General features: G+C 29.7%; 53 protein-coding genes and 2 tRNA genes (2 of these 55 only partly in view). 30 read left to right on the top strand and 25 right to left on the bottom strand.

Annotated features, from left to right (window positions below; translation table 11 throughout):
• From AQ1685_RS09970 to AQ1685_RS09940, 7 genes are all read right to left on the bottom strand, one after another.
• Nucleotides 1–240, bottom strand: the 5' end (the start) of a protein-coding gene (locus AQ1685_RS09970) for a DUF308 domain-containing protein (RefSeq protein WP_095071751.1). It extends 384 nt beyond the left edge of the window; 240 of the gene's 624 nt are visible here — the first part of the coding sequence; it begins with the start codon at nt 238–240; its stop codon lies off the left edge, out of view.
• 18 nt (nt 241–258) lie between these two features.
• A complete protein-coding gene (locus AQ1685_RS09965) occupies nt 259–1605 on the bottom strand; it encodes a hypothetical protein (protein WP_095071749.1) in 1347 nt (448 codons plus the stop codon).
• Between the two features lie 72 nt (nt 1606–1677).
• Nucleotides 1678–2283, bottom strand: a complete 606-nt coding sequence (locus AQ1685_RS09960; RefSeq protein ID WP_095071748.1) for an IMPACT family protein — start codon at nt 2281–2283, stop codon at nt 1678–1680.
• Nucleotides 2273–3145, bottom strand: coding sequence for a GRP family sugar transporter (locus AQ1685_RS09955; RefSeq protein ID WP_095071746.1), 873 nt, complete (start codon nt 3143–3145; stop codon nt 2273–2275). The genes AQ1685_RS09960 and AQ1685_RS09955 overlap by 11 nt, the downstream gene beginning before the upstream one ends.
• The gene (locus AQ1685_RS09950) at nt 3142–3753 is read right to left on the bottom strand and encodes an HAD-IA family hydrolase (protein ID WP_095071745.1); all 612 of its coding nucleotides are present in this window, start codon (nt 3751–3753) and stop codon (nt 3142–3144) included. Before AQ1685_RS09950 ends, AQ1685_RS09955 begins: the two co-directional genes overlap by 4 nt.
• On the bottom strand, nt 3746–4783 hold the full coding sequence (ribD, locus tag AQ1685_RS09945) for a bifunctional diaminohydroxyphosphoribosylaminopyrimidine deaminase/5-amino-6-(5-phosphoribosylamino)uracil reductase RibD (RefSeq protein ID WP_095071744.1): 1038 nt from the start codon (nt 4781–4783) through the stop codon (nt 3746–3748). Before ribD ends, AQ1685_RS09950 begins: the two co-directional genes overlap by 8 nt.
• Before the next feature lie 4 nt (nt 4784–4787).
• Nucleotides 4788–5252, bottom strand: a complete 465-nt coding sequence (locus AQ1685_RS09940) for an LEA type 2 family protein (RefSeq protein ID WP_095071742.1) — start codon at nt 5250–5252, stop codon at nt 4788–4790.
• Nucleotides 5253–5302: 50 nt separating this feature from the next.
• Here AQ1685_RS09940 and prmC point away from each other — a divergent pair, with 50 nt between their 5' ends.
• Nucleotides 5303–6148: a peptide chain release factor N(5)-glutamine methyltransferase gene (prmC, locus tag AQ1685_RS09935; protein WP_095071741.1), complete on the top strand. Its 846-nt coding sequence runs from the start codon at nt 5303–5305 to the stop codon at nt 6146–6148.
• A gap of 9 nt (nt 6149–6157) precedes the next feature.
• Nucleotides 6158–7093, top strand: a complete 936-nt coding sequence (locus AQ1685_RS09930; protein ID WP_095071740.1) for a pentapeptide repeat-containing protein — start codon at nt 6158–6160, stop codon at nt 7091–7093.
• Nucleotides 7094–7147: 54 nt separating this feature from the next.
• Here the strand turns inward: AQ1685_RS09930 and AQ1685_RS09925 are convergent, their stop codons facing one another.
• The gene (locus tag AQ1685_RS09925; RefSeq protein WP_095071738.1) at nt 7148–7975 is read right to left on the bottom strand and encodes an outer membrane beta-barrel protein; all 828 of its coding nucleotides are present in this window, start codon (nt 7973–7975) and stop codon (nt 7148–7150) included.
• A 92-nt stretch (nt 7976–8067) separates the two neighbouring features.
• Here AQ1685_RS09925 and AQ1685_RS09920 point away from each other — a divergent pair, with 92 nt between their 5' ends.
• From AQ1685_RS09920 to AQ1685_RS09890, 7 genes are all read left to right on the top strand, one after another.
• On the top strand, nt 8068–9252 hold the full coding sequence (locus AQ1685_RS09920) for a THUMP-like domain-containing protein (protein WP_095071736.1): 1185 nt from the start codon (nt 8068–8070) through the stop codon (nt 9250–9252).
• A gap of 198 nt (nt 9253–9450) precedes the next feature.
• Entirely contained in the window at nt 9451–10074 is a 624-nt protein-coding gene (locus AQ1685_RS09915; RefSeq protein ID WP_095071735.1) for a tropomyosin, read from the top strand.
• A complete protein-coding gene (locus AQ1685_RS09910; protein WP_231970354.1) occupies nt 10040–11620 on the top strand; it encodes a hypothetical protein in 1581 nt (526 codons plus the stop codon). Before AQ1685_RS09915 ends, AQ1685_RS09910 begins: the two co-directional genes overlap by 35 nt.
• Nucleotides 11621–11655: 35 nt before the next feature.
• Nucleotides 11656–12111 carry an SsrA-binding protein SmpB gene (gene smpB / locus AQ1685_RS09905; protein WP_173862354.1) on the top strand — a complete coding sequence of 152 codons (456 nt, stop codon included), beginning with the start codon at nt 11656–11658 and terminating at the stop codon, nt 12109–12111.
• Nucleotides 12112–12113: 2 nt separating this feature from the next.
• Nucleotides 12114–12695 (top strand): Maf family nucleotide pyrophosphatase, encoded by a 582-nt coding sequence (locus AQ1685_RS09900; protein ID WP_095071730.1) that lies wholly within the window; start codon nt 12114–12116, stop codon nt 12693–12695.
• A gap of 50 nt (nt 12696–12745) precedes the next feature.
• Nucleotides 12746–13696, top strand: coding sequence for a transketolase family protein (locus tag AQ1685_RS09895; protein ID WP_095071727.1), 951 nt, complete (start codon nt 12746–12748; stop codon nt 13694–13696).
• A 51-nt stretch (nt 13697–13747) separates the two neighbouring features.
• On the top strand, nt 13748–14368 hold the full coding sequence (locus tag AQ1685_RS09890; RefSeq protein ID WP_095071725.1) for a porin family protein: 621 nt from the start codon (nt 13748–13750) through the stop codon (nt 14366–14368).
• Nucleotides 14369–14438: 70 nt separating this feature from the next.
• Here AQ1685_RS09890 and AQ1685_RS09885 read toward each other — a convergent pair whose 3' ends face one another.
• Nucleotides 14439–15356 (bottom strand): FKBP-type peptidyl-prolyl cis-trans isomerase, encoded by a 918-nt coding sequence (locus AQ1685_RS09885; protein ID WP_095071722.1) that lies wholly within the window; start codon nt 15354–15356, stop codon nt 14439–14441.
• Between the two features lie 76 nt (nt 15357–15432).
• On the opposite strand from AQ1685_RS09885, the gene AQ1685_RS09880 reads away from it, so the two are divergent.
• Together AQ1685_RS09880 and AQ1685_RS09875 are read left to right on the top strand one after the other, a co-directional pair.
• The gene (locus AQ1685_RS09880) at nt 15433–15813 is read left to right on the top strand and encodes an RNA-binding S4 domain-containing protein (RefSeq protein WP_095071720.1); all 381 of its coding nucleotides are present in this window, start codon (nt 15433–15435) and stop codon (nt 15811–15813) included.
• Nucleotides 15814–15822: 9 nt separating this feature from the next.
• A complete protein-coding gene (locus AQ1685_RS09875) occupies nt 15823–16326 on the top strand; it encodes a phosphoribosyltransferase family protein (protein WP_095071718.1) in 504 nt (167 codons plus the stop codon).
• Here the strand turns inward: AQ1685_RS09875 and AQ1685_RS09870 are convergent.
• Entirely contained in the window at nt 16307–16828 is a 522-nt protein-coding gene (locus AQ1685_RS09870; protein WP_157730174.1) for a shikimate kinase, read from the bottom strand. The genes AQ1685_RS09875 and AQ1685_RS09870 overlap by 20 nt on opposite strands.
• Nucleotides 16829–16936: 108 nt before the next feature.
• Here AQ1685_RS09870 and AQ1685_RS09865 point away from each other — a divergent pair.
• The 6 genes from AQ1685_RS09865 to AQ1685_RS09840 all read left to right on the top strand — a co-directional run bounded on the left by AQ1685_RS09865 (nt 16937) and on the right by AQ1685_RS09840 (nt 24814).
• A tRNA-Lys gene (locus AQ1685_RS09865) sits at nt 16937–17012 on the top strand.
• A 34-nt stretch (nt 17013–17046) separates the two neighbouring features.
• Nucleotides 17047–17130, top strand: a tRNA-Leu gene (locus tag AQ1685_RS09860).
• 109 nt (nt 17131–17239) lie between these two features.
• Nucleotides 17240–18025: a carboxypeptidase-like regulatory domain-containing protein gene (locus tag AQ1685_RS09855; protein ID WP_095071714.1), complete on the top strand. Its 786-nt coding sequence runs from the start codon at nt 17240–17242 to the stop codon at nt 18023–18025.
• 21 nt (nt 18026–18046) lie between these two features.
• Nucleotides 18047–20194 carry an endonuclease gene (locus AQ1685_RS09850; RefSeq protein WP_095071713.1) on the top strand — a complete coding sequence of 716 codons (2148 nt, stop codon included), beginning with the start codon at nt 18047–18049 and terminating at the stop codon, nt 20192–20194.
• A 102-nt stretch (nt 20195–20296) separates the two neighbouring features.
• Nucleotides 20297–23968: a phosphoribosylformylglycinamidine synthase gene (gene purL / locus AQ1685_RS09845; RefSeq protein ID WP_095071712.1), complete on the top strand. Its 3672-nt coding sequence runs from the start codon at nt 20297–20299 to the stop codon at nt 23966–23968.
• Nucleotides 23969–24421: 453 nt separating this feature from the next.
• Entirely contained in the window at nt 24422–24814 is a 393-nt protein-coding gene (locus AQ1685_RS09840) for a helix-turn-helix domain-containing protein (protein WP_095071711.1), read from the top strand.
• Between the two features lie 213 nt (nt 24815–25027).
• Here AQ1685_RS09840 and AQ1685_RS09835 read toward each other — a convergent pair whose 3' ends face one another.
• Entirely contained in the window at nt 25028–26773 is a 1746-nt protein-coding gene (locus AQ1685_RS09835; protein ID WP_157730173.1) for a hypothetical protein, read from the bottom strand.
• 242 nt (nt 26774–27015) lie between these two features.
• Here AQ1685_RS09835 and AQ1685_RS09830 point away from each other — a divergent pair, with 242 nt between their 5' ends.
• From AQ1685_RS09830 to AQ1685_RS09820, 3 genes are read left to right on the top strand one after another with little or no spacing between them, the layout of a single operon-like run.
• A complete protein-coding gene (locus AQ1685_RS09830) occupies nt 27016–27531 on the top strand; it encodes an RNA polymerase sigma factor (RefSeq protein WP_095071708.1) in 516 nt (171 codons plus the stop codon).
• A gap of 54 nt (nt 27532–27585) precedes the next feature.
• Complete coding sequence (locus AQ1685_RS09825; protein ID WP_095071707.1) at nt 27586–28482, top strand: FecR family protein; 897 nt, start codon at nt 27586–27588, stop codon at nt 28480–28482.
• Nucleotides 28466–30751, top strand: a complete 2286-nt coding sequence (locus tag AQ1685_RS09820) for a TonB-dependent receptor plug domain-containing protein (RefSeq protein ID WP_231970352.1) — start codon at nt 28466–28468, stop codon at nt 30749–30751. The genes AQ1685_RS09825 and AQ1685_RS09820 overlap by 17 nt, the downstream gene beginning before the upstream one ends.
• Nucleotides 30752–30813: 62 nt before the next feature.
• Here the strand turns inward: AQ1685_RS09820 and fabG are convergent, their stop codons facing one another.
• The 9 genes from fabG to AQ1685_RS09775 form a co-directional block, all read right to left on the bottom strand.
• Nucleotides 30814–31560 carry a 3-oxoacyl-[acyl-carrier-protein] reductase gene (fabG, locus tag AQ1685_RS09815; protein WP_095075049.1) on the bottom strand — a complete coding sequence of 249 codons (747 nt, stop codon included), beginning with the start codon at nt 31558–31560 and terminating at the stop codon, nt 30814–30816.
• Between the two features lie 107 nt (nt 31561–31667).
• A complete protein-coding gene (locus AQ1685_RS09810; protein WP_095071705.1) occupies nt 31668–34649 on the bottom strand; it encodes a M16 family metallopeptidase in 2982 nt (993 codons plus the stop codon).
• Between the two features lie 238 nt (nt 34650–34887).
• Nucleotides 34888–35763, bottom strand: a complete 876-nt coding sequence (sucD, locus tag AQ1685_RS09805; RefSeq protein WP_095071703.1) for a succinate--CoA ligase subunit alpha — start codon at nt 35761–35763, stop codon at nt 34888–34890.
• 69 nt (nt 35764–35832) lie between these two features.
• Nucleotides 35833–36753, bottom strand: a complete 921-nt coding sequence (locus AQ1685_RS09800) for a UDP-3-O-(3-hydroxymyristoyl)glucosamine N-acyltransferase (protein ID WP_095071702.1) — start codon at nt 36751–36753, stop codon at nt 35833–35835.
• Nucleotides 36754–36792: 39 nt separating this feature from the next.
• Nucleotides 36793–37359, bottom strand: coding sequence for an elongation factor P (gene efp, locus AQ1685_RS09795; RefSeq protein ID WP_095071701.1), 567 nt, complete (start codon nt 37357–37359; stop codon nt 36793–36795).
• Nucleotides 37360–37369: 10 nt separating this feature from the next.
• Nucleotides 37370–38155: an acyl-ACP--UDP-N-acetylglucosamine O-acyltransferase gene (gene lpxA, locus AQ1685_RS09790; protein ID WP_095071699.1), complete on the bottom strand. Its 786-nt coding sequence runs from the start codon at nt 38153–38155 to the stop codon at nt 37370–37372.
• 1 nt (nt 38156) lies between these two features.
• The gene (locus AQ1685_RS09785; RefSeq protein ID WP_095071697.1) at nt 38157–39548 is read right to left on the bottom strand and encodes a bifunctional UDP-3-O-[3-hydroxymyristoyl] N-acetylglucosamine deacetylase/3-hydroxyacyl-ACP dehydratase; all 1392 of its coding nucleotides are present in this window, start codon (nt 39546–39548) and stop codon (nt 38157–38159) included.
• Nucleotides 39541–40581, bottom strand: coding sequence for a UDP-3-O-(3-hydroxymyristoyl)glucosamine N-acyltransferase (lpxD, locus tag AQ1685_RS09780; RefSeq protein ID WP_095071695.1), 1041 nt, complete (start codon nt 40579–40581; stop codon nt 39541–39543). Before lpxD ends, AQ1685_RS09785 begins: the two co-directional genes overlap by 8 nt.
• 45 nt (nt 40582–40626) lie before the next feature.
• Nucleotides 40627–41865: an HD domain-containing protein gene (locus tag AQ1685_RS09775; RefSeq protein WP_095071694.1), complete on the bottom strand. Its 1239-nt coding sequence runs from the start codon at nt 41863–41865 to the stop codon at nt 40627–40629.
• 165 nt (nt 41866–42030) lie between these two features.
• Here AQ1685_RS09775 and porX point away from each other — a divergent pair, with 165 nt between their 5' ends.
• From porX to AQ1685_RS09760, 3 genes are read left to right on the top strand one after another with little or no spacing between them, the layout of a single operon-like run.
• Entirely contained in the window at nt 42031–43578 is a 1548-nt protein-coding gene (gene porX / locus AQ1685_RS09770) for a T9SS response regulator signal transducer PorX (protein ID WP_095071692.1), read from the top strand.
• 3 nt (nt 43579–43581) lie between these two features.
• Nucleotides 43582–43989, top strand: coding sequence for a tRNA (adenosine(37)-N6)-threonylcarbamoyltransferase complex ATPase subunit type 1 TsaE (gene tsaE, locus AQ1685_RS09765; RefSeq protein WP_095071690.1), 408 nt, complete (start codon nt 43582–43584; stop codon nt 43987–43989).
• A gap of 4 nt (nt 43990–43993) precedes the next feature.
• Complete coding sequence (locus AQ1685_RS09760; protein ID WP_095071689.1) at nt 43994–45190, top strand: alanine dehydrogenase; 1197 nt, start codon at nt 43994–43996, stop codon at nt 45188–45190.
• Here AQ1685_RS09760 and AQ1685_RS09755 read toward each other — a convergent pair.
• Complete coding sequence (locus AQ1685_RS09755) at nt 45171–46673, bottom strand: sensor histidine kinase (RefSeq protein WP_095071688.1); 1503 nt, start codon at nt 46671–46673, stop codon at nt 45171–45173. The two genes, AQ1685_RS09760 and AQ1685_RS09755, sit on opposite strands and share 20 nt — an antisense overlap.
• Nucleotides 46648–47373 carry a response regulator transcription factor gene (locus AQ1685_RS09750; RefSeq protein ID WP_095071686.1) on the bottom strand — a complete coding sequence of 242 codons (726 nt, stop codon included), beginning with the start codon at nt 47371–47373 and terminating at the stop codon, nt 46648–46650. Before AQ1685_RS09750 ends, AQ1685_RS09755 begins: the two co-directional genes overlap by 26 nt.
• A 164-nt stretch (nt 47374–47537) precedes the next feature.
• On the opposite strand from AQ1685_RS09750, the gene AQ1685_RS09745 reads away from it, so the two are divergent.
• Genes AQ1685_RS09745 through AQ1685_RS09730 form a run of 4 tightly spaced genes read left to right on the top strand, consistent with a single transcriptional unit; the run spans nt 47538 to nt 52002 of the window.
• Nucleotides 47538–49169 (top strand): AMP-binding protein, encoded by a 1632-nt coding sequence (locus tag AQ1685_RS09745; protein WP_095071684.1) that lies wholly within the window; start codon nt 47538–47540, stop codon nt 49167–49169.
• A 6-nt stretch (nt 49170–49175) separates the two neighbouring features.
• Nucleotides 49176–50489: a ferredoxin reductase domain-containing protein gene (locus AQ1685_RS09740; RefSeq protein WP_095071682.1), complete on the top strand. Its 1314-nt coding sequence runs from the start codon at nt 49176–49178 to the stop codon at nt 50487–50489.
• Between the two features lie 21 nt (nt 50490–50510).
• Nucleotides 50511–51269 carry an enoyl-CoA hydratase-related protein gene (locus tag AQ1685_RS09735; protein ID WP_095071681.1) on the top strand — a complete coding sequence of 253 codons (759 nt, stop codon included), beginning with the start codon at nt 50511–50513 and terminating at the stop codon, nt 51267–51269.
• 19 nt (nt 51270–51288) lie between these two features.
• Nucleotides 51289–52002, top strand: coding sequence for a DUF6733 family protein (locus AQ1685_RS09730; protein ID WP_095071679.1), 714 nt, complete (start codon nt 51289–51291; stop codon nt 52000–52002).
• 97 nt (nt 52003–52099) lie between these two features.
• Here AQ1685_RS09730 and AQ1685_RS09725 read toward each other — a convergent pair whose 3' ends face one another.
• Entirely contained in the window at nt 52100–53086 is a 987-nt protein-coding gene (locus tag AQ1685_RS09725) for a hypothetical protein (protein ID WP_095071677.1), read from the bottom strand.
• 221 nt (nt 53087–53307) lie between these two features.
• On the opposite strand from AQ1685_RS09725, the gene AQ1685_RS09720 reads away from it, so the two are divergent.
• On the top strand, nt 53308–53667 hold the full coding sequence (locus tag AQ1685_RS09720; protein ID WP_095071675.1) for a DUF4258 domain-containing protein: 360 nt from the start codon (nt 53308–53310) through the stop codon (nt 53665–53667).
• Nucleotides 53668–53669: 2 nt separating this feature from the next.
• On the opposite strand, the gene AQ1685_RS09715 is transcribed toward AQ1685_RS09720, so the two are convergent.
• Complete coding sequence (locus AQ1685_RS09715; protein WP_095071673.1) at nt 53670–54260, bottom strand: YdeI/OmpD-associated family protein; 591 nt, start codon at nt 54258–54260, stop codon at nt 53670–53672.
• Between the two features lie 15 nt (nt 54261–54275).
• A complete protein-coding gene (gene recQ, locus AQ1685_RS09710) occupies nt 54276–56459 on the bottom strand; it encodes a DNA helicase RecQ (RefSeq protein ID WP_095075048.1) in 2184 nt (727 codons plus the stop codon).
• Between the two features lie 148 nt (nt 56460–56607).
• Here recQ and AQ1685_RS09705 point away from each other — a divergent pair, with 148 nt between their 5' ends.
• Nucleotides 56608–57579 (top strand): KpsF/GutQ family sugar-phosphate isomerase, encoded by a 972-nt coding sequence (locus AQ1685_RS09705; RefSeq protein ID WP_095071671.1) that lies wholly within the window; start codon nt 56608–56610, stop codon nt 57577–57579.
• On the top strand, nt 57579–57671 hold the start of the coding sequence (tatC, locus tag AQ1685_RS09700) for a twin-arginine translocase subunit TatC (RefSeq protein WP_095071670.1). Its footprint extends 735 nt past the window's final position; only the first 93 of its 828 coding nucleotides appear in the window; it begins with the start codon at nt 57579–57581; its stop codon lies beyond the right edge, outside the window. The genes AQ1685_RS09705 and tatC overlap by 1 nt, the downstream gene beginning before the upstream one ends.

The raw sequence follows: 57671 nt of genomic DNA, 5'->3' as shown, positions 1-57671 counted from the left end.
GCGTTGTGTTACATATTCATCAATATCTACTAATTCTTCTAAATTAACTTCTTTTTTATTTTTATCCTGATTTAGGAAAGCATCGATTTTTTCTACAATTAACGTTTCATTTCTTTTTAATAACTCTTTTTTTAAAATTGGTATAACTTCTTCTTTTAATTTTTCAATTTCATTAGCCAACTTAATTAGCTCAAAATTCTCCATTTGAGCATAGTTGTGTTTTATAGCTTCCAAATCCATAGCAAAATTTATAATTAATTATAATTTAATCAGTTCATCAATAATGAATCTGTAAGTTAGTAATACATTAATATTATTCTTTTTCAATCCTCTTAAATTAGGGCTTAATCTTCCAATATTATTTAAAAATTGAAAATTTCCTTCTCCTGGAGCTTCTACTAGAGTTCCCCAATCTAATCCGACAAGAACGTTGTGTCTTCTGAATTCAAATTTAGTTCCCACTACAAAATGAATATGATTTCCATCTAAAATTGTATTTCTAAGTTCATTATTTACAGATTGTCTATTTCTATACGCAAAATTATTGGTTCTTAATCCACCAGAAATTTCAATTTTATTGTTGATTTTTCTTGAATAACCTACTCCGACATTGAACACACCTTCGCTTCCATTTACCCAAGAAGCATTATTACTTGTAGATTCTATAACTCCCATTTCATATTCTGAAATACTAGAATAATAACTAGCTGTAGCCCATAATTTACTCCCCGTTTCAAATAAATAACTATAACCTAAGGAAAATTTCCATGGTGTTTTAATTTCTGTATCTATATCGTTGTCTATAATTTGAAACGATTCATTAGTAGAATTATCAATATTTACTAGAGTACTTGTAAACTCTCCATTGTTATCTAATCTTAAATATTTAGGTGTGGTTATAGTAACTCCAAAATCGTGCTTATTTGAATCATATAAAAAACCAAATTTGGTAATAAAACCAATATCTCCGTAATTACTTGTTTGTTGAGAATTAAAGAAACTATTCGACATAGCGGAGTTATTTGTCATATCAGCCTCTTCAATTAAAATATTGTTATCATATGTAAAGTCTGCTACTGTTAAAAATTGACTGACACCTAAATGTATTTTTGGTCCAATTTTGAAACTAGTCCCTATTCCAAACCAACTATCTTCACCTGTATATTTATATTCGAAAAATTGTGTTGTTAAATTATTACCATTTACTGTTTCTCTTTTGGCACTAAAATCATCTGTAAGAACACTTTTACTAATTTTTATAAATGCTATATCAAACCCTTTTACATTTACTTTAAATGAGATTAAAGACGGTCTTAAATCAAAATTTGTATTTAATTGACTGGTTTCATTTCCTCCCCAGAAATTATCAAAACCAAAAGTTCGTATGGCTGGTTGAAATAAAGAAATACTTACTTGAGAAGGAGCTTTGTGAATTGCCGCAGGATTATAAAAAGTCATACTTTCATCGTCTGCTCCTGCAATTACGGAACCTCCTAAAGTTGCTCCTTTTATTCCGAATTGTTCAGTTTCGTATAAATAATTTTGAGAGAATACAAAGTTATTTATAAAACAAAAAAATAAGAAAAATAAATGTCTTTTATGCATAGGGAAATTAATATGAAAATAGTCAAAAAAGATATCTTGATCACAATTTCAACTACTTTTTTAGGGATTACACTATAGTTTAGATATTTCTAATTTGTATATACTTTGAAAAGTATTAAAAATATGTTCAGCATCTTTTTTTCGGACAGAAATTATGTATTCACAATCTAACTCTAGTTTCTGATTCAGAATTTCCAAGTTATTTTCTTTAATAACGCGTTGTACTTTATTCATTAAATCATAAGCAAATTTTAATTTAAAATGTACATCAATAGTTTTTTCTATAATTTCAGAAGCTTCTAAAGCTAATTGAGCAGAAGTTCTATAAGCATTAATCAACCCTCCTACGCCAAGTTTTACTCCACCAAAATAGCGAACAGAAACTATAAGAACATTTGTTACTTCAAATGCTTGTATCTGACCATAAATGGGCTGACCAGCAGAATTATTTGGCTCACCATCATCATTTGCTCTAAACCTGATATTTTCTGTTCCTAATTGCCAAGCGTAACAGTGATGTCTTGCCGTATGATGCTTCTTTTTTACTTCTTCTAAGTATTTTTTTACATCATCTTCTGTTTGAACAGGAAAAGCGTATCCAAAAAACTTACTGTTTCTATCTTTAAATAAAGTTTCCTCAGATGGTTTAGTTATCGTTTTGTAAGTATCAATTTCCATATTTTGTAATTAAAATAATACTTACTACTGCTATAACAATTCCTATCCAATTTCTACGCTCTAATTTTTCTTTAAATAACAACAAACCTACAATTGTACTCAGTAGAACAATACTTACATTGTTAATTGTAAATAATATTGCACTATCAAAACCTTCAATTTTTAGTGCGCGTATTAAAAAATCAATTGAAAAATAATTTGGAATACCTAATGCTATTCCTGCAATAACATTTTTAATATTGATATTGTTACTTTTTTCAAAAATTAGTTGATATAAGAAATATAAAACACCTAAAACAAAAGCAATTCCAAAGATTGAAGCCGAAAAGATAGACACGTTTTCTTCTGATACATGATTCACTTCTGTGTATTTAAGTAACGTATCTATTGCTCCTGATCCTAAAAATAATAAAGCTGGAAATAATAGAGAGCTATTTCCTGTTTTATCATTATTCTTTTTAACTGAAGTTAAATAAACTGCAATTAGCGCTAATAAAATTCCTATAACTTTAATAATAGTAACGCTTTCATTATATAAGAACACCCCAAAAATAATTGGAATAACTACAGCCATTCTTCCTGAAACAGATGCTACTGAAAGTCCATTTTTTTGTGAAGTTAAAGCCATTAAATTAAAAATGGTGATAAATAAAAAACCTAAAAAACAGGCTCCTAAAAACCATGGTTGACTAGGTATTTCTTGTATTGGTAGTTTTACAGGAGAATATAAATATCCAATGGAAAAAGCTACTATATAATTTACTACTATAGCTTGAAATGTATCTACCTTAAATTTCTCGAATAGTTTAAAAATTACATATAAACTACTCGATATTAAAATACTTAAAACTAAATAAATCATAGGCTAAATTCCTCTCTCGACAACAAACCTACAACATCTTCGTTAGCAGGATCTATATTCCAAACCTTAATTCCTAATTTCTTTGCAGTATCTGTATTCTCTTTAGTATCATCTATAAAGAACGTTTGTTCTGCAACTAATTGATTTTCATTTAAAACAAATTCATAAATATTGTCGTTGGGCTTTCTTAAATTGATTTCATGAGATAAATAAAATTGTTCATAACAAGATTTAAACTCATTATATAATGCATCTCCCCAATTCTCCTGAATCCAAGAAATATGTAGATCATTTGTGTTACTTAACAAAAACAGGCGGTACTTTTTCGAATCAGCTAATTCTTTTAAAAATTTAAGTCTGTGTAATGGAAAATCTAATAAAATAGCATTCCACGCATCAATCAAAGCTTCTTTATCTATTTTGAATTCATTATGAAAATATCCAACAAATTCTTCAGTTGTCATTAATCCCATTTCATAATCGTAATACACTTGCATCATAGATTCTGAAACTTCATTTACACCTAATTTGGCTAATGCTACATAAGTAGCTTGTTTATCAAGATTGATGAATACATCACCAAAATCGAAAATGATATTTTTAATCATTAAAAAAGTATCTTAATGTGTTGTTTTTAATTTTTTCTTCCTTTGTAACAGATTGCTTTAAAACAGGAGCTTTTACTCCTTTAGTAAAACTAATTTCTCCAACAAAAACTCGCGCTTCATCCCATAAATTTTCATTGATAAAGCTTTGTAAAGTTTGCGTTCCACCTTCAATTATTACAGATTGAATTTTATATTTTGATAGAACATCACAAATTTGAGATGCTAATTCTTTTGAAAAATCAATACGTTCAAATGTTATATTCTCTTTTGAATCTTGTTCTTTTTCTGTTAAAACTATAGTTAAAATACTTCTGTCTAGAACGCTTAAATTATTAGGAATTCGTAAAGATTTATCCAATACAATTCTTGTTGGGTTATTTCCTGTCCAATGTCTAACATTCAATTTCGGATTATCAGCTACAACAGTATTTGTACCGACTAAAATTGCATGTTCTTCACTTCTCCATTTGTGAACTAATTGTTTGGCATATGCATTTGAAATCCAAACTGGTTCTTGTTTTTCTTTACTTTCTGGAGCTATAAAACCATTATTTGTTTCTGCCCATTTTAAAATAATGTAAGGTCTTTGCTTATTTTGAACGGTAAAAAAGCGTTTATGATGCTGTTTACATTCATCTTCTAAAACTCCAACTTTTACGTTACAACCTGCCTTTTCCAGACGCTTAATTCCCTCTCCAAAAACCAAACTATTGGTATCTACAGTACCAATAACAACATTTGGAATTTGTTTTCTGATAATTAAATCTGCACAAGGAGGAGTTTTCCCATGATGTGAGCAAGGCTCTAAAGTCACATAAATTGTAGCTTCTTTTAGTAAAGATTCATCTTTAACTGAGTTTACAGCGTTGACTTCAGCATGAGGACCACCATAAGGATCCGTAAATCCTTCTCCTATAATTTTATCATGATGAACAATTACAGCTCCAACAGATGGATTAGGTCTAGACGTTCCAATTCCGTTTTTTCCTAGCTCCAAACATCTAGCCATGTATTTTTTATCGTAATCCAAGTAACTATAATTTAATTTTTATTTCTTCAGTTTTATCTATAACATAAGTACTAGAAAAACCTAAGACTTTATATTTTATTTCTCCTTTAAACCTTACTTTCAAATTATTATTGATTATCGAGTTTAAAATACCACCTAAAATCCCATTTTTTTTGTCATTAAAAACTTTACTAGCTGGCATAACAACATTTAAAGGAATAGAAAACTCATTATTTGCAGGAACTTTAAATTCTTCAGAAGAAACTTGCGCTACTTCTTCTCCACTTATAATAACTTTAATCTCATCTGTTGCTAACTTACCTCCAATATCATTTTCATTTTTAAAATAAGCTTTAGCTTGTAATCGTACAGTGTCAGATTTTAATGAAACAAACCTAATATCGTCTACTTTAACAAATACAGGTTTCTTTTTTACTGAACAATTCATCAATAAGAAACATAAAGCTGTAAAATAAATTAAGTTCTTCATTTGTTTTCTATAAATTTGATTTATCAAAAGTACCAATTTACCTTGAATATATGAAGCTAAACGACTTCAGAACTTTTTTTAATAAAGAACTAGAAAATATATACCCTAAAAAAGAGATCGATACTTTCTTTTTTAGAATTATTGAAGCTAAAATGAAGCTAGATACAACAGCTGTTTTTACTAAAGGAGATACTAAAATCACCGATAAAAAATTAGCTGAATTAACTATCATTACAGAACGATTAAAAACTGAAGAACCTTTACAATACATTTTAGGAAACACAGAGTTTTATGGTTATAATTTTGAAGTGAATCCTAATGTATTAATTCCCAGACCTGAAACTGAAGAATTAATTACATGGATTAAAACATCTTATTTGGAAAACACTAATGTTAAAATTTTAGATATTGGTACTGGATCAGGTTGTATTCCAATTACCATAAAAAAGGAAATTCCTTCAGCAAACGTATTTGCTTTAGATATTTCTAAAAAAGCGATTGAAACAGCAAAAAAGAATGCTGAAAACAATAATGTTGATGTTACTTTTTTGTTACATGATATACTTTCTGAAAAGAAACTAGAAAGCACATTTGATATTATAGTTTCTAATCCTCCTTATGTCAGAAACTTAGAAAAAAAAGAAATAAAAAACAACGTACTAAATAATGAACCTCATTTAGCGTTATTTGTAGCAGACAATAATCCTTTGATTTTTTACAAAAGAATTGCTGATGTAGCTAAGTACGCTTTAAATGCTAATGGAATTCTTTTTTTTGAAATCAATCAGTATTTAGGAAAAGAAACCAAAGAAATGTTGATCAGCAAAGGTTACAAGAATGTAATTTTAAAGCAAGATTTATTTGGTAACGATAGAATGATTAAAGCCAATCTTTAAATAATTATTATGGAAGATAATCTCCAAAACGAATTAGAAAAATTACAAAAAGAAAATGATGCTTTACGCGCTAAAGTAGATAAAGCGGCTTCAAAAGCTAAACGTAAAGAAGAACGAACTAAAAAGACGTTAAGTTGGACATGGAAAATGTTCACAGGTGCTTCTTTAAACAAAAGTTTTAATAATTGGTTTGTTGAGTTTCACTCAGAAAAGCACGTTTCTCCAGATACATCTGCCAGTTTACTTACTGCTTTAGTAAAGAGATTTTTAAGAGTACGTATGTTCAGCGTAATTTTATTATTATTCTCAATTGTACCTTCATTAATTTCATTATATATTTTAATCAAACAAAATGATTTAATTAGAACTCAAAATCTTTTAGTTGAAAGTTCAAGAAGATCTTCATACAGTTATCAATTAGCAAATTTATATGACGCCATAGATAACAAAGGTTTTAAAGGAACTAAGAAAAGAATAGTTGGATTATGTAGTGTTTTAAAACCATACAACTATTTAGATGAAGACGGACATTCAACTGTTTTCTATAGCCCAGAAAGAACTCAATTACTTTTATATTTATTAGAATCTAATATGACAAAAGCTGAATTGAGCGCAATATTTGATAATACTGACTTTTCTTATTGTGATCTTAGAAACACAAACCTATCGGGAAAGCATTTATCAGGAATCAATTTATCTCATTCTAATTTAAAAAACTGTGAATTGAATGCTGCGAACTTAAGTAACGCCGATTTAACAGGTTCTAATTTAAAAAACATCCAATTCTCTAATGGATGGGCAAAAAACACAATTTTTGTAAATACAGATTTAACCGATGCTAGAATTACCAAGGCTAAAGATCTTTCTGGTGCCGATTTTACAGATGCTAGAATAAACAATACAAATTTTGACTTATCAGAACTCAAAAATGTAAAAGGATTATAAATAAAAAAGAGGCTTAATTATAAGCCTCTTTTTTATTTATTAAATTTTTGTCTATTACTTAAAACTATAAGTAACTCCAAAGTTTATTCCAAATGAAGAATACGGTGCTTCTGGAGAAGGTAAACCATTTTCTCCCCATTGTAATCTTTCACTTAATAATGAGCTTAATTCAGCTAATGGAGTAGCTCCTAATTGTTGAGCTAAAGCCGCTGCAGAAACAGTTTCTGGTCCAGTTGCAGTAATTCTAACTGCTTCAAAATCTCCTAATTCAGAAATATCTCTAGTTACGTCAATAGACATGTATTCTACTTCAGCAAATAAAGAAAGGTTGTCTGAAATTGGAAACTTATAACCTGCTGCACCAATGAAACCTAATGGAAACTTCCCTCTAAAATCGGTAGTAAAATCAGCCTTTACATCACCAATTCCAGTTAAAGCGTTAGGTAATGTTAAATCTACTACAGCTTCAGTTTTACCAGCGATTTTTGTTATCATACCAGCACGAACATAAAAGTTTTCATTTATGTTATAAATACCAGATAAAGATGCTCCAAAAGCTCTTCCTCTAGTTTTCAGATCTAAAATACCTTCAACTTTTTGAAACTGTTGATCTGTTCCATAGATATAACCTACACCAACTTCTACTCCCCATTTTTCGTTAAAAAAGTATCCTCCTCTTAACTGAGTTTGTACTCCTTCACCATAACTTCCTTCGAAAGTTCCAAGATTAACGATTCCTGTTGGAGTTAAAACAGAGTTAGAGCGGAATTCCTTCTCTCCTGCTCCAAATGCATATCCTCCACTAAAAGATACATAAAATTGTGCACTAGCTGTAAATGAACATAACACTACACACAACATCAAAAAACTATTTTTAATCATAAATATTAAATGTTTGTTGCAATTATTGAGGCGCGAAAATCATAAAAATATCAGTATTTTTGGCTATCAGAAGCCATATTTTTTTACTTTTTTTGAATACAAATATTTTAACAACTGACGTACAGGATTTTATAAATTCTAATTTAAAAAGTGATATCTCGAAACTTATTTTTAAAGGGAGTCCTTTTACTAATATTTCTATACAAGAGTTAGCAAATCAAATACAAGCTAAGCAGAAAAGTGAAAAGAAACTCCCTACTTGGTTTGCTACCAAAAACATTTATTATCCTCCTAAAATTTCAATTGAACAAACATCTTCTGAAATCACTGCAAAATATAAATCTGAACTTATCACAGGGAAAATATTAGCTGATATCTCAGGAGGTTTTGGCGTAGATTCATTTTATTTTTCAAAATTATTTGAAACTGTATTTCACTGTGAAATTAATACAGAACTTTCTGAAATAGTAAACTACAACGCAAATCAGTTGAATGTAAAAAATATTAGAACTCAAAATATTAATGGTGTTCAATTTATTCAGGAATATGAAGGTGATTTAGATTGTATTTATATAGATCCGTCTAGAAGAGATACACAACAAAACAAAGTTTTTCTATTAAGAGACTGTACTCCAAATGTACCAGATTCACTAGATATTCTGTTTTCAAAATCTAATCAGATACTTATAAAAACTTCTCCTTTGTTAGATTTATCATCAGCTATAAATGAATTAAGTAATGTAAAAGAAATTCATATTGTTGCGGTAAATAATGAGGTAAAAGAGTTACTGTTTCTACTAGAGAAAGATTATGACGAGCATATAGATATTAAAACTGTAAATATTTTAAAGTCAACAACACAAAAATTCAATTTTCAATTATCTTGGGAAAAGAAAATACCTGAATATAGTTTACCTTTAGCTTATTTATACGAACCTAATACAGCTGTTTTAAAGTCAGGAGCTTTCAATGAAATAGCTATATTTTACAAACTAAAAAAGTTACATAACCATTCACATTTGTACACTTCAAATGAATTGATTTCAGAATTCCCTGGTCGATCATTCAAAATTGAAAAAACAATCCCCTACAATAAAAAAATAATTCAAAAAGAGATTCCAGAGAAGAAAGCTAATATTACAGTAAGAAACTTTGGAAAATCAGTAGAGCAAATAAGAAAAGAGACAAAAATAAAAAGTGGTGGTGATGTTTTTATTTTTGCAACAAAGTTGCTTGATGCATCTAATGTTTTGATTGTCAATACAAAAATTAAATAGTTTTTTATATCTTTGATTTGGTTACTTAACTAAGTTAGAGGTAGCTACTGAAAAGTGTTTAAGGGGGAAAACACTAGCGTAGCCTAGGTCTATTTAGGCTACGCGCCCCTTACAAATCTTAACTACTTATATCACAGTTTACTTATATTTTAAAAAGATTTGTATTTTAGCTTTCGATAATCAATATAACCCAACTCTATGCCTTTTTTAAACGATCAAGAACTTGAAGACTTACAACAAGAGATTAAAGACTTAAATTCTAAAAATGAAGATTTAGAAAATGAATTGAACGAAAAAGTTGAAGAGATTGCAGATGTAAAAAGTGTATCTAGAAATAGAAATATTATTTTAAGTTTCATAGCTGGTATTAGTTTAGCTTTAGCTTATTTTGCTTACCAAGGTAAATTTGGAGGACCCGCTTCAAAAAAATCGGCATTAAATCAAGAACAGATCGATCGAATTATTGATAGTGTTCAAACCGCAAATGCAGATAATTATCAAGATGAAAGCTATAGCGATGAATATGATGATGAAGGAGCTTCTGGAAATGGTAAAATTTCCGCTATAAAAGATGGAATAAAGGGCAAAACTATTTATTCAGTTCAAATTGGAGCTTTTACAGAAAAAAGATATCCTCTATTATCTAAAACCATAGCTGGAAATTTATCTGAAAGTGATTATTTAAGATATTCAATTGGTTTATTTGAAACTTTAAAAGAAGCCCAAAACTTCAGAAAACAATTATTAAACTACGGATTTGAAGATGCATTTGTAGCTTCATATATTAATGGAAAAAGACAAAAAATTCATAAACCTTATTAAATTACTAATGACGAATAGTTTATTAAGAACGCTAGTGTTATTTTTATCACTAAGCGTTCATTTTTTTTATGCTCAAGATAAAGAAACACATCAGAAAAAAACTCAGTTAGGCTTTGCTCAACTTGATTTTTTGAGCATCGATATGCCAGATATTAACGAACCTAATATGGATTTTACAGGAATTCATTATAATTTAAAACTAAATGATTGGAGCTATGCTGGTTTAGGTTTTTATGGAGCTGTTGGTGGTGTTAGAGGTGGTTTTTTTACATTAGGAGTTAATGCTGGTATTAACTATAAATTTTATAATAACTTTTTTGTTGATACTGGAATTCATTTTGGCGGCGGTGGTGGTGCTGCTGCTCCTGATGGTGGTGGTGCTTTTATTTTACCTCACTTTAATTTAGGATATGATTTTAAGCACTTCTCTATATCTTCTGGTTGGAGTTATGTTGACTTTTTCGATGGAGGTACTATAAATAGCAATCAGTTTTACGCTGCTATACAAATACCTTTAAACTTTAATCATTCTGATTTTAAGAATAGAGAGAGTAAATACACTTTTGACGACTTAAAAAATAGTGATTGGAATACTAAATCAAACAGAATTTCTCTAATGGTACATTTAAACAATTTATCAGTTAGAGGTGATTCGCAATTTTCTACTGGAGAGTCTATTAAAGGAAGAACAATAAGATTGGCTGGTTTTGAATTTATATCTTTTTTAGATAAAAATTGGTTATTCTTTGTTAGAGCAGACGGTGCTTTCCATGGAATTCCTGCTGGCTATATGGATATTTTCTTAGGTGGTGGTTATCATGTATCTATGAATAAAAATAAAACTAATATCCAAGCTAAATTTGGAATTGGAGCTGGTGGCGGTGGTGGAGTTGATACTAAAGGAGGTTTTTTAATTTATCCTGATCTTTCTCTAGAACAAAAATTATTCGACAATTTCTATGCTACAATAAACAAAGGATTCTTAATGAGTCCTGATGCTCACTTCCTAACTTCTACTTTTGGTGTTGGATTAAAATATTATGTAGATAAAGAAGGTACAACTTCAGATTTTACCGAACCTACAAGTTTTAAATTTAAAGGAGTTCAAACAATTGTAAAGCAAGATTGGTACATTGATGCTGCTAGAAATGGTAATTTTGACTTAGATATGCATCAAATTTCATTACAAGTTAATGTATTCTTAAACAAATACATTTATGCTGCTGGCCAAACTTCATTTGCAAATTTCGGAGATGCAGGAGCTTATGCAGAAGGAATTGTTGGTTTAGGAGCAGAATCTAATCGTTTCTTAAAAGACAAAGTTAGTGTTTATGGTCAACTATTAGGTGGAGCTGCAGGAGGTGGCGGAATAAGCACTGGACAAGGTTTAATTGTAAAACCAAGTTTTGGTGTAGACGTAAAATTATTAGAAAACTTGAGTTTGAGAGGCGGAATTGGTTATGTAAAAGCACGAGGCGGAGAGTTAAGTAGTACTTTTGCTAACTTTGGAATTAATTATAATATTTCTATGCTTACTGCTAAATAATATTATTTAGTTTTGTAGCCTATTGCTGAGGAATTATGCAGAAAAAAATAAACATACAGAATAAAAAAGCTCGTTTTGAATACGAGATTATAGATAAATATACTGCTGGTATCCAATTAACGGGTACAGAAATAAAATCTATTCGACAAAGTAAAGCTAGAATCACAGAAAGCTTTTGTGAATTTAATGAACGAGGTGAATTGTTTGTAATAAACATGTATATTGAAGAATATGCTTTTGGTCACCACTACAATCATAACCCTAAAAGTGAACGTAGACTTTTATTAAATAAACAAGAACTGAAAAAATTAGCTCGTGAAGTTGAAGCCAAAGGAAATACAATAGTTCCTTTACGTTTATTTATTAATGAAAACGGTTGGGCTAAACTCGATATTGCTTTAGCTAAAGGTAAAAAAACTCATGACAAACGAAACACAATTAAAGATCGTGACAATAAAAGAGATCTAGCTCGTTTGAAAAAGAATTACTAATCATGCTTAAAGAGAAACTAGCTAAATACAATATCATTCTTGCTTCTGGTTCACCAAGACGTCAACAATTTTTTCTAGATTTAGATTTAGAGTTTGAGATTCGTTTAAAAGAAGTTGAAGAAATATTTCCTGATCATTTAAAGGAAGCTGAAATTACTGATTTTTTAGCTGATTTAAAATCAAAAGCTTTTGATAATGAATTAAAGGATAATGATATATTAATCACTTCTGATACTATTGTTTGGTTAAACGATAAAGCACTTGGCAAACCTAAAGATTATGACGATGCTTTTCGTATGCTACAGAGCTTATCCAATACAGGTCATAAAGTAATTACCTCTGTAAGTATCAAAGGAAAAAATTTTCAAAAAATATTTCATGATATTGCTTTAGTTAACTTTAGGAAGCTTACAAATGAAGAGATTCATTATTACATAAAGAACTACGAGCCTTTTGATAAAGCTGGAGCTTATGGAATACAAGATTGGATAGGCAAAATAGGAATTCATAAAATAGAAGGAAGTTATTTTAATGTAATGGGACTTCCTGTTCATAAATTATATAAAGAATTAGAAAATTTATAACCTTCTTATAAGCTAAAAGTTTATTTTTGGGCAGAATTTACAACACGACAATGAAAAAATACACATTTACAGAAAAAAAAGACACACGTTCTGGTTTTGGTGACGGTTTAACTGAATTAGGAAAAACAAATCCTAATGTAGTAGCCTTATGTGCTGATTTAACAGGTTCATTAAAAATGAATGAATTTGAAAAAAATCATCCAGATCGCTTTTTTCAAGTAGGTATTGCAGAAGCAAACATGATGGGAATAGCAGCTGGACTTACTATTGGTGGTAAAATTCCTTTTACTGGAACATTTGCTAACTTCTCTACAGGTAGAGTTTACGATCAAATTCGTCAATCTATAGCGTATTCACACAAAAATGTTAAAATATGTGCTTCTCACGCAGGTTTAACTTTAGGTGAAGATGGAGCTACACACCAAATTTTAGAAGATATTGGGTTAATGAAAATGTTACCCGGTATGACTGTGATTAATACATGTGATTATAACCAAACTAAAGAAGCTACAATCGCTATTGCTGAGCATGATGGACCAGTATATTTACGTTTCGGTAGACCAAAAGTTCCAGTATTTATGCCAAAAGGTGAATTTAAAATTGGAAAAGCTATCAAATTAACTGAAGGTACAGATGTAACTATAGTTGCTACAGGTCATTTAGTTTGGGAATCTTTATTAGCTGCTGAAGCATTAGAAAAAGAAGGAATTTCTGCTGAAGTTATTAATATTCATACGATAAAACCTTTAGATGAAGAAGCTATTTTAGCATCTGTAGCAAAAACAAAATGTGTTGTTACTGCAGAAGAACATAACAAATTAGGAGGATTAGGTGAAAGTGTAGCACGTTGTTTAGCTCAGAACGCTCCTACTCCACAAGAATTTGTTGCTGTAGATGATAGTTTTGGAGAGTCTGGAACACCAGATCAACTAATGAAAAAATACAAAATTAACGATGAGGCTGTAATAGCAGCTGTTAAGAAAGTAATAAAGAGAAAATAAACGAGTTAATAACTCGTTTTTTTTATATACAATAATTCTAAAAGTAAAATTATGAAGAAACTTATTTTTACATTATGCTTATTATTTGCAGCTGTACAATTTTCTGAAGCGCAAATAGGTTTTGGTATTAAAGGAGGTATAAACTACAACTCAGATTCATTTAAAGATGTATCAGATGATATCATTAATGGAAATGCAGAAAGTAGAACAGGATTTCATGCAGGGATTTGGCTACGTTTTAAATTACCAATGACTGGCTGGTATATTAGACCAGAATTGGTATATACTTCTTTAAAAAGTGAAGTAGAGTTAAATACAACTCCAGCTACTACAAAAGCTAATTATGATTTTCAGAAAATAGATATTCCTGTATTATTAGGGAAAAAATTCTTTAAAATAGCTTATGCTAATATTGGACCATCATTTCAATATATTATTGATGGTGATTTAGATTTCGATGCCGTTTCTAATATAAAAGCTGATGGTTTTACTGTAGGTTTACAATTAGGAGGTGGAATTGAAATAGGAAAAGTTGGTTTAGATTTACGTTGGGAAAGAGCTTTTTCTGATGTAGAGTCTGAATTAATTTCTAATGTTGGAGGATCTAATGCTACAGCAAATTTCGATACTAGAGTGAATCAAATTATTATTGGACTTTCATATAGATTTTAAAAGAATCTTTTCAAAAATTAAAAAAGGACAACGAAATTCGTTGTCCTTTTTTAATTTTTTTTTTTGAAATTTAATTATCCTTAGATTTTCTTATATCAGGATTCAAATAATCTGGTAAACTCGGATTGTCTGTATCACTAAAATCATTTAATGGATTACCATCTTCTATCATAGTATCTTCATTTCTTGTTAAAACAAGATCTCCATCATCATCTGGATCTAAGAAATTCGGTACACCATTACCATCAGTATCATCATTCCAAGGTCTACCGTCTCCATCTAAATCTTCTAAAATTGAAGGAATACCATCATTGTCAATATCAGTATCAGCAACAATATCATTCATCTCTACATAAAACATTAATATATCATTAGGTAAAATTCCACCACTTGGCTGTCCTTCATTTCTATAAGCCAAACCAGAAGGAATAAATAAAACACCTTTACCAGTACCTGAATATGTTATAGGTCCGTTAGGCATAGTAGCATTAACTCCTCCTTTAAAATTCGTCATACCGAAAGTCCAACCACGAATTACACTCGACCCTAATACAAACCATAAATTTGTATTTATATCAAATTGTACTGGACTAATTCTTTCTGAATCTAAAATTTTTCTTCCTGAATAATTAACTAAAACAGAATCAACTACTGTTGGATTTCCTTTTGAAGAAGTTCCTTCATCTCTAACATAAGCATAAAGCTTAAAATCAATATCATTACCATTAATAGTCTCAACAACATCTTGTGTAATTAAATTTGGATCTTGTGATAACGGCGTTTTACCATCTTCCATAGGTTTCACTAAATCTGTATCTAAATCATAATAATGATTTTGAAAAAATTTAACCAAAGAATCGTTATCGATAGTAGATTGTGCTGCATGATCAAAGTTAGGATCAATTGTACTCACAGGATCATTATCACCACACGAATACACTAAAATTGAAATAATACCAATTAATAGTATATGTTTTATTTTCATCATTTATTTTTATTTAGGCTTGCAATTTACCATTTTTATACCTTTGTAAAAAGAAGTCAACAAAAAATTAACTTTTTGAATGAGGATCGATAAATATTTATGGTGTATTAGAATGTTTAAAACAAGAAATATAGCCACAAATGCTTGTAAAAAAGGACAAGTAAAAATAGACGATAAGATTTGTAAACCTTCAAGAGACATCTTTGGTGGTGAAACTATAACAGTTCGAAAAAATCAAATCAATTACAAAATAATTGTTTTAGACATTCCACCAAACAGAGTTGGAGCCAAATTAGTAGACTTATATCGAAAAGATATAACTCCTAAGGAAGAGTTTGAAAAGACAGAATTATTAAAATACGCAAAAGACTATTATAGAAAAAAAGGTACTGGAAGACCTACTAAAAAAGACAGAAGAGATATTGAAGATTATTATGATACTAATGAAGAAGATTCATAAATTTGCAGTATGACTGAAACAAATAACATCATTTTAAATAATACACAGATTCACCAAAAGATTAAAAGAATTGCCTATCAAATCTATGAAGTGAATCATTCAGAAAATGAAGTGGTTATAGCTGGAATAGCAAATAATGGTTATTTGTTAGCAGAAAAAATTGTTGAAGAACTTAAAGTAATTTCTGATTTAAGTATCACTCTTTGCAAGGTAAACATTAACAAGAAAAATCCTTTAGAAGAAATTACCACAGATATTTCTGTTAATGAATATACTAATAAATCATTAGTTTTAGTAGATGACGTGTTACACTCTGGAACCACCTTAATTTACGCAGTAAAACACTTTTTAGGTGTTCCTTTAAAGAAGTTTAAAACAGCAGTATTAGTAAATAGAAATCATAAAAAATACCCTATAAAAGCCGATTTCAAGGGTATTTCATTATCAACTTCTATAAAAGAACACGTGGTCGTTGAGTTTAACAATAATGATATTATTGCTTTTTTAGAATAGCTTTAATATCTGATATAATCTCATCTACATTTTTGTCACTTGTATTTACTTTATGTAAAGCTTGTTCGTAGAAAAAACTACGTTCAAATAAATGCTTAGCAATAAACTCATGCAATTCTTCATCATTTAATTTGGCTACTAAAGGTCTAGATTCTTTTTCATCCTTTAGTCTTCCTACAATTGTTTGAATTGATGTTCTTAAATAAATAGAATTTACACCCATACTGTTTATTACATCCATATTGCCTGCATAACATGGAGTTCCTCCTCCTAAAGAAAGAATAAAGTCATCTTCTCTATTTAAAAGTTCTTTTAAATACTCGTGCTCTTTTAGTCTAAAAAATATTTCTCCTTCTAGATCGAAAATTTCAGAAATTGATTTATTCAATTTACTTTCTATGTAATGGTCTAAATCAATAAAAGGTAAATTTTCATGTTCAGAAATTGATTTTCCTATAGTAGACTTACCACTTCCCATGTAACCTAAAAGTATAATTTTCATGTAAATAAATTTTTCTTTTACAAAGATTAAAAAAAAAACATAAAAAATACTTTCAAGTTTTAAAAAACGTGTGTATATTTGCACTCGCTTTTCGGAAGAAGAGTTTAAGACCGGGTAGCTCAGTTGGTAGAGCATCTCCCTTTTAAGGAGAGGGTCCTGGGTTCGAGCCCCAGCCCGGTCACCAAAGTTAAGCTTCTAGCTTAACTTTTTTTGTTTATGCGCATATGGCGGAATTGGTAGACGCGCTGCCTTGAGGGGGCAGTATTCTTATGAATGTGGAAGTTCGAATCTTCTTATGCGCACATTCAAACGTTTCTTTATTAAAGAAACGTTTTTTTATGGAATACTTTTTGAAAGTTCTTTAACGTATAATTGACTAATAGCAACATAAATATTCCGTATTATTGCATTATGCTAAAAAAAATATTTTTCGTAGTACTTATTCTTATTGTATCAAACATAGATGCACAAGAAAAAAAATTAAAAGGTCAAGTAGTTCATGCCGATACAAAGAAACCTTTAAGTGCATCTCATATCCTTAATTTAAATACTGTAATCGGTACAATTACCAATGAAGAAGGGCTTTTTGAAATAACTGCAAAAGCTAACGATACCGTATTAGTATCTTTTTTAGGTTTTGAATCAATTAAACTAAAAGTAACAAATGATCTTCTTAAAGGTAACGAGTTAGAAATAGCATTAAATGAAAAGCCAGAAGAAGTAAAAGAAATTATCATAAAATCAACAAAACTGATAGGAGTTTTAGAAGTCGATATAAAACAAGTACCTAAAGATAAATTTACAAGGATACATTTAAATGGACTTCCACAAACGTATGAAGTTGGTAGACCACAAAAGATCTCCTCTCCTATTGCTAAACTACTCAACCCTGTTGATCTCGTCTATAATTTATTTGGAAAGAAACCAAAACAGCTAAAAAAACTTCAAAAACTTAAGAAAGAAGATGATTTACGTAAAATGTTAGCTGGTAAATTTGATAGAGAAGTAATGATGGAATATTTAGAAATGGATAAACAACAATTAACTAAATTATTAGATGATTGTGATTATTCAGAATATTTTATAAAAAAAGCCAGCGACTTACAATTAATTGAAGCCGTTTTAAATTGTTATGAAAATTATAAAGCTATTAAAAAAGGAAAAATAGAAAGGGATCGAATACCCCGAAAAAATTAAATTCAAAATAAATAACTATTTATGGTAAAAAAATTACCTTTTAGAATTTTTCTTTTGTTATGCATAGCAATAACAAGCAATCTTATAGCACAGCAAAGTTATTACAACGATGTTGATCTTAATTTAACAGGAACATCTTTAAGAGATGCTCTAGCTGTAAAAATAATCAATACACATACTAATGCATTAGATTACACTCCTGGAATATGGGAAGCTTCTAGAGCTACAGATGTAAATCCGCTTAATAGTAGTGAAGTTCTACTTATTTATGGTTACAGTGCTTCTGGTACAACTTCTAGAACAAGAGGTATTAACAATAACGGAGGTAGTAATGGTGAATGGAATCGAGAACATGTATTTGCAAATTCTTTAGGAAATCCTGATTTAGATGCTTCAGGAACTAATGGTCCACCTTATGCAGATGCGCATAATTTAAGACCATCTGATACTCAAGTGAATTCTTCAAGAGGAAATAAAAGATTTGCAACAGGTTCAGGTAATTCAGGAGCTGTTACAAATGGTTGGTATCCTGGTGATGAATGGAAAGGAGATGTAGCCAGAATAATTATGTATATGTATCTTAGATATGGTGATCAATGTAAACCTACACAAGTTGGAGTTGGTAACTCTTCAGGAACTCCAGACGACATGATCGATTTGTTTTTACAATGGAACGCAGAAGATCCTGTTTCTGATGTAGAAAAGCAAAGAAATACTTTTCACGAAAATACTTCAAACACTTATGCCCAAGGAAATAGAAATCCTTTTATAGATAACCCAAGATTAGCTACAAGAATTTGGGGAGGACCAAATGCTGAAGATATTTGGGGAATTTATTCTAGTTCAGATACAGAAGCACCAACAGTTCCAACAAATTTAATGGGAAATAATATAACAACTTCTTCTATTGATATTTCTTGGACTGCTTCAACAGACAATGTAAATGTTACTAGTTATGATATTTTTGTTGATGGAAGTTTAGCAACTAATGTAACAAGTACAAATTATACTTTAAATAATTTAACTTCTAACACTACATATACCATTACTGTTTTAGCAAAAGACGCGGTAGGAAATCAATCTGCTCAAACTGCTCCGATTACTCCAAAAACATTAGAAGATACAGAAGCGCCTACTACTCCATCTAATGTTGTCATAAGTAATCAAACAGATACAACATTTAAAGTTTCTTGGTCTGCTTCTACAGATAATACTGGTGTTTCAGAATATGAAATCTATTTGGATGGAACTCTAAATGGAACTTCAATGAATACAGAATACACTGCAAATGGATTAATTGCTTCAACTACATATAATGTTCAAGTTTTAGCAAAAGATGTAGTAGGAAATTCATCTTCTTTAAGTACTGGTGTAGATGCAACAACAACAGATGGAGGAACATCTAGTGCAAATGAATTATTTTTCTCAGAATATGTAGAAGGATCAAGTAATAATAAAGCTCTTGAAATAGCAAACGTTACTTCAAATCCTATAAATTTATCTTCATATAGTATCAGAAGAAATGGAAATGGTGGATCAAGCTGGTCTTCCCCTCTTAACCTTTCTGGAACCATAGCATCTGGTGACGTGTATGTAATAATTAATGGAAATGCTTCTCTTCAAAAACTAATTGATGAAGCTGACTTAATTCATCCAAATACTAGTGCTACAAATAATGGAATACCAATTAATTTTAATGGGAATGATCCTGTCGGGTTGTTTAAAAATGATGTATTAATTGATATTATTGGTACTTTTAATGGTGGACCTTCTAATTTTGCTAAAGACAAAACATTACGTAGAAAATTAACAGTAGTTAATCCTAATACTACTTTTGATCTAACAAATGAATGGGAAGAATTTTCTAGAGATAATGTTGAAAATATTGGGATTCATAATACCGCTACAGCTAGTGTAGAAGATGAAATATTAAAACAAATTAAAGTTTTCCCTAACCCTGCTATTAACGGAACTATTAAAATTCAAAATAAAAGCAGTATTATTATTAAAAGACTAAGTGTGTTTTCTATAGATGGTAAAGAAGTTTTTAATTCTTCTAAAAACTTAAATGAAAACACCATCTTTATCAAGAATTTACAAACTGGAATATACTTTTTAAAAATAAAGACAGATTCTGGAGATAAACATCAAAAGATATTAGTAAAGTAAAAATTAAAGCGGCAAAATTTTGCCGCTTTTTTTATGCTTCTATTTCATCCAAAAGAATTAAATTTACACCCTTATAACAACACGTAAACACAACTTAACATAATGATTCATTTCTTTGGAAACACAAACAGCAAGGTTTTTGCTGTTCAAACAACAGAAGAATTAACATCTGAGACTATTGCAAAATTAACTTGGTTATTTGGTAATCAACCTAAAATAAACGTGGCGTCTATCGACGCCTTTTTTGTTGGACCAAGAGCAGCTATGATTACACCTTGGAGTACTAATGCCGTTGAAATCACCCAAAATATGGGAATTGATGGTATTGTAAGAATTGAGGAATTTAATGCTGTAGCTAAAGATTTTTCTGAATTTGATCCGATGATTTCTCAAAAATTTGAAAAATTAGATCAAGAAACCTATACCATAAATATTACACCTGAACCAATTGTAGCAATTGAAGATATTGCAGCTTATAATGAGCAAGAAGGTTTAGCTTTAAGTAGCGAAGAAGTTGAATATTTGAATGAAGTTTCTGAAAGAATTGGAAGAAAACTTACAGATTCTGAAGTTTTTGGTTTTTCACAAGTAAACTCAGAACACTGTAGACATAAAATTTTTAATGGAACTTTTGTCATAGATGGAGAAGAACAACCTACTTCTTTATTCAAAATGATTAAAGAAACTTCGAAACAAAATCCAAATGATATTGTTTCTGCGTATAAGGATAATGTAGCTTTTATAAAAGGACCTAAGGTTGAACAATTTGCTCCAAAAAGTGCAGATAAACCTGATTTCTACGAAACCAAAGAATTTGAATCTGTGATTTCATTAAAAGCAGAAACACATAACTTCCCTACCACTGTAGAACCATTTAATGGAGCAGCTACTGGTTCGGGTGGAGAAATTAGAGATCGTTTAGCTGGTGGTAAAGGTTCTATTCCAATGGCTGGTACAGCTGTATACATGACTTCTTATTCTCGTTTAGAAGAAAATCGTCCTTGGGAAAAAGCCATGGATGAAAGAAAATGGTTATACCAAACACCAATAGATATTTTAATAAAAGCTTCAAATGGAGCTTCTGATTTCGGAAATAAATTTGGACAGCCATTAATCTGTGGATCAGTTTTAACTTTTGAACATGAAGAAGATGCCAGAAAGTTAGGGTTTGATAAAGTAATTATGCAGGCTGGTGGAATTGGATATGGTAAAGCTGATCAAGCTTTAAAAGACACCCCTAAAGAAGGTGATAAAATTGTAATTCTTGGAGGTGAAAATTACAGGATTGGTATGGGAGGAGCTGCTGTTTCTTCTGCTGATACTGGTGAGTTTTCTTCAGGTATTGAATTAAATGCTGTTCAAAGATCTAATCCAGAAATGCAAAAACGTGCTGCCAATGCTGTAAGAGGAATGGTTGAAAGTGAAGAAAACTTTATTGTTTCTATTCACGATCACGGAGCTGGTGGACATTTAAATTGTTTATCTGAATTAGTAGAAGATACTGGTGGAAAAATTGATTTAGATCAACTTCCTGTTGGAGATCCTACTTTATCTGATAAAGAGATTATTGGAAATGAATCTCAAGAAAGAATGGGATTAGTAATTTCAGAAGAAAATTCTGAAATCTTAAATAGAATTGCAGAAAGAGAACGTTCTCCTATGTATACTGTTGGTGACGTTACTAACGATCATCGTTTTACATTTAAATCTAAAACTAAAGGTAATACACCAATGGATTTAGCTTTATCTGACATGTTTGGAAGTTCTCCAAAAACAATAATGACAGATAAAACAATCAATCGTAATTATAAAGAAGTTACATATTCTAGTGAAAACTTTGAATCGTACTTACATCAAGTTTTACAATTAGAAGCTGTTGCATGTAAAGATTGGTTAACAAACAAAGTAGATCGTTGTGTTGGTGGTAAAGTAGCTAAACAACAGTGTGTTGGACAATTACAAATACCTTTAAATAATGTTGGTGTTATGGCACTAGACTTTAAAGGTAAAGAAGGAATTGCTACTTCTATTGGCCACTCTCCAATTTCTGGTTTAATAGATTCTAGAGCAGGAAGTTTAAATTCAATTGCTGAAGCTTTAACGAATATTATTTGGGCACCTTTAAAAGATAATTTACAATCGGTTTCTTTATCTGCAAACTGGATGTGGCCTTGTAAAAATGAAGGTGAAGATGCAAGATTATACAAAGCTGTAAAAGCAGTTTCTGAATTCTCTATTGATTTAGGTATAAATGTTCCTACAGGCAAAGATTCTTTATCTATGAAACAAAAATATCCTAATGAAGATGTGATTTCTCCAGGAACAGTTGTTATCTCAGCTGCTGCAAATTGTAATGATATTACTAAAGTTGTAGAACCAGTTTTTCAACAAAATAAAGGAGATATTTACTACATCAATTTATCACAAGATAGTTTTAAATTAGGTGGTAGTTCTTTTAGTCAAGTTGTAAATAAGATTGGTAATGAAGTACCATCAATAAAAAATGCGGCTTTTTTCAAAAAAGCTTTTAATACTATTCAAGAATTAATTAAGCAAGAAAAAATTGTTGCTGGACATGATGTTGCTTCGGGTGGTTTAATTACTACTCTTTTAGAATTATGTTTTGCAAATACAAATACTGGAGCTAACTTAGATTTATCTGCGCTAAATGAAAATGATTCTTTACGTTTATTATTTGCTGAAAACTCAGGAATTGTAATTCAAGCAAGTGATAGTTCTATAGAAGATACATTAAAAGCTAATGCTATTGAATTCTTTAAAATAGGTTCAGTAACTGAATCTGACAGAATTAATATTAAGAATAACACTGATTTATATTCTTTATCAATTAGTGAATTAAGAGATGTTTGGTATAAAACTTCATATTTATTAGATCAAAAGCAAACTGCAAATAATTTAGCTGAAGATCGTTACCAAAACTATAAAAATCAACCTTTAACATATAGTTTTCCTAGTAATTTTACTGGTGAATTACCAAAAATAGACACTACAAAACCAAAACCTAAGGCTGCTATTATTAGAGAAAAGGGTTCTAATTCAGAAAGAGAAATGGCAAATGCCATGTATTTAGCTGGTTTTGATGTTAAAGATGTTCATATGACTGATTTAATATCTGGAAGAGAAACTTTAGAAGACATTCAATTCATTGGTGCTGTTGGTGGTTTCTCTAATTCAGATGTTTTAGGCTCTGCTAAAGGATGGGCTGGAGCATTTTTATATAACGAAAAAGCAAATACTGCATTAAAGAAATTCTTTGAAAGAGAAGATACCTTATCAGTTGGAATTTGTAATGGTTGTCAACTATGGATGGAATTAGAACTAATTAATCCAGAGCATGATATTCATGGAAAAATGATTCATAATGATTCTAATAAACATGAAAGTTCGTTTACATCTGTGAAAGTTCAAGATAACAACTCTATAATGTTATCTAGTTTAGCAGGAAGTACTTTAGGCGTTTGGATTTCTCATGGTGAAGGTAAATTTAATTTACCTAAGCAAGAAAACGAATATAATGTCGTAGCTAAGTATGCTTATGAAGAATATCCTCATAATCCTAACGGTTCAGATTATAACGTAGCAATGTTAACCGACAAAACAGGAAGACATTTAGTTACAATGCCACATATTGAGCGTTCTACATTCCAGTGGAATTGGCCATATTATCCTGAAGGTAGAAAAGACGAAGTTTCCCCATGGTTAGAAGCATTTGTTAATGCTAAAAATTGGATAGATAATAAAAATGATAATTAAGTAATTTAATTACATGATAAAATTCAGAGACACTATTATTAGTGTCTCTTTTTTTTTACAATTGTGAATAAATATACAGTTTACAAAGTTAAACTATTAGAGATTTAGGTGATTTTACAATTGTAACCTCTAATTTATATCTTTAATTATGCAATAAAATCAATAATAGCTAATATTAACTAATTAATGTTTGTAAACTAAGTATATTTACTAATTTAAAGTGTTTACAACTGTATTCTAATCCACTAAAAACGCATTTTTAAGTAGCTATAAGTATAATTTATAACTACACATTAACAAATTGATTAACAATATTTTATAGTTAGTTACTTAAAGTGATTTATAGTGCTAAACAGTGATTTTAACCATATAAAACAAGTAATTTTTTGCTAATCAACTGAGATTACTTACATTTACACTTGTAAACACTTAACACTAGTTTACATTTGTAAAATGATAGATCGTTTAAAATTTATTTTAGATCATTATAATCTAACGTCAACAAATTTTGCTGAAAAAATAGATGTGCCTAAGTCTAGTATTTCACACCTTCTCTCTGGTAGAAATAAACCAAGTTTAGATTTTATCATGAAAGTAGATAAAGCTTTTGATGAAGTAGATTTAGTTTGGTTATTGTATGGTAAAGGAAGTTTTCCAAAAAATAATGATGATTCTATCTCTTTATTTAATCAAGAATTAAATAAGAAACCAAAAACTGAAGCTATTTCAAAAAATAATTTTGACAATTCGGAAAAAAGTGATAACTTCTCAACTCTTCCCCCGAAAATCCTAACCAAAGTTATTTTACTGTATAGTGACGGTACGTTTGATGTATTTGACAAGTAATTCCCAATTGAATTACCGATTTAAATAATCCCCTAGAGAAATAAGCCTGTATATTAATACAGGCTTATTTACTTTATATAGTTAAGTATTTAATTCTGTAAAGACTAAAAAAGTCTATACCAATAAATCGGTATAGACTCTAAATAAATAAATATATCTAAAAATGGGTAAAAACTGTAGCCAACTAAAAACTACAGCATTGGCACAAAAATTCTAAATACATTCTCTTTCTAATTTCATTTCATGCATACCGTTTATTCCATCTACAAATAAATTTAATTTTTCATCTTCAAGAAGAATCACTTCATAAAAGTTAGTAATTTCATTACTCAAACCTTGAGATGTTAATAAGAAAACTACTCTATTCGTTCTTTCAGCTTTCCAAATTCCTACATAATAATCGGCTCCAAAAGCATTGTAAAATAAAAACGTTCCGTCTTGAAAGAATTTAAATCTGTAATTCGTGTAGTTAGCCGTTAAATTATTTCCTTCTTTGTTAAGGTCAACGATTTTCCACACACAGTTTAGCACTAAAAAATTTAATCGATCTACGTTTATATCACCAACTCCTGTACTACAATCTTTCTTTAATTTAATAGTTTTACCTGAATTACTTTGTATTAAAATATTACTATTGTTTATACTAGCTACAAAGTATTCATCTACTACATCTGTAAATACTGATGCAATATTTATAATTACATTACCAAATTCATTTCTCTCTACTGTCCAAGAGCCAGGGAATGTATTACTTCCGTCAGATATTTCAAAAGTTTCATCATTATTAAAATCAAACTTATAATCTATATACTGATCTGATAAATTTTCACCATTATTAATAAAATCACTTATTCCCCATTTACATCCTAGCAAAGTTTCTTTAACTTCCTCAACACTAAAATCTGGACAATTTTTTTCAATTTTCAAAATACTACCATCTTTGGTTATATCTAAAAACTTATCACCACATTCTAAAATTTCCCAGTCACCATTAAAATCATTTATTGTAGATGATAATCTCAGAATATTTTTATTATTTGAAGTTTCTACAGACCAATCTCCAAACCCTTCTATAGTTCCATTTTGGTTGATTGTAAAAGTAGAATCATCACTAAATCTAAAACTATAGTTTTCAAAAGACGCATTGTTGGAAAATGTTGTTATTTTCCACATACATCTCTCTAAACTTTGCTGTACAAAATCAACATTACAATAATCAGGATCATCGTCATTAAAGTTAAAGTCATCATCTTCATCACAGCTGTCAGCTGCCTGAATTATAGCATTTTCTAACTCCTGATTGTTATTTACAGAAATTATAGTTCCATCTGCTTTCACCAAACGAATTGGAAATTTAATACTTGCAATTGTAGATGCATTTAAATTTTTAAGAAAAGAAAAAAGATTCTCATCATTATTAATTGTCTTGGTATCAACAATATCAAAATCTGTATTAAAAACTGAAATGGAAATTGGATACATAAAATCGATACATTCTATGTCATCATCTTTTTCATTTTCGCCTTTACAAGAGTTCACTAATTCCTTGAACTCATTCTCATTATCTATCAGTATTTCAGCAAATTCGTTGGTAACTACTCGTATAGGATATTCTATATCAATTTTATCAATATCATCATTAAAACGATCAAATATTTCTTCAATTACTTGATAATCTTCTATGGAATTGATCTCTACTCCAGTTCCATTAACTACAACAAATACAGGTAATTTAATTTCTAAACAATTAGCTTTATCAATAATATTATCAATAGAACCATCATTAGATACTGTATCTGTTATTAAAGTTGTTAATGTAGAATTTACAGTTAGTTTTGTAGTTTCGTTGTCTTGCGCACTTGAAATTTCAATCACTTCTTTTTGACAAGATGACATCATAATTATCATAAAGAATCCAAAAAGAAAAAAAGTTAAAAAACGATTATATGTTATATTCATGTAGTATATTAATGTACAAGTACGTAAATCCATTTTAAAAAAAGCAAACTTAAAATTACAGACTAATATTTCAACAAAAAAAGTAAAAGTTTATTTTACTAAAAAATTATACAAAGAGCAGTTAACTATTAAAAATCAATCTTGTAACTTTTGTTTGCTCAAATATATAACAACATACTAAAAAAAAATCCTACCTTCGTAAACGTTTTTTTTAATTTCAGAAAAATTGTGATTAAACTTTAATGGAAAAAAAGCTACATAAAAATATTTGTAACGATAATCTTTTTTCTTCGTTTTTTAATAAGCATTACAAAGACCTATATAACTTTTTGTATTACAAGTTTGGTGATAAATTGAATCCTGAGGATAAAGTTCAAGAAGCTTTTTTGAAAGTGTGGCAAAATTGTGGAAGAATTACTCCTGATAAAGCCAAAAGTTTTTTATTCACAACAGCAAATAATTTAATGCTAAATCAAGTAAGTCATGAAAAAGTGAAATTAAAATATGCAGAAACTCCACAAAGAAGCAGCACAAATGAATCACCTGAATTTGTTTTAGAAGAAAAACAATATATGGATAAAATCCAAAGAGCCATTAGTAATCTAACTGAAGCACAACGAGTTGCATTCTTACTGAATAGAGTTGAAGGAAAAAGATTTAAAGAAATAGCTGCAATTCTAGATATATCAGTTAAAGCTGTTGAAAAAAGAATATATGGAGCATTGAAAAAATTACGACAAGATATAGAAGGTTTATAATTTTTATGGGTAGGAATTTTTACTTCCTACTTGTTATACTAGTGTAGATAACATATGGAAAAAACTGACTTAATAAAAAAATGGTTAGATCATAGTCTTACCCCTGAGGAGTTTGAAAATTTTAAAGCTCTTGAAGATTATGATGAATTGATTAGAATTTCTAATAGTCTTAAACAATTTAAGTCTACAGAAGATATTGATCAAAATAAGGTTTTACAATCTGTAATTACAAGTGATAAAAAAACCAAAAAGTTTAATTTTATTAATGTATTTACTAAAATAGCAGCAATTTTTGTAGTAGCTTTTGGTACTTATTATTTTTTATTTAACGAAAATAACACCACAATTAGTACTGGATATGCTGATAAAACCACCACTACTTTACCTGATGCATCAGTTGTTGAATTAAACGCTGTTAGTTCTATAGATTTCAACAGAAAAAGTTGGAAAAATAATAGAGAAGTAAAACTGAAAGGCGAAGCTTTTTTTAAGGTAGCTAAAGGATCAACTTTCAAAGTAATTACAGATCAAGGTATTATTTCTGTTCTTGGAACTGAGTTTAATGTAAAAGTAAGAAACAATACTTTTCAAGTAATTTGTTATGAAGGATCTGTAAGTGTGGACTTTAATGGAACATCAGCAAAATTATCTCCTGGTGACTCTTTCAAATCGGGTTTACTTAATAAACAAAATACTAAGCAAACTCTACCATCTTGGATGAAAAATGAAAGTGAATTTTCAAGTGAACCTTTCATAGAAGTTATAAAAGAATTCGAAAGACAATATAATGTCAATTTCAAAATAAATAATATCAATACTCAACAATTATTTACTGGTAAATTTAATCACAAAGACCTAAATTTAGCTTTAAATTCAATAACTTTACCTTTAGATTTAAGTTACTCAATACGAGGAGATGAAATTATTTTGAAAAGTGAAAATCCTCAATAAGTTTTTTTTTGTTTTATTTATTTTTAATGTAAACATATTCATTTCTTTTGCACAAAATGAAAATGTAACTCCACTTGCGAAAATTTTAAAAAGTCTAGAGAAAAAATTCAATATTAGTTTTTCTTATGCTGATAAAACTATTCAAGATATTTCTTTAAAAACTTTAAAATTTCCTAAGACCTTAGAACAAACTATTAGTTATTTAGAAGAGAAAACTAATCTTGAGTTTAAAATACTGAATGAAAGATTTATTATAATAAAAAACAAAAATTCTGAAAATATCTTGTTTGAGAACTTAGATGAGATTTCTGTACAAGGATATTTAACTTCTGGTATATCAAAGAACAATGATGGATCTATTAGTTTAAAAACCAATAAATTAGGGGTTTTACCAGGTTTAATAGAGCCAGACGTTTTACAAGCAATTAATGCCTTACCTGGAGTAGTTAGTGTAGATGAATCTATATCTAATCTCAATATTCGAGGAGGAACTCACGATCAAAATTTAATCCTTTTTGATGGAATAAGAATGTATCAATCTGGTCATTTTTTTGGATTAATCTCAGCTTTTAATCCACATTTAAAATACAATATTACATTATCAAAGTCAGGTAGTAGCGCTAAATATGGTGAAAGTATTTCTAGTATTATTGATATGAAATTGCCTAATCAAATTACAAATAAATTTGAATTAGGTTTAGGAATGAATTTATTAAACTTAGATATATTAAGTACAATTCCCTTAAAGAAAAATATTGAATTACAAATAGCAGCAAGAAGATCTACTACTGATTTTTTAAATACTCCAACTTTTGATCAGTACTTTAAAAGAGCTTTTCAAAATTCTGATTTACAATCTATTTCAGATAACAATAGTACTATAATAAAAGATGAAAACTTCAAATTTCATGACTTTTATGGAAAATTAATATGGGATATTGAAGATAAGCACCAATTAAGATTTGTGCTTTTAAACATAGAAAATGATTTAACATACAATGAAACTCTTACGAATCCTGATAGAGATGAAGAATTAATGAGTGAATTAAATCAAAGTAATATAAGTTCTGGTATAACATACATTGGTAATTGGAGTGATCGCTTTAAGTTTACAGCACAAGCATTTTTTACTTCTTATAATTTATTTTCTATTAATGCTAATATTGTGAATCAGCAAAGTTTAACTCAAGAAAATGAAATTCAAGATAATGGATATAAGTTCGATACTGAGTTAATTATTTCCCCAAATACAACATGGTCTAATGGATATCATTTTTCTCAGATTGCTATAAGTAACTTAGAAAAAGTTGATGATCCTTTTTTCAGAAGATTCATTAAACAAGTACTCATTACACATTCTATATATAGCCAATTAAATTATTCCTCAGATAACTTTTACATAAAAGGAGGTTTACGAATTAATTATTTCGAAAAATTTAAACGCTTTTCTTTTGAGCCAAGACTTGCTTTAAATTATAAGTTTCATGAAAACTTTAAATTTGAATTTACTACTGATTTTAAAAGTCAAGGAACATCTCAAATTATTGATTTACAAAATGATTTCTTAGGAATTGAGAAAAGAAGATGGGTTTTAGCTAATGAAAGCACACCTATAATTACCAGTCAACAGTATGGTATAGGAGTATTTTTTGAAAAGGATAATTGGTTGATAAGTACTGAGACTTACTACAAAAAAGTAAATAATATTAGTAGTAGAAGTCAAGGTTTTCAAAATCAATTTCAATTGATTAATGACATTGGTGATTATGAAGTAAAAGGAATAGACTTATTGATTCATAAAAAGTTTAAAAATGTGAAAACCTGGTTGAGTTATAGTTATACAAAAAACGATTATATCTTTGAGAATTTAAATAATGCCAAAAGTTTTCCTAATAATGTAGATATACGTAATGTAGTTAGCTTAGATGGAACTTACACATATAAAAATTTTGATTTTGCTTTAGGATTTAATTGGCATTCTGGAAGACCATTTACAACTCCTAATGGTGTTAGTTCTACAGGGAACAGTATTAATTATGACCCTCCAAATAGTAGTAGATTAAATAGTTATCTACGTTTAGATGCATCTTTAAATTATAATTTTAAAATAGGAAAATCGAAAGCTACGGCAGGTGTTTCTGTCTGGAATATTTTAGATAAACAAAATATATTAAACACGTATTATGATGTCGATGATGGTACAATATCTAAAATAGATAATGTTTCTCTTGGTTTTACTCCTAATTTTAGTTTTAGAATACAGTTTTAAAATAAAAAAAACTGTCAAAAATTAAATTGACAGCTTTTTATTTATGATTAGTTTTTTACTTTCTAAGTAAGCATTCCTCCATCTACCGATAAAGTCTGACCTGTAATATAAGCACTCATATCAGAAGCTAAAAATACACAAGCATCAGCAATATCTTTTGGAGAACCACCTCTTTTTAATGGAATTTCATTTCTCCAACCTTCAACTACTTTTTCATCTAACTTTGCAGTCATTTCAGTTTCTATAAACCCAGGAGCTACAACGTTGCTACGAATATTTCTTGAACCTAACTCCAAAGCTACAGATTTTGAAAAACCTAAAATACCGGCTTTAGAAGCAGCATAATTTGCTTGTCCTGCATTTCCTTTTAATCCAACTACAGAACTCATATTAATGATAGAACCTTTTCTTTGTTTCATCATAGGGCGAATTACTGCTTTCGTTAAATTGAATACAGATTTTAGATTTACTTCAATAACTTTATCAAAATCATCTTCAGAAATACGCATTAATAAATTATCTTTTGTAATACCAGCATTATTTACTAACACATCGATACTACCAAACTCTTCTAATACATTTTTTGCTAACTCTTGTGCTGCATCAAATTCTGCTGCATTAGATTGATATCCTTTAGCATTTACGCCTAATTCTTTTAATTCATTTTCTAATGATGTTGCAGCATCTACAGAAGAATTAAATGTGAAAGCAACATTTGCTCCTTGTTTAGCAAATTCTAAAGCTATTCCTCTACCAATTCCTCTGGTAGCACCAGTAACTATTGCTGTTTTATTTTCTAAAAGTTTCATTTGGTCGAATTTTAAAGCATCAAATATAAATGATTTAGTCATACGAATAAAAAAAGCACTCAATAAAGAGTGCCTTGATATTTAATTAATATTTTAATTACTGATTTTTAAAGTTTTACCTTTTTAGCCTTTTCATAATTAAATAAATGATCAACATCTAATTCTTTTACTTTACCTAATTTTGACAACGATTTAAAATCAATATCCTTTTTGTTGGCTAAAACCATAATATTATAATCTTGTCCTTTAATATTATTATCAAAAAAGTCTTTAAGATCTTTCATAGTTAAATTCTTGATAGCATTATAAACTTCTTCTCTATTATCATTTGTAAATCCTCTCTTTTTTAATGACTCATATGTCCAGAAAATTCTGGTATCGTTAATTCTCTGAGCAGCAATCTTTTTTAAAGCAGCATTTTTAGCAGCATTAAATTGTTTTTCAGCTTCAGGCATATTATTCATTAAATTCATCATAGCATCAACAGCATCTGGTAATTTATTTGCTTGAGTTCCGATGTAAGCATAAACATAATTAGGCTTTCCTTTTTCTGAAGCATTACTATAAGAAGAAAAAGCTGAATATGCCAGTGATTTAGATTCTCTTATTTCTTGAAATACTATAGATGATAATCCACTACCAAAATAAGTATTAAAAAGTGTAGAAACAGCCATTTTCTGTGGATCGAACTCCTCTCCTTTTGCTAAAAATAACATTTCTGCTTGTACCATATCATAGTTTACGAAATACACATTATCTCCAGTTTTAGCATATTCGTATGATTTTTTTTCTGGATAATCTTTTAACTTTTCTACAATTGAATGGTTATTTTCTAAAGCGGATTTTGCTTGATTTAAATCTTTACCATAATAAAAAACTCTATGCTTATAATTCTTTAATTCTTTAACTAATGAAACTAACTCTTCAGGATTAAAACTATTTAATTCTTCTATAGTATATATGTCTCTCAAACGAGAATTTTCTCCATATTGGCCATAATTCCATAAACCACTCCACATAATTTGTCCTTTACTCAACTTATTATCATTACGTTGTTTCGCTAGTTTATCTATATATTTTTTATACGTTTCTTTATCTGCTTTTGCATTATTCCATAAATCTTCTAATAAAGCTAAACCTTTATCTAAATTTTCTCTTAGACCAGATAAATAAACGTAAGAACGCTCTGCTCCTGCACTAACTCCATAGTTAATTCCTAGCTTATAAAACTCTTTTTTAAGATCTTCAGGAGAATATTTCTCAGTTCCTAAATACTCTAAATAACCAACTGCAATTGGTAATTTTTTATTGTGATCTTTACCCATATCAAAAATGATATCTAATTCAGCTAGATCATTATCAGTATTTTTGATGTATTCTATTTCTAAACCATTAGAAATTTTACTCTTTTGAATTTCGCTTTTGTAATCTATATATTTTGGAGATAAATCTTCAGATTTCATAGTATTTACTGATGTAACAAAATCTGATACTTTTTCTCTATTTAATTTATTGGGAGTAATTTTTGGTTTAGGAACTTTAACTAAATTATCTACTTTACCTTGTCTCTTATGAACAATTACATAATTTTCTTTATAAAAGTCGTTTGCAAAAGCAACTAAATCTTCTTTTTTAATCTGCTTTAATTCGTTTAAGAATCTAACTTTATCACCCCAATCTTGAAAATGAACAAAAGCTGAAACATATTGGTAAGCAACCGAAGAAGCATCTAAGTTTTGACGAACTTGATTTAATTCAAAGTTTTTTACTACTGCATCAATAATCCAATCTTCGAATTCTCCCTTTTTAATTCTTTCTATTTCTCCTAAAACTAGTTCTGTAGCTTCTTCTAAAGTTTGATTATTCTTTGGTGTAACATAAAATTGATGTAGACCATAGTCATTCATAAATTCAGTGTAACAACCCGCACTTTGAACTTTTTGTTTTTGATTTAAATTTAAATCTATTAAACCAGCTGTACTATTACTTAATATATAATCTATTACAGTTAAATATTTTTCATCTTTAGAACCAATTCCTTTACTTCTAAAAGCGATGTTAGTTCTGGCTGTTTCTGGTCCTGTTACCTCTTTTATTATAGGTTTTTCAATTGCTATTTCTTGTGGTCGTTCAGGATAGGTAACTTCTTTAGATTTCATACCTCCAAAAGCGGCATTAACTTTTTGAATCGTTTCTTCAAACTGTAAATCTCCAACTAAAATAACAGCCATATTATTAGGCACATAATACTTATTAAAGTAAGCATGAATTGCTTCCATAGAAGGATTCTTTAGATGATCTGAAACTCCAATCGTAGGTTGCTGCCCGTAAGGATGATTAGGAAATAAAGCATCCATTAAAGTAAAGCTAGACCTTCTAAAGTCACTATCTTGAGATATGTTATATTCTTCATAAACAGCTTCTAATTCCGTATGAAAAAGACGTAAAACTAATTCACTAAAACGTTCACTTTCTACCTTCAACCATTTATCTAGTTCATTAGCTGGAATTTTGTTAGTGTAAACCGTTTCCTCATGCCATGTCCAAGCATTTGTTCCTTCGGCTCCCAAACCACTTATCATATTATCATATTCATTAGCAATAGCTAGCTTTGAAGCTTCATGAGAAACTTTATCTATTTCTTTATAAATTTCTAATTTCTTCTTTGGATCTTTTTCAGCTTTATGCTTTTCGTATAAATCTGAAATTTTTTGAAGCTCTACTTTTTCTTTATCAAAATCTACAGAACCTATTTTACTTGTTCCTTTAAATAGCATATGTTCTAAATAGTGAGCCAAACCAGTATTATCTGAAGGATCATAGACTGAACCAGCTCTTACAGGTATAAAAGTTTGAATTTTAGGTTCTTTAAAGTTCTGAGCTAAATACACTTTTAAACCATTATCAAGTGTATATAATCTTAAACCGGTAGGGTCATTAGTATAACTTACATAGTTAAACCCATTGTTGTCTTTCTGATTTTCAACTTTTACTTCGTTAGTTTTTGAGGAATCATTAGATGTTTCCTTACAGCCAATAAAAAGAACGGCTACTATCGAAGCAATGAAGAGTTTATTCATTTTTTTCATTGCTTATTGTTTATTAGATTAAATTATATGGTAACAAAATAATTTGTAGAATAAAATTAGAATGTTATTTTTTGTTATCTAGTGTTATTGTGTGTTAATAAACAATATTTAGCAAATACTCTTTCTTTCATTTTCTTTATTTTTTTTCTTTGTTTATAGCACATAAATTAAAAAATCCGAATACTAAAATATAGTATTCGGATTAATAACGTTATTTCTTTAAGAATATTTTAACGGATTAAGCTAAAACTTTAGCCACCATTTCTCCAATTTTAGCAGGAGATTCCACAACGTGTACTCCATTTTCAGCTAAGATTTTCATTTTTGCTTGAGCAGTATCATCAGCACCACCTACGATAGCACCAGCGTGTCCCATTGTTCTACCAGCAGGAGCTGTTTGTCCAGCAATAAATCCTACAACTGGTTTTCTATTACCATCAGCTTTAATCCAACGAGCAGCTTCAGCTTCTAATTGTCCACCGATCTCACCAATCATTACGATTGCTTCAGTTTCATCATCATTCATTAATAATTCTACAGCTTCTTTAGTAGTAGTTCCAATAATTGGATCTCCACCAATACCAATAGCAGTAGTAATTCCGTAACCTTGCTTTACAACTTGGTCTGCAGCTTCATAAGTTAACGTTCCTGATTTAGAAACGATACCTACTTTACCTTTTTTGAAAATAAACCCTGGCATGATACCAACTTTAGCTTCATCTGGAGTGATTACACCTGGACAGTTAGGTCCAACTAAAGTACAATCTTCTAATCCATCAATATAAGCTTTAACCTTTACCATATCAGCTGTAGGAATACCTTCAGTGATACAAATGATTACTTTAATTCCTGCTTCAGCAGATTCCATAATTGCATCAGCTGCAAATGCTGGCGGTACAAAAATAATTGAAGTATCTGCACCAGCTTTAGTTACTGCTTCATCAACAGTATTAAAAACAGGCTTACCTAAGTGCTCTTGTCCTCCTTTACCAGGAGTTACACCTCCAACAATATTAGTTCCGTAGTCGATCATTTGACCAGCATGAAAAGTACCTTCACTTCCTGTGAAACCTTGTACTATAATCTTTGAATCTTTATTTACTAAAACGCTCATTGGTTTATTTTTAATTTTTAAGTCTAGCAAAAATAGTTTTTTAATTGAGGATAACCAATTAAATTTTCGTTACTTTTTTGCTTTATTAACTTCATTTTTTAAATGTATTATTTCTCGCATAGTTTGGCGATATTCTCGTTGTGGAGTTCCGAAATAAACTCCTTTTTTTAAGGATTTCATTACTCCTGTTTGCGCCATTAAAACTGTTCCTTTTTCAATATGTAATCCACTTACAACACCTACTTGTCCCCAAATTGTTACTTTATCACCAATTACGGTACAACCTGCTATACCAGTTTGAGCAGCAATCAAACACTTCTCTCCTATTACAGTATCGTGGCCTACATGTACTTGGTTATCGATTTTGGTTCCTTCTCCTATTGTTGTATCTCCAGTAACCCCTCTATCAATTGTACAAGAAGCTCCTAAATCTACATTATCTTTGATTACTACTCTACCTCCAGAAACTAATGGATCAAAACCTTCTGGTCTTTTTTTATAGTAAAAAGCATTACTACCTAATACTGTATTCGAGTAAATATTTACATTATCTCCAATAATACAATTATTGTTAATCGTAACATTTGCATGTATAATACAGTTTTTTCCAATAACAACACCTTCACCTATAAAAACATTAGGTTGTATTACCGTCCCTTCACCAATAATAGCTGAGTCTGAAATACTTTGTTTTGAGGCTATAAAAGGATTAAAATGTTTTGTAAGTTTATTAAAATCTCTGAAAGGATCATCTGAAATAAGTAGTGATTTACCTTCTGGACATTCAACTTTTTTGTTAATTAAAATAGTAGTAGCTGCAGAAGTTAAAGCTTTATCATAATACTTTGGATGATCTACAAATACAATTTCACCCTGCTGAACAACATGAATTTCATTTAATCCAGTAACTTCAAAATTAGCATCGCCAACAAAAGGAATATTTAATAATGAAGCTATTTGCTCTAAAGTTTGTACAGTATTAAATTTCATATGAAAAAAATCCCGCTACAAAAGCGGGATAAATATTTATTATTCTTTTATTCTTTCTGAATACGCTCCTTTTTCTGTATCAATTTTTATTTTGTCACCTTCATTGATAAATAGAGGTACATTTACTCGAGCACCTGTTTCTACAGTAGCAGGTTTAGTTGCATTTGTAGCAGTATTTCCTTTTACTCCAGGCTCAGTGTGTGTTACTTCTAATATTACATGTGAAGGCATTTCAACAGATAAAGGCATACTATCTTCTGTATTAATTAAAATAGTAACTACTTCTCCTTCTTTCATGAACTCAGAACCATCTACTACTTTTCTTTGTAAAGTAATTTGGTTATAATCTTCAGTATTCATGAAATGTAAATCATCACCTTCTGCGTATAAATATTGAAATTTATGAGTTTCAACACGAACATCTTCTATTTTATGTCCAGCAGAGAAAGTATTATCTATTACTTTTCCTGAAGTTACACTTTTTAGTTTAGTTCTTACAAAAGCAGGGCCTTTACCTGGCTTTACATGTAAAAATTCAATAATTTTAAATATATCATGGTTATATTTAATACATAATCCTTTTTTAATATCTGAAGTTGTTGCCATTATATTTTTATTAATTTGTTTTGTAATATCCTTTCATAATACCTCTATGAGAATCTTTTATAAATTGTATAATTTCATCTCTTTCTGAGGTAGCCTGCATTTCTGCTTCTATGATTTCTATCGCTTGAGAATTGTTATAATTTTTTTGAAATAGAATTCTATAAATATCTTGAATCTCTCGTATTTTTTCAGTTGTGTAGCCTCTTCTTCGTAAACCTATTGAGTTTATACCTACATAAGATAAAGGCTCACGAGCTGCTTTTACATACGGTGGGACATCTTTACGTACTAAAGAACCTCCAGTAACAAAAGCATGATTACCAACAGAAGCAAATTGATGTACTGCAACCATACCAGCTAGCACTACATTATCTCCTATAGTTACATGACCTGCTAATGTAGAATTATTAGAGAAAATACAATTATCTCCAACAATACAATCGTGTGCAATATGACAATAAGCCATAATTAAACAATTGTCTCCAATAACAGTTTTATGTCTGTCTGACGTACCTCTATTTATCGTTACACATTCTCTAATAGTCACATTGTCTCCAATAATAACTACGGTTTCCTCATCATTAAATTTTAAATCTTGAGGAATTGCGGAAACTACAGCGCCAGGAAAAATTCTACAATTTTTTCCAATACGTGCACCTTCCATTATTGTTACGTTTGAACCAATCCATGTACCTGAACCAATTTCTACATTTGCGTGTATGGTCGTAAAAGGTTCTATAACTACATTTCTTGCTATTTTAGCTTGGGGATGAACGTAAGCTAATGGTTGATTCATATTATTTTGCTTTAGATATTTGTGCCATTAATTCTGCTTCTGCTACTAGTTTTCCGTTTGCATAAGCATAAGCTTGCATATGAGCAATACCCCTACGAATTGGCGTAATTAATTCACTTTTAAATATTAAAGTATCTCCTGGTAATACTTTTTGCTTAAATTTAACCTTATCTATTTTCATAAAATAAGTAAGATAATTTTCAGGATCAGGAACAGTACTTAATACCAAAACTCCACCTGCTTGCGCCATTGCTTCTACTTGCAAAACACCAGGCATAACAGGAGCACCAGGAAAATGTCCTACGAAGAAATCTTCATTCATCGTTACATTTTTCATCCCTACTACATGCTTATCTGAAAGCTCAAGTATTCTATCAACTAATAAAAATGGAGGTCTGTGCGGAAGGATATCCATAATTTGATGAATATCCATTAAAGGTGGTTGATTTAGATCGTAAGTAGGAACATTATTTCTTTTTTCCTTCTTTATAATCTTTGCTAATTTTTTCGCAAAAGTTGTATTTACTAAATGCCCAGGTTTGTTAGCTATAACTTTACCTCTAATTCTAGTTCCTACAAGAGCTAAATCACCTATAACATCTAATAATTTATGTCTTGCTGCTTCATTTGCCCAACGTAATTCTAAATTATCTAAAATCCCGTTAGGTTTGATCTTAATATCATCTTTTTTAAATGCGTGCTTAAGTTTTTCTGTAGTACTTTCAGAAAGTTCCTTATCAACATAAACAATTGCATTATTAAGATCACCTCCTTTAATTAAGTTATGTTCTAATAACATTTCGATTTCATGTAGGAAACTAAATGTTCTCGCCGAAGAAATTTCTTCTTTAAAATCTTGGATATGATCTAAAGTAGCATTTTGTGTTCCTAAAACTTTAGTACCAAAATCTACCATTGTTGTAATTTGATATTCATTAGAAGGCATAAGAATAATTTCACTTCCAGTAGCTTCATCTTTGTAAGAAATAATATCCTTAACAACATATTCATCTATGGCTGCATCTTGTTCTACAACTCCTGCCTTTTCTAATGCTTCAATAAAATACTTAGATGATCCATCCATAATTGGTGGTTCAGAGGCATTTATTTCGATTAAAAGGTTATCAATATCTAGTCCTACAGCGGCAGCAAGTACATGTTCTGAAGTATGTATTTGTACTCCATTTTTTTCCATGTTTGTACCACGCTGAGTATTTGTTACATATTCTGCTTTAGCTTCAATTATAGGTTGACCTTCTAAATCTACTCTTTTGAATGCGAAACCATGGTTAACTGGCGCCGGTTTAAAGGTCATAGTTACTTCGTTTCCTGTGTGTAATCCTACACCAGATAAAGTAACTTCATTTTCTATAGTTCTTTGTTGTTTACTCATTTTGGTTTTGTTGAGCCTTGTACTCTTTTTCTAGTTTATTTACAGTTGATACTATTTTTGGTAAATTTTTAAAATAAACATATGACTTATTAAAGTCCGAATACCCTATCGCAGGGGATCCTTGTACTACATCTCCATCTTTTAAATTTCTTCCTATACCAGATTGTGCCTGGATTTTAACATTATTACCGATAGTAATATGTCCTACAATCCCTACTTGACCACCAATCATACAATTTTCTCCAATTTTTGTAGAACCTGCAACACCAGATTGAGAAGCAATTACAGTATTTTTACCTATTTCTACGTTGTGAGCAACTTGTATTTGATTATCTAGTTTCACTCCTGATTTTATAATTGTAGATCCTAGAGTAGCTCTATCAATAGTTGAATTAGCTCCTATGTCTACATAATCTTCAATAATGACATTTCCTGTTTGTGGAACTGCTTTGTATATACCATTTTCATCTGGCGTAAACCCGAAACCATCTGAACCAACAACAGTTCCTGAATGAATTTTACATCCTTTTCCAATAACAGTTTCAGAGTAAATTTTCACTCCAGAAAATATCGTAGAATCATCACCTATTTTTACATTGTCTCCGATGTAACTATTTGGATAGATTTTTACATTGTTACCAATCTGAACATTATCTCCTATATAAACAAAAGCACCAATATATTCATTGCTTCCTACAAATGCAGAGCTAGAAACATGTATAGGAGTTTCTCTACCTACTTTATTATTTTTTACTTGATTGTAATATTCTAATAGTGTTGAAAACGACTTGTATGGATCACTTACTCTAATAAGAGTAGATGTAATCTCCTTTTCTGCTATAAAATCTTTACTTACAATAGCTATTGAAGCTGATGTAGTGTATATATATGGTTCATATTTAGGATTGGCTAAAAAGGTTAAAGAACCTTTTTCTGCCTCTTCAATCTTCGCAAGTTTAAATACTGTATCCTCCGTATTTCCTTCAATCTCACCTTGTAAAATATCTGCGATTTGTTTTGCTGTAAACTCCATTAGGTGCAAAAGTAATTATTTTTTGTTTAGTTTTAATCTGTTGTTCTAGATCAAAGCAAAATTCTTTGGATAACAATAAAAGTATTTAACCACAGGGACTGCTAGTGTTTCTATATTTAAATTATCGGAAGCTTTAGCTATATCCTTTAGTTTTCCTTTTTTTGTTAGTATTTTAATCGGAATAGTTTTATTGTAAGCTTGATTTGAAACTGTATCTTCAAAAACAAAACATGATAAATCTCCTTCACGATCTCCTAACTTCTTCTTTACTTTAGCTTGGACTTTATTTTTATATTTTTCTGTAAAAGGTTTACTCTGTAAGTCTAATTTCAGTAATTTTCTATTGACTAACATTTGAGCTAGTTTAGAAAGCACGAAATCTTCATTATCACACCATTCTTTTATTGCTGACAATACATCATAATCGTCAAGTTTAGCAAACATTTCTAAAGTTTCAATATCAAAATTATCTTTATGTATTGGTCTTTTTAAAAAATAATCTAAAGCACTGTTTGCTGGTAAATCTTTTCCTTCTTTAGTTAATGTTTTAGCTCTTTGTAAAATCTTAACTAATAATGTTTCAGCCGATAATGATGTTTTATGCAGGTAAACTTGCCAATACATTAACCTTCTAGCTATTAAAAACTTTTCTACGGAATAAATTCCTTTTTCTTCGATAACTAGCTCATCATTTTTTACATTCATCATAGCTATCAATCGATCTGAAGAAATATTTCCTTCTGCAACTCCAGTGTAAAAGCTATCTCGTTGTAAATAATCTAATCGATCTATATCTAATTGACTAGATATTAACTGATGAAAAAACTTTCTTTCATATTTACCTTCAAAAATTGCTATGGCTAAATCTAATTTTCCTTTGAACTCTTTATTTAAGGCTTTCATGAAAAGTAACGAAATTTCTTCATGAGTTATTTTATTAACTATACTATATTCTAGTGCATGAGAAAATGCACCATGACCTATATCATGTAATAAAATCGCGATACTTAAAGCAGTAGCTTCTGCTTCAGAGATTTCAATATTCTTAGATCTTAACGCTTGAATTGCTTTTTGCATTAAGTGCATACATCCTATCGCATGATGAAATCGTGTATGATTGGCTCCTGGGTAAACTAAATTTGTAAGTCCCATTTGAGTAATTCGCCTCAATCTTTGAAAATATCTATGTTCGATAATATCAAAAATTAACGAATTGGGGATAGAAACTAATCCGTAAATAGGATCATTAAGTATTTTTAGTTTGTTCGTTTTAGACTTACTCAATATGTTGTGTTTTCTTTTTAGTGTGTTGAATAAAAGTATGTAAATATAAACAATGCTTATTTACAAACAACAAAAACACGAATATCTAAAATTTTAAGAGTTTTTTATTTTTTTATGCGGCACTAAAGATTTAATTTGATCGTTCTTTGATAATAAATTATTCTTATGAGAAATATTGATATCCTTTGGGTAGATGACGAAATAGATTTATTAAAACCTCATATATTGTTCTTAGAGAAAAAGAATTATAAAGTTACTACGTGTACGAATGGAACTGATGCTGTTGATTTAGTTGATGATATGAATTTTGATATTGTTTTTTTAGATGAAAACATGCCAGGAATTTCTGGTTTAGACGCGTTGAATCTAATTAAACAAAAGAGAGCTAATCTTCCTGTAGTAATGATCACAAAGAGTGAGGAAGAATATATAATGGAAGAAGCTATAGGTTCTAAAATAGCTGATTACTTAATAAAACCTGTTAATCCGAACCAAATATTATTGAGTTTAAAAAAGAATTTAGATCATTCTAGATTGGTTACGGAGAAAACAACTTTAAATTATCAGCAAGAGTTTAGAAAAATATCTATGGATTTATCTATGGTAAATTCATACCAAGAGTGGATTGACCTATACAAAAGACTAATTCACTGGGAGTTAGAACTAGAAAACATAGATGACTCTAATCTTTTAGAAATCTTAGAAAGTCAAAAATCAGAAGCAAATACTCATTTCTTTAAATTTATTAAAAAGAATTACGAAGATTGGTTAACTGGAGATGACAAACCAACAATGTCACATACACTTTTTAAGGATCTTATTGTTCCTAATTTAAGTAAAGATCAAGGACTACTTGTTGTCGTAATAGATAATTTAAGGTATGATCAGTTTAGAGTATTAGAGCCTTACATTAATAATTTCTACAGAAAAGAAACAGAGCATTCTTACTTTAGTATACTTCCCACAGCTACACAATATGCACGTAATGCCATTTTCTCTGGATTAATGCCTTCTGAAATGGAAAAAAGACATCCTAACTATTGGAAAAACGATACCGATGAAGGTGGAAAAAATCTGTTTGAAAATGAATTTTTAACTGAGCAGATTAAACGATTAAATCTTAATATCAAGCATGAGTACTACAAGATAACATCGCTTAAAAATGGGAAAGAATTAGAAGAAAATTATAATGGAACCAAGCAAAATGATCTTACTGTAGTTGTGTATAATTTTGTTGATATGCTTTCTCATGCTAAAACCGAAATGGAAGTAATAAAAGAATTGGTTGGTGATGATAAAGCCTATAGATCTTTAACTGTGAGTTGGTTTAAAAACTCTCCTCTTTTATCAATAATTCAGAAGGCTAAAGAACTAGGACAAAAATTAATTATTACTACCGATCACGGAACTATTAATTGTAATACACCCACAAAAGTAGTTGGTGATAAAAACATTAGTTCGAACTTAAGATATAAAACAGGTCGAAGTTTAAGTTATGAAAATAAAGATGTTTACGAAGTAAAGAATCCAAAAGATATTTTTCTACCAAGTATATCTATAAATAGTCCTTTTATTTTTACAAAAGAAGATTTATTTTTTGCGTACCCTAATAACTTTAATCACTTTGTGAAATATTATCGAAATACATATCAACATGGAGGTATTTCATTAGAAGAAATTATTATACCTTGCGCTGTATATAATTCTAAATAGTTTATGAATAAAAATTATTCATTAGAAGAAATTGAAGTTATTGCTAAAGAATTAATTAGCAATTCTAAACATAAAATTTTACTCTTTAATGGCGAAATGGGTGTAGGAAAAACTACGCTCATCAAAGAAGTTTGTAGAGTTTTAGGCAGTAACGATATTATCAGTTCGCCTACTTTTTCTCTGGTAAATGAGTATCATACAGCAACCGATGAAATTATTTATCATTTTGATTTTTATAGAATAAATGACGAAGAAGAAGCTTTAGATATTGGTATTGAAGAATATTTTGATTCTGGACATTGGTGTTTGATTGAATGGCCAAATAATATCAAAAATTTATTACCTTTAAATGCTAGTGATGTAAATATCACATTGACCCAAGATAATCTAAGAAATATTCAACTTAACTAAATTAATGAGTTCTATCACACCTTTTACTAAAGAACAACTACTTCCCCAACCTGAAATGCTTGAAATTAAAAAGCAAAAAGGTGAATTGTTTATAGGGTTACCTAAAGAAACACATTTAGAAGAAAAAAGAATTAGTTTAACGCCAGATGCTGTTGCTGCTTTAGTAGCACACGGACATAGAGTTGTTGTTGAAAATAATGCTGGCGAAGGAGCTAATTATTCTGATAGAGAATACTCTGAAGCTGGTGCAAAAATTTCTTATGATATAAAAGAAGTTTTTGGCTGTAATTTAGTGGTTAAAGTTGAACCGCCTACGTTAGAGGAAATCAAATTAATGAATCCTCAAGCATTTTTAATTTCAGCATTACAATTAAAAACACAAAATAAAAAATACTTTGAAGCTTTAGCCAAAAAACGAATTACTGCTATTGCTTACGATTATATAAAAGATGAAGATGGTGTATACCCTGTGTTAAAATCACTAAGTGAAATTGCAGGAATATCTTCTATGCACATAGCTGCAGAACTTATGTCTTCTGCGAATGGAGGAAACGGTTTACTTTTAGGAAATATTAGCGGGGTTCCTCCTACTGATGTTGTTATTTTAGGAGCCGGCACTGTAGGAAAATCAGCTGCTAAAGCTGCCATAGGTTTAGGTGCACGTATTAAGGTTTTTGATAATTCAATTACCAAACTAAGACGTTTACAAGAGGCTGTTCCAGGTCCCATATATACTTCTACAGTACAACCAAAGTCTTTATTAAAAGCTTTAATGCGTTGTGATGTTGCTATTGGAGCAATTAGAGGTATTGATAGATCTCCTATTATAGTTACAGAAACCATGATTGAACAAATGAAGATTGGTGCTGTTATTGTTGATGTTTGTATTGATCGAGGTGGTTGTTTTGAAACTTCTAGAATAACTACACACAGTAAACCCATATTTAGAGCACATGATGTTATTCATTATTGTGTTCCTAATATCCCTTCTCGATATGCTAGAACAGCTTCAGTTTCTATTAGTAATATTTTAACCCCTTACCTATTGAATATTGCAGAAGAAGGTGGTTTTGAAAATGCTGCTAGATTCGATAAAAGCTTACGAAATGGTATGTATTTCTATCATGGAATTTTAACTAATAAAACCGTTGGTGATTGGTTTGATATTCCTTTTAGAGATATTAATTTACTAATCCTGTAACATTTGGTAATGTGAATTTAAATTCACATCCTTTATTTTTTTCATCTGAATACATATAAATGTTAGCTTCGTGTAATTCAATTATTTTTTTCACAATAGCTAAACCTAAACCTAGTCCATTGTTTTGATCTGTTTCAGCAGTGTACCATCGATCAAAAATAAAATTTTGATTATCTTGATTGATTCCAGGTCCAGAATCTTTAATACTAATTATTGTATTTCTATTGATTACATTCAATGAAAAAATGATTATTCCTTTCTTAGGAGTGAACTTCAGTGCATTATCAAAAATATTCTGTATAACTCTATGGATTAAAACCTTATCAGCATACACCAAAAAATCCTCGTTTAAACTATAAGCCCTTTCGACTTTTATTTTTTTTCTCATAGCTATAACACAATAACTACGAATAATGTCATGAATTAATTTATTCAAACTGAAAACAGTCTTATTAAGCTTTAATTGTTTAGCATCTAAATTTGAATATTCATACAATTGATCTACTAGGTTTGATAAGGTAAGTGTACTTTTTTCTATAATTTTTAAAAACTCTTCTTTATTGTCATCTGATATAACAATCTCTTTTTCTGTTAGTGTTTCAGCATAGCCTCGAATTACTGTCATAGGAGTTCTTAAATCGTGAGATATATTTGCTATAAGTTCTTTTTTAAAGTCATTTACAGATTTAATCTCTTCTATGTTTTCTGAAATGGTATCTGCCATTGTATTAAAGGTAGTAGCTAAAATAGACAAACTAGATGCAGATGCATTAGGTATTCTACTTTTAAAATCACCATTTTTAAATTTGTTAACATGATGTATAATTACAAGTAAACTTTTCGATATTAAAAAAACGCTCAACCAGCCAATAATTAACGATAACAGCGTAGTTATGATTATTGTATTTGTTGTAAGTTTTGAAAAATAAGACTTAAACAAACTGCTACACACTTGCTCAAAATCATGACTAGCTAATAATATGTATATGTAACCTTCTTTTCCATAACTTTCAAATGACGCTGCTGAGAAAATTTTCTTTTCTAATATATTCTTAGGATCATCTCCTAAAATATACTCTTCTTTATTATTTATAAACTTATGAATCGGCCTTAAATCAACTTGTTTTATTTCTTCTGTAGCATTAGCATGATCAAGAACAACAGAATGCAATACAAATCCATTTTCATCTAATAAATACACTTCAATAGCTCTATTAACAGCCATCATATCATGCATTACATCATCAAACAATTGAATATTTACACTACCATTTTCTAAAAATGGTGATGAATTTTTAAATTTTTCGTCTATTAAATGATTGGCTATATCAGCATTTAATCGTTGTGTGGTCTGACTGTAAAATTTATCTAACAAAAAAAAAGTAATAGATATATAAATTACACCTATAACTAAAATTGTAAGTAAAAAAGAGAAACTTAGCTTTATAACAAACTTATTAGACAATGATTGGAATTTGCTCATCTAAATAGGATGTTAATGAATCATTAAACTTATAACCAATCCCCCATTCTGTAAGAATATATTTAGGATTGGTCATATCATATTCTACTTTACTCCTTAATCTATTTATATGTGAATTTACAGTATGCGTATATCCTTTAAAATTGTACCCCCATACAAGTTGTAAAAGAGTTGATCTGCTATAAATTTTTCCTGGATTGTTTACAAATAAAGTCAACAAATCAAATTCTTTAGGAGAAAGATTAATTTTAGATTCTTTCTTGTAGACTATTCGCTTAGGTATATTGATAGATAAATCATCAAAAACTAAAGTTTTATGTATATCTATATTAAAATTGTATTCGTACCTTCTTAATACAGCTTTAATTCTTGCCATTAATTCTCGAATTCCGAATGGTTTGGTTACATAATCATCTGCTCCAAATTCAAGACTTAAAACCTTATCCAATTCATCAGTTTTGCCTGTTAGCATGATAATTGGAACTTCTTTTTTCTGGCGAATTCTTTTACAAACTTCTATTCCATCTAATTTAGGTAAAGTGATATCTAAAAGAATTAGATCATAATTATTAGTCATTGCCAAGTCTAGTCCTTGGCGTCCATCTTCAGCTAATTCTGCTGTATAACCATTATTTAAGATGTTAATTTTCAGAAGATTTAAAACTGACTTATCATCATCTATAATTAATATTTTTTTCATTTAAGAGTAGATTTATTCGGGGTTGCGCTAATATAAAAAAATTAAAATGTTACATATATTTTATACTTCTGTGATACTTCTGTGATACTTTAAAAAGTTATTTGTCCTTGTAAAATTGAACTGCAGTTCTTCAATTTTAGTATTAACCTTTATTAAAATAGATCATGAAAAAATCAATTATCAATGATGATGACAACTTCTCTTTGGCTTTAAAAGAGGAAATCAATCTACGACAAGAACAGATTAATTTAGAAGAAATTAAACACCTATCATCCGAAGATCAAAACTTATTTGTTGAGTATGGAATTGCTCCAAAAACCGAAACACCATACAAAAATGTTATTCATGCTTTTGAATATTGGGCATCAAAAACACCTGAAAATACTGCTGCAATTTTTCAAAATTTAAGTATCACATACAAACAACTTGATGATGAAGCCACAATACTTGCTTTAATCTTAAAACAAAAAGGAATAAAAAGAGGTGATAAAGTAGGTTTATACACACATCGTTCTTTAGAAATGCTAATTGGAATTATAGCTGTCTTAAAGTTAAGAGCTGTATATGTTCCTCAAGATCCTAGAATAGTTCCTAAAAACATGCTTAGTGAAATTACTGAACTTAGTAATATTAAAATCATTTTAACACAATCGGATTATTCTGAAAAATTAGATTTTATCAAAAGTGATGATCTAATTCAAATAGATATAGAATTAGAAAAAGAAATCTATAAAAATCTGTATGGAAATATTCGATTAATTAATCATGTGAATGATAATGCAAACAATTCTTGCTTCATTTTATTTACTTCTGGAACAACTGGAACTCCAAATGGTGTAGAAGTAACACACAAAAACCTATGTAATATCTTATATAATACTCCAGGTAACCTTGGTATTTCTCCCGGAATAAAAGTTGCACAGATTTTAAATATTTCTTTTGATATGGCTGCTTGGGAAGTTTTAGGTTGTTTAGGAAATGGGGGAACTTTACTTATCCGTGGAAAAGATATTGAAGAAACCGCAAAACAAGCTAATGTTATTATTGCCACTCCTACTATTCTTACTTCTATAGATGCAGAACAATGTCATGAAATTAAAGCTGTAGCAGTAGCTGGAGAACCTTGTCCTGTAATTTTAGCTAATACTTGGTCTAAGAAATGTGATTTTTACAATTGTTGCGGACCAACAGAAACTACGATTGTAAATACCATGAAAAAATGCGTTCCAAACAGTTATGAGCTTTCTATTGGAAAACCAACACCAAACAATACTGTTTATATATTAGATAATGACAAAAAACCAGTTAAAGTTGGTGATGTTGGCGTAATGTGGGCTGGTGGCGATTGTGTTACTAAAGGATACATCAATAACGATGAACTAAATAAAACTAGATACGCAAAGGACATTTTTTTGAAAGGAGAAAATATAATGTTTAATACTGGTGATTTAGGGAGATGGGATGAAAATGGAGAATTAATTCATTATGGAAGAATTGACGATCAGGTGAAAATTAAAGGATTTCGTGTAGAACTTGATGCTATAACTAAAATCATCGAAAACTTTAATGAAGTGAAACGAGCAGTTACTTTAAAACATAAAAACCATTTGGTTTCTTTTATTAGTTTGATTGATCAAAGAGCAACAGAAACTCTTTTGAACCATATAATTGAAGCCATAGAAAGAGATTTGCCATATTATTACGTACCAAGTGAGTTTAAGTTTTTAGATGAACTTCCGAAGACTTCTAGAGGTAAAATAGACAAACGTAAAATTAGAACTTCCTACTTAAAATAAGACATCATGAATACGATAATTTTACCACCTAAAAAGAGTTTTCTATATCGATTAGGAAAACATCCTTTGCTTATTCCCTACAAAAGATTATTTATTTTAATCACGTTAATAAACGGTATCGTTTTTTACAAAGGATTAACTTCATGGAATTGGTTTAATCCAGAAAGCATAGCAATTTATAAGATTTCTAGAGTAATTCTTTTCAATTTTACACTTGCAATATTAATTCGACAACAATATGTAATAAATCTTTTATTCACCATAGCAACGAGTGTTCCAAAACATTGGCCTTTATTTATTCGAAGAATCTGTGCCAAAGTATATCATTTTGGCGGTTTACACAGCTCTAGTGCAACTATGGGAACTTTATGGTACTTTGTGTTTGTTTGGGGAATTTATAAGAGTTTATCTAACAATGTATATCAAATCAATAATCCTATAGTAATTATTACCACACTCATCTTGGTATTATTAGTTACTATTGTAATTATGGCTTTGCCAAAAATGAGAGCCAAATATCACAATCAGTTCGAAATTACTCACAGAATTGGTGGTTGGTCAGTTTTAATATTATTCTGGGTTCAAATGTTATTATTTGTACGACTAGAATCTCCTTCAATTCCTTTGTGGAATAAATTAGATTTTTGGATTTTAATTGTTCTAACCGCAAGTGTAATAATTCCGTGGTTACGATTGAAAAAAGTAGATATCAATATCGATAGTCCTTCTAATCACGTTGCCTTAACTAGTTTCGATTACGGAGTTACACCTTTTGCTGGTTCATCTACAGCATTGAGCAGAAATCCGCTACTAGAATGGCATTCATTTGCAAATGTTCCTGCTCCCGATAAAACTGGTTTTCGTTTAACTATTTCTAGAGCTGGAGATTGGACTGGGAAATTTATTTCCGAAAAGCCTAATAAAATTTGGGTGAAAGGAATTCCTACAGCAGGTGTTGGAAATGTAGATAAATTATTTAAAAAAGTAATTTGGGTTGCCACAGGAAGCGGTATTGGTCCGTGTTTACCACATTTATTACTTAATGAAACTCCTTCCGTTTTAATTTGGTCTACTCGATCTCCTGAAAAAACATACGGAGAAGCATTAGTAAATGAGATTAAAAATGTACAACCTAATGCTATTATTTGGAATACAGATGAACATGGAAAACCTGATTTGGTAAAACTTGCTTATAAGGCTTATAAAGATTTTAATGCTGAAGCTGTAATCTGTATTTCTAATCAGAGTTTAACGCAAAAAGTAGTTCATAATATGGAATACCGAGGAATTCCAGCTTACGGAGCTATTTGGGACTCTTAACAATCACAAAACTTATTACTTATGAATGTACTATTTGAAAAAATAGATAGGATCGTTATTGCCAAATTAAACCGTCCTAAGGCACTTAATGCACTGAATTCAGAACTTATGCATGAACTAATTTCTGGATTATTAGAGTATGATAAATCCCCAGAAATTGGCTGTATCATAATCACAGGAAATAAAAAAGCTTTTTGTGCCGGAGCTGACATTAAAGAAATGGCTGAAAAAGATTTCACAGCAATGTTTAATGAAGATTATTTTGGGTATTGGGAAATTTTTTCACGCATTAAAACTCCTATAATCGCTGCGGTAAATGGTTATGCCTTTGGTGGCGGATGTGAACTTGCCATGATGTGTGATATTATTTATGCTTCTGAAAATGCACAATTTGGTCAGCCTGAAATCAAACTAGGGGTTATTCCAGGTATTGGTGGAACTCAACGATTAACAAAACTTGTTGGAAAATCTAAAGCCATGGAAATCATTTTAACCGGAAAGACAATTAACGCCGAGGAAGCAGAGAAAATCGGACTTATTACTCAAGTTCTGCCTAAAGAGAATTTTACAAAGCAAATTATTAAAAAAGCACACTTAATTGCTTCATATTCTAAAACAGCATTAAAAGCTGCAAAAGAAGCTACAAATCAAGCTTTAGAGAGTAGTTTAAAAGACGGAATTGTATTCGAAAGAAAGCTGTTTCATTCTTTATTTCATACTCAAAATCAAACTGAAGGCATGAGCGCCTTTTTAGAAAAAAGAACTCCAAATTTTAATTAATATTTAACCTCAATTTATCATGAAAAAATCAATCATTTTTATCACAATTTTTTGTTTATCAATCGCTTCCATTTTTGCTCAAGAAGAAGAAAAAAAATCGAAAACTTCTTTTGCTATTATGCCTATTCACAATAGTGGAGCCGGATTCAATAATGTATTCTTAGGTTCATATGAACTTAAACCCAAAACGAAATTAACTTTTTATAGTGTTTTTTGGGTAAATCCTTCTTTTGGAAATCAAGGAAAAGATTTATTTCTAGAAACTGGTGTTGGTTTAGGTTTTACTTCTAAAGATGGTAAACTGTTTGTAAATCCTAGTTTAGGTTTCGGACATGGAAAGTTATTATCTCAAACCGCTGGAACTAAAATTGCAGAAAGTTTAATTCCTAGTCTCTTTGCGGTATATAATTCAGGAAGATTCGAATTTGAAACCTATCACGCGTATTATATGAGTTTACGCGGTGAAGGAAGCTCACAAGATTTAATGTTAAACTGGGTAATTCCTGGTTTTAAAGTGAGTGACTCTTTTTCTTTTGGAGGATTTTATGAGCATTTAGGACAAACTAGAGTTGATAGTGGAGATACAAAAACTTTATATCAGTTCTTAGGTGGCTATGTAAAAGCAACACTTAATAATGGAGTTTGGTTTCGTTTTGCATTCGGACCAAATATTTCTAATGACAATTTAAATGCTGATGAATTTTATAAAATTCAAGCCTTTATCCCTTTATAAAATATTAAGTTGGGGGAATTACTGAAACTTATGTTTTAGTAATTTAGAAGAAACCTTAAAATATTTAAGGTTTCTTCTTCTTATCAACTAAAAAAGATTACATTTTCTTGTAAATCTGTTTCCCTTCTGTATTAGTAGAAGTGTTTTTAAAAGTTAATTCTATTGTAGAAGCATCAATTAATTTGAATTGTATATTTCTCATCTTAACTTTTAAAGTATTGTCTGAGACATGCTCAAATATTCTTGTACTTTCCTTAACAAACTTACAAGAAGCATTACTATCAATAGTTACTTTATCTTTGTTATCCCCATTAGTAGTAGCCTTCGTAACTTTTATAGTTTGTATGCCAGAACCACCAATACCAATTCCATATTTATTTAAATCTCCTTGAGTAAAAGTTGCTTTTTTCTGAAGAATAAAAATCTCATTATTATTCTCTTTAAACTCAATTAAAGATTCTGATCTACATGAACTTAATGTAATAGACTCTCCATTGATTTCGAAAGAATTTAATGCCCACTTTCCTTGTAATTTTTCTTTTAATTTTTTGAACTCTTCAGTTTCTACAGATGTTCCTGGTGTTGGATTTCCTCCAGCAGCAACATCTGTATCTAATACAGAAGTAACTATATCTTTTTCATTAATAAAAATATCTTCTTGTTTTGTATTTCCTTCTACAGTCGTAACTATAAGTTTTCCTTCTTTTAACTCAGCAGTTAAACCTCTGTTTGAATTTAAATCTACAACACCTTCTTTATTCACTTCATATGTTCCTGAAAATTGTTGTGTAACAGCACAGCCTGCAGAAAAAGATCCTGTTCCTTTTTTATTATAATTTAACTCATAATCCATATCTGTAAACTTGATTACAGATGTTTTTAAGCAATTAAATGATTCAGCACTCACTTCTACTCCATTAATACTACTTTTTTGTATTAACCAAGTTCCTATAAGTTCATTAAATACTGCTTGATTTTGATTTCCATCGATAGGAGTTGTATCCTCATCATTACATGAAGTAAGTACAATTAAAGATGTTAATAGTAGAGCGATTGTTTTTAAACTAATAGACATTAATTTCATTATTTATGTGGTTTTAATTTGGATTTAAAACAGCTATTAAAATATTTACCCTACCTAAAATTTTCAAATTAACACTTGTAATAATGAAAAAAAACAACTAACATTACACTTAACATTTTGATTCTATTGAATTTAAACCCTTAAAATAATTTTTAATATATGTTCAAAAAAATTATTTCGTCTCCTGATATATTAATATTTTTGACCTGTAAATTTTAATAATGCAATTACTTAAAAGAATAGGTTTTTATTTAGTCGGCGTGGCTTTGGGTACTTTAGCTGTTTCTTTCTTTTGGAAAAACAAAAAAGTTTCCTTTGATTATGGAATGGATGCAAGAACTTTAAAGAGTATCAGAATTAAAAAAAGGTTGTTTTCAGATAGTGCTAAATCTGTAATGCAATTAAATAATATAGATACTGCCCAAGTTTCTACAGTTTTAAAAACAGGAGATGTTGATTTTGGTAAAAGTAAAGCTCGTTTGAAACCTTGTGCTGAATATTATGTAACTAGTGAAAAATTAGATTTATATGTCATACGTTGCGATAGTACTGCAACTATTGATAAAGTAATTCTAAAATAATTTTACTTTCTATATTTATCATTTAATCCTATGTTTTTCATAATCATAGGAATTATTTTTTGTAATCTACTTAGTTGTGTAGATTCTCTTTTAGCAGAACTTATGTATTCTGTAAACTCTCTTTGCTTACTTAATGAAAAACGTTTAAAATTAGTCATTAAATCTTCGCTCTTATTTAATTCATTCACTAATAACTCTGGAATCTCTAAAGGCTTTGTATTTCTCTTTACTTTAAGTTCATTGCCTTGATCTACATTCTTCATAGCTTGTAAAGCATAATCTACGATTTTCACCTTATCTAATTCTTCTACGGAAGTAAAGCGCCATTGTCGCATAGCTTTCGTTTTTCCTTCTTGAGCATTCATTAAAACTTTATGTATGTCATCAATAAAAACTCCTTGATGAAACCATAGTCCGAAATAATTTTTAAACCTAGCAATACCAATAATATTTTTTCCTTTGTACAAATACGCTGGTGCTCTCCATTTGATAGTTTCTTCTAGATTTAATTCTAATAAAAAAGAACGCAAAAGATTTAATTCTTGCGTCCATTTTTCTGAAGTTAAAATATATGCTGTAACTCTTTCGTTCATTAAACTTATGAAATTTTAGTTTGCTACATCACTAGTAAACTTTATTCTCATTAAACGTAATTCTTCATCGTCAAAATCGCCATCAAACTCATCTAAAGCATCTTGAATTTTATCTGTTTCAGCTTCCATAAAATACTCATGTATTTCTTCTTGCTGATCTTCATCTAGTAAATCTTCAATTGCATAATCAATATTCAATTTAGTTCCAGAAAATACAATGGCTTCCATTTCTTTAATCAGCTCATTCATTTCCAGACCTTTCGATTTTGCAATATCCTCTAAAGGTAATTTACGATCGGTATTTTGAATTATATAAAGCTTTAAACCAGAATTTACACCTGTACTTTTTACCACTAAATCGTCTGGTCTCGTAATATCATTGTCAGTGACGTATTGACCTATTAGTTCGATAAAATCTTTACCATATTTTTTTGCTTTACCTTCTCCTACTCCATGAACTGTAGATAGTTCTTCTAAAGTTATAGGATATTTTAAAGCCATATCATTTATAGAAGGATCTTGGAAAACAGCAAAAGGAGGAACTCCTAGTTTCTTACCTACTTGTTTTCTTAAATCTTTAAGCATACTAATAAGCTTGTCGTCTAATCCAACAGTACTCGATTTGGTATTTGTAATAATAGATCCGTCATCTGTATTATGATAAACATGATCTTCTGTCATCATAAATGAAGATGGATTTTCTAAATATGCTTTTCCTGCTTTAGTTAGCTTTACAACACCATATTGCTCAATTTCCTTTTTAATAAGATCAGCAACTAACATTTGTCGGATTAAAGCCATCCAATAATTACCATCTTTCTCTTTACCTATTCCAAAAAATGGTTGCTCTGTAGTCTTATGAGATTTTAATAAGGCATTTTCTTTTCCTGTAATTGTATTTACGACTTCTTTAGCCTTATACATTTCATTGGTATTCTTCACTACTTTTAAAACGGTACCAACTTGTTCTTGTGCTTCATGCTTCTTTTTAGGATTTCTCATATTATCATCCATGTCAGCACCTTCACCATTTACTTCGTCAAACTCTTCCCCGAAATAATGTAACAAGTATTTACGTCTATTCATTGAAGTTTCTGCATAACCAACAACTTCTTGTAACAACGCATGACCAACCTCTTGCTCTGCAACAGGTTTATTCGCCATAAACTTCTCTAACTTTTCTATATCTTTATAAGAATAGAATGTTAAACAGTGACCTTCTCCTCCATCTCTTCCTGCTCTACCTGTTTCTTGGTAATAACTTTCTAAACTTTTTGGAATATCATGGTGAATTACAAAACGAACATCTGGCTTGTCTATTCCCATACCAAATGCAATTGTAGCAACAACTACATCACAATCTTCCATTAAGAACATATCTTGATGTTTTGCTCTGGTTTTTGCATCAAAACCTGCATGATAAGGTAAAGCATTGATACCATTTACTTGTAAAACTTGAGCAATCTCTTCTACTTTTTTTCTACTTAAACAATATACAATACCAGATTGTCCTTCTTTCTGTTTTACAAAACGAATGATATCCTTTTCAATATCTTTTGTCTTAGGACGAACTTCATAAAATAAATTAGCTCTATTGAAGGATGCTTTATAAATGTTAGCATCTGTCATTCCTAAAGTTTTTAAGATATCTTCTTGTACCTTTTCAGTTGCTGTTGCAGTAAGACCAATAACAGGAACGTTGTCTATCTGTTTAATAATAGCTCTAAGATTTCTGTATTCGGGTCTAAAATCATGACCCCATTCAGAAATACAGTGAGCCTCATCAATAGCTACAAAAGATATTTTCTGTGATTTTAAGAAATCTACATATTCTTCTTTAATCAAAGATTCGGGTGCTACATACAAAAGTTTTGTAACTCCGTTTATAATATCTTGTTTCACCTGATTGACTTCAGATTTGTTCAACGAAGAGTTCAATACATGTGCTATACCGTGAGTTTCGGAGATTCCACGAATAGCATCAACTTGATTCTTCATTAAGGCAATTAGTGGCGAAACCACTATTGCAGTACCTTCTTTCATTAAGGCTGGTAATTGGTAACAAAGTGATTTTCCACCACCTGTTGGCATAATTACAAACGTATTTTGGTCGTTCAGTATGCTCTTTACCACATCTTCTTGAAGTCCCTTGAATTGATTGAATCCAAAAAACTTTTTTAAAGCATCGTATAAATTCATTTTCATAATGTTCCCAGAAAGCCAAAATTAAAAATTCAAACTAATACACAAAAATAATTACTTAAAGTTCTTTAAAGTTTCTTTTAAAAGGAAAGTTTTTCTAGCTAAAATATTCCTATTTTTACACTCTAAATTAAACCTGTTTTACTTGAAAAATACAGACTTAATACTAGCTAAAGCTAAAGAATCTATTGAACTTCAAAGCAATAGTATAGCTAATTTAACTAATTTTTTGGACAATTCCTTTGCTAATGCAGTTAACTTCATATTAAATTCTAAAGGAAGAGTAATTATTACTGGAATTGGAAAAAGTGCAAATATTGCAAATAAGATAGTTGCCACACTAAATTCTACAGGAACACCAGCAGTATTTATGCACGCTGCAGATGCAATTCACGGTGATTTAGGAAATATTCAAACGGAAGATGTGGTGATTTGTATTTCAAAAAGTGGTAATACTCCAGAAATAAAAGTTTTGGTTCCTCTGATAAGAAATTCGAACAATAAAATTATTGCCATAACAGGTAATGCGGATTCTTTTTTAGGTAAAAATGCAGATTATGTTTTAAATTCTTATGTAGAAAGAGAAGCTGACCCGAATAATTTAGCTCCAACAAATAGTACAACAGCTCAACTTGTTTTAGGTGATGCTTTAGCTGTTTGTTTGCTTGATTTAAGAGGTTTTAGTAACAAAGATTTTGCTAAATATCATCCAGGTGGAGCTTTAGGTAAACGTTTATATTTAAGAGTTTCAGATTTGGTTGTAAATAACGAACTACCAAAAGTTACTCCTAATGACAAAGTTTCTAAAGTTATTGTAGAAATATCTGAAAAAAGACTAGGAGTTACTGCTGTAATCAATACTGAGAATAAAATAGAAGGTATTATTACTGATGGTGATATTAGAAGAATGTTAAATAAAACTACTAAAATAGATGATTTAACTGCTGTTGATATTATGAGTAAGCAACCTAAAACCATTCATATTGATGCTATGGCAATTGATGCTTTAGACACTTTAGAGAACAATAATATTACACAAATATTAGTAGTAAATGATGATGATGAATATGCAGGAGTTGTTCATTTACATGATATTTTAAAAGAGGGAATTTTCTAATGGCACAGGAAAAAGAAATGTCGTTTTTAGATCATCTTGAAGAATTAAGATGGCATATCATACGAAGTATAGTTGCTATATTTTCTGTAGCA

This window comes from Tenacibaculum jejuense, from assembly GCF_900198195.1.
In the GTDB taxonomy this organism is placed as follows: Bacteria; Bacteroidota; Bacteroidia; order Flavobacteriales; family Flavobacteriaceae; genus Polaribacter; species Polaribacter jejuensis.
This window is presented reverse-complemented; position numbering and strand designations above follow the sequence as displayed.

What these genes read in the sequence shown, in the direction of transcription:
- AQ1685_RS09835 (WP_157730173.1), bottom strand. Translation starts at nt 26,773, where the DNA reads ATGAATATAACATATAATCGTTTTTTAACTTTTTTTCTTTTTGGATTC.
- AQ1685_RS09925 (WP_095071738.1), bottom strand. Translation starts at nt 7,975, where the DNA reads ATGATTAAAAATAGTTTTTTGATGTTGTGTGTAGTGTTATGTTCATTT.
- lpxD (WP_095071695.1), bottom strand. Translation starts at nt 40,581, where the DNA reads ATGGAGTTTACAGCAAAACAAATCGCAGATATTTTACAAGGTGAGATT.
- smpB (WP_173862354.1), top strand. Translation starts at nt 11,656, where the DNA reads ATGCAGAAAAAAATAAACATACAGAATAAAAAAGCTCGTTTTGAATAC.
- AQ1685_RS09895 (WP_095071727.1), top strand. Translation starts at nt 12,746, where the DNA reads ATGAAAAAATACACATTTACAGAAAAAAAAGACACACGTTCTGGTTTT.
- AQ1685_RS09750 (WP_095071686.1), bottom strand. Translation starts at nt 47,373, where the DNA reads ATGAAAAAAATATTAATTATAGATGATGATAAGTCAGTTTTAAATCTT.
- AQ1685_RS09785 (WP_095071697.1), bottom strand. Translation starts at nt 39,548, where the DNA reads ATGAGTAAACAACAAAGAACTATAGAAAATGAAGTTACTTTATCTGGT.
- AQ1685_RS09830 (WP_095071708.1), top strand. Translation starts at nt 27,016, where the DNA reads ATGGAAAAAAAGCTACATAAAAATATTTGTAACGATAATCTTTTTTCT.
- recQ (WP_095075048.1), bottom strand. Translation starts at nt 56,459, where the DNA reads ATGAATTTATACGATGCTTTAAAAAAGTTTTTTGGATTCAATCAATTC.
- AQ1685_RS09850 (WP_095071713.1), top strand. Translation starts at nt 18,047, where the DNA reads ATGGTAAAAAAATTACCTTTTAGAATTTTTCTTTTGTTATGCATAGCA.
- AQ1685_RS09840 (WP_095071711.1), top strand. Translation starts at nt 24,422, where the DNA reads ATGATAGATCGTTTAAAATTTATTTTAGATCATTATAATCTAACGTCA.
- AQ1685_RS09745 (WP_095071684.1), top strand. Translation starts at nt 47,538, where the DNA reads ATGAAAAAATCAATTATCAATGATGATGACAACTTCTCTTTGGCTTTA.
- AQ1685_RS09930 (WP_095071740.1), top strand. Translation starts at nt 6,158, where the DNA reads ATGGAAGATAATCTCCAAAACGAATTAGAAAAATTACAAAAAGAAAAT.
- AQ1685_RS09825 (WP_095071707.1), top strand. Translation starts at nt 27,586, where the DNA reads ATGGAAAAAACTGACTTAATAAAAAAATGGTTAGATCATAGTCTTACC.
- AQ1685_RS09890 (WP_095071725.1), top strand. Translation starts at nt 13,748, where the DNA reads ATGAAGAAACTTATTTTTACATTATGCTTATTATTTGCAGCTGTACAA.
- purL (WP_095071712.1), top strand. Translation starts at nt 20,297, where the DNA reads ATGATTCATTTCTTTGGAAACACAAACAGCAAGGTTTTTGCTGTTCAA.
- AQ1685_RS09960 (WP_095071748.1), bottom strand. Translation starts at nt 2,283, where the DNA reads ATGGAAATTGATACTTACAAAACGATAACTAAACCATCTGAGGAAACT.
- AQ1685_RS09720 (WP_095071675.1), top strand. Translation starts at nt 53,308, where the DNA reads ATGCAATTACTTAAAAGAATAGGTTTTTATTTAGTCGGCGTGGCTTTG.
- AQ1685_RS09940 (WP_095071742.1), bottom strand. Translation starts at nt 5,252, where the DNA reads ATGAAGAACTTAATTTATTTTACAGCTTTATGTTTCTTATTGATGAAT.
- prmC (WP_095071741.1), top strand. Translation starts at nt 5,303, where the DNA reads ATGAAGCTAAACGACTTCAGAACTTTTTTTAATAAAGAACTAGAAAAT.
- AQ1685_RS09870 (WP_157730174.1), bottom strand. Translation starts at nt 16,828, where the DNA reads ATGAAAATTATACTTTTAGGTTACATGGGAAGTGGTAAGTCTACTATA.
- sucD (WP_095071703.1), bottom strand. Translation starts at nt 35,763, where the DNA reads ATGAGCGTTTTAGTAAATAAAGATTCAAAGATTATAGTACAAGGTTTC.
- AQ1685_RS09910 (WP_231970354.1), top strand. Translation starts at nt 10,040, where the DNA reads ATGGAAAAAGACAAAAAATTCATAAACCTTATTAAATTACTAATGACG.
- AQ1685_RS09725 (WP_095071677.1), bottom strand. Translation starts at nt 53,086, where the DNA reads ATGAAATTAATGTCTATTAGTTTAAAAACAATCGCTCTACTATTAACA.
- AQ1685_RS09855 (WP_095071714.1), top strand. Translation starts at nt 17,240, where the DNA reads ATGCTAAAAAAAATATTTTTCGTAGTACTTATTCTTATTGTATCAAAC.
- AQ1685_RS09885 (WP_095071722.1), bottom strand. Translation starts at nt 15,356, where the DNA reads ATGATGAAAATAAAACATATACTATTAATTGGTATTATTTCAATTTTA.
- AQ1685_RS09810 (WP_095071705.1), bottom strand. Translation starts at nt 34,649, where the DNA reads ATGAAAAAAATGAATAAACTCTTCATTGCTTCGATAGTAGCCGTTCTT.
- AQ1685_RS09800 (WP_095071702.1), bottom strand. Translation starts at nt 36,753, where the DNA reads ATGAAATTTAATACTGTACAAACTTTAGAGCAAATAGCTTCATTATTA.
- AQ1685_RS09900 (WP_095071730.1), top strand. Translation starts at nt 12,114, where the DNA reads ATGCTTAAAGAGAAACTAGCTAAATACAATATCATTCTTGCTTCTGGT.
- AQ1685_RS09880 (WP_095071720.1), top strand. Translation starts at nt 15,433, where the DNA reads ATGAGGATCGATAAATATTTATGGTGTATTAGAATGTTTAAAACAAGA.
- tsaE (WP_095071690.1), top strand. Translation starts at nt 43,582, where the DNA reads ATGAATAAAAATTATTCATTAGAAGAAATTGAAGTTATTGCTAAAGAA.
- AQ1685_RS09740 (WP_095071682.1), top strand. Translation starts at nt 49,176, where the DNA reads ATGAATACGATAATTTTACCACCTAAAAAGAGTTTTCTATATCGATTA.
- efp (WP_095071701.1), bottom strand. Translation starts at nt 37,359, where the DNA reads ATGGCAACAACTTCAGATATTAAAAAAGGATTATGTATTAAATATAAC.
- AQ1685_RS09730 (WP_095071679.1), top strand. Translation starts at nt 51,289, where the DNA reads ATGAAAAAATCAATCATTTTTATCACAATTTTTTGTTTATCAATCGCT.
- AQ1685_RS09735 (WP_095071681.1), top strand. Translation starts at nt 50,511, where the DNA reads ATGAATGTACTATTTGAAAAAATAGATAGGATCGTTATTGCCAAATTA.
- AQ1685_RS09760 (WP_095071689.1), top strand. Translation starts at nt 43,994, where the DNA reads ATGAGTTCTATCACACCTTTTACTAAAGAACAACTACTTCCCCAACCT.
- AQ1685_RS09915 (WP_095071735.1), top strand. Translation starts at nt 9,451, where the DNA reads ATGCCTTTTTTAAACGATCAAGAACTTGAAGACTTACAACAAGAGATT.
- lpxA (WP_095071699.1), bottom strand. Translation starts at nt 38,155, where the DNA reads ATGAATCAACCATTAGCTTACGTTCATCCCCAAGCTAAAATAGCAAGA.
- porX (WP_095071692.1), top strand. Translation starts at nt 42,031, where the DNA reads ATGAGAAATATTGATATCCTTTGGGTAGATGACGAAATAGATTTATTA.
- AQ1685_RS09950 (WP_095071745.1), bottom strand. Translation starts at nt 3,753, where the DNA reads ATGATTAAAAATATCATTTTCGATTTTGGTGATGTATTCATCAATCTT.
- AQ1685_RS09955 (WP_095071746.1), bottom strand. Translation starts at nt 3,145, where the DNA reads ATGATTTATTTAGTTTTAAGTATTTTAATATCGAGTAGTTTATATGTA.
- AQ1685_RS09965 (WP_095071749.1), bottom strand. Translation starts at nt 1,605, where the DNA reads ATGCATAAAAGACATTTATTTTTCTTATTTTTTTGTTTTATAAATAAC.
- fabG (WP_095075049.1), bottom strand. Translation starts at nt 31,560, where the DNA reads ATGAAACTTTTAGAAAATAAAACAGCAATAGTTACTGGTGCTACCAGA.
- AQ1685_RS09715 (WP_095071673.1), bottom strand. Translation starts at nt 54,260, where the DNA reads ATGAACGAAAGAGTTACAGCATATATTTTAACTTCAGAAAAATGGACG.
- AQ1685_RS09875 (WP_095071718.1), top strand. Translation starts at nt 15,823, where the DNA reads ATGACTGAAACAAATAACATCATTTTAAATAATACACAGATTCACCAA.
- AQ1685_RS09755 (WP_095071688.1), bottom strand. Translation starts at nt 46,673, where the DNA reads ATGAGCAAATTCCAATCATTGTCTAATAAGTTTGTTATAAAGCTAAGT.